This is a genomic window from Klebsiella sp. HMSC09D12 (assembly GCF_001808475.1).
GTDB lineage: Bacteria > Pseudomonadota > Gammaproteobacteria > Enterobacterales > Enterobacteriaceae > Klebsiella > Klebsiella oxytoca.
The window spans coordinates 1-57374 of sequence record NZ_KV793476.1; the positions used below are offsets into that span (position 1 = coordinate 1).

Genomic DNA, 57374 nt, shown 5'->3' on the forward strand with positions numbered 1-57374 from the left:
TCAGCAAAAGTTCGATTTATTCAACAAAGCCCCAACGAACCAACAGCAGATTATTGAGTCAATGGCTGATTCTGGCTACATGGTTCACCGCATGGGCATCGGTGTAATTAGTTTCATTCGTGTGCCAAAGAACGCTAAAGATAATCCTCTTCAGGAAATCACTGATAAGGCTACAGCAGAGGCTGAGTCAACTATTGATAAGATGATTGAACGTCTGAAGGTAAAAGCCTCTGAAGCTGTCCACCAGCGTAATAAGATTGTGATTGAGGCCCGTAAGGCTTTAGATTCTGTAAAAGACTTTACCGATTACCTGAACCTGATTGTAACTGATACTGAAGAGGTAAACGAATAATGAGTGTCCCAATGAAAGGGCTGTCCAAACGTGGCAGCTATAATCATCTGACTGACTCAATGCAATTCAAGTATTTTGACGGGCAAATAGAAATCAGTGAAGCAACTTATAAATCACTCTCTTCAGGCAGTAAGCCTAAACCAACTGTGAAACCATCGAAAGCAATCACCACTTACAAGGTTAAGCCAAAGCCAACAATTGAACAGCAAAGAGATACAGCCCTGAAAGAGGCAATTAGGAAAATGACAGGAGGGCGGTAAATGAATCAACTCTTCAATGCTTATGGTCAGCAAGTACGAGCAAACATAGCTCTGAACCTTCACCCTTTTTATTTGGGGCAACTGGAAAGGCTGGCAAACCGAATCGGTAGCGGGATTAAGTCAGAAGAACAGCGTCTAATACTGGCAATTGGTGAGATGCTACGACAAGTGGAGACTGAACAATGAACCTTTACGCATTCAACCCACTGAAACAAAATGATAAACAAGAGGTGCTTACACCCGTAGCCTTCAATTTGGTCTTATCGCTACCTGAGCAGCTACTGAAAAAGCTGGATAAGGTCGGCTATGAACTGGTTAAGCGTTACGGTATTGCAGGGTGTAGTGATAAGCAGCGGCATCACATCGCTATTGTTCATCTGCTTGAAAAACATACATTGCGATGATGACTTGTACTTCAAAAAATCAGGCACTTTGTACCGTCAGGGTTTAGAAGCAAGACATCACCCCTCACCTCCATAGACGAAATGCATATTTCACTGAAATCAAAATCTCCCAGCTTTCTCAGATGGTTTTGGACTTTAACTCTTGCCCCCTGTGGGGTATCCGCATGAACCAGAAACTTATAGATAACGCTGCTTTTTGACGTCAACTGAACCCGCGAATCATAAGAGGACATAAGTAATCTCCTGAATGCTACTTGCTTTATCACGATTCACTGTACATAAAACCAGCATAGGAATCAATTGGAACTGTCTGGTAAAGCTCTATGCCATATCCTTGAAGTCGCTTAACATCTATACAAATCGAAGTTAGTGATTAGAGAGTTGTAATTAGTACCAGATGCCCGGTTTGCGCTGCTTTTATCGCAATTTCCGCGGTTTCAGCATCGCGTATCTCTCCCACCATAACGATATCGGGATCCTGACGTAGCAGGGCGCGCAGCACGCTGTGAAAGGTGAGCCCCGCGCGTGGGTTAATCTGCGTTTGATTCATTCCCACGATGGGGATCTCCAGCGGATCTTCCACGCTACAGATGTTGACCTCATCACGATTTCGCGCCTGCAGCGCGCTATAAAGAGTGACGGTTTTTCCGCTTCCCGTCGGACCGGTGACCAGTATCAGTCCCTGAGGTTGGTTAAGCGCCGAGCGAAAGGCGGCAAGCTGTTGTGAAGAGAGCCCCAGCGCTTCGAGGTCCAGCGTCTGCTCGACCTGGTGTAACAGGCGCAGAACGATTTTTTCTCCTCCACGGCAGGGAAGCGTAGCGATCCGAAACGAGATCGGACGATCTGAGAGCGTAAGGGTGAACTGGCCGTCCTGCGGCGTTCGATGTTCGGCAATATCCAGATTGCCGAGCACCTTAAGCCGGGCGGTAATAGGTGCGGCAAGTTCCGGGGCCAGCGGCGTCAGAGAATGTAGTACGCCATCTACCCGCAGGCGAATTCTCAGTTGCTGTTCGCCTGGTTCGATATGAATATCCGATGCGCGCTGGCGCAGAGCTTGTTCCAGAAGATTATTGACCTGTTCAACGATGCTGGCTGAAGCTTCGACAGGCGGGGCAAGCGTTGCTATTCCCGGTGCCTGCAGCCGCTTGTCCATCCGATCCTGGCTCCAGCATTCGATATCAATCCTTTTCTGAGTCGCAAAACGTAGCGCCTCCAGCAGCTCCGGGGCAGGGGAATCAACCACGGCGATAGCGATAGTGTGTTCATTGCTATCAAGCAGCAAGGCGTGATAGCGCTGGCAGAGAGGTATTAATTGTTCAGTTTTCATTGCTGCGGCCTCAGTTAAAACGGAACACGTCTTCACAGGCCTGCTTGAGTGCGCTATCACCGGTAATATTGCACACGCGCTGCCAGCCGGTAATGCCGTTAGCGTTATCCCAGTTCGGCGTCATCGTGACGCTTAAGCCATTGAGACTTTCCTGTCCGGTGAGCGTGACAACGCCTGCCGCCACGGTCATGGCCGAGACATAGCGAGTAGTCGCGGGCGAAGGGATACCGTTGCTGCCGCCATCGCAGGTGGTTATGCCGCCGTGCTCAAGCGCGCAAAGCTCAATGGCGGTGCGGAAAGGGACGAAGGTTTGCAGCATATCGGTAAGCGCTGCTTTTCGTAGGTAGTTCTGATAAGCCGGAATGCCGATTGCGCTGAGTATCGCGATGATTCCGATGACCACCATCAGTTCGATTAAAGTAAAACCACGTTGTTTGTCCATAAGTTGCTCCTTGTTATCCTCGGGAGCACTTTGCCGGGGTTTATTCTGCGATACGAGCAGCGGATCGCGCCTAAGGAAGCAGGCTTCCAGGCTTTTTTTGCGGGTTGCAGTGAGAGATTACTGGCGTGCGAGTCGGTTCGCAAAAGTGCGCCCCGGCATGAAGTGCAAACCGGGGCGAGGGAATTAGCGGAAACGCATAGAGAGATCAAGAGCGCGGACGTGCTTGGTCAATGCGCCTACGGAAATGTAATCGACGCCGGTTTCAGCGAATTCACGAATGGTGTCGAATGTGACGTTGCCGGAGACTTCCAGCGCTGCCTGGCCATTGGTGAGTTTGACCGCCTCGCGCATCATATCGGTAGTGAAGTTATCGAGCATAATAATGTCGGCACCGGCTTTCAGCGCTTCATCCAGCTCTTCAAGGTTTTCAACTTCGACTTCTACCGGAACATCCGGGTGCAGCCAGAACGCTTTTTCTACCGCCTGCCGTACCGAGCCGGAAGCGATAATATGGTTCTCTTTAATCAGAAAGGCATCGGAGAGACCCAGACGATGGTTGGCGCCGCCGCCGCAAAGAACGGCATATTTTAGCGCCGTGCGCAGTCCAGGCAGCGTTTTGCGTGTATCGAGCAGCTGAGTTTTAGTGCCGGCCAGTAGGTCGACATAGCGACGAACTTCGCTTGCCACCCCGGAGAGTGTCTGCACGAAATTAAGCGCGGTACGTTCGCCGGTAAGCAAAATACGCGAAGGGCCTTCCAGCTCGAACAGCGGCTGGTTGGCTTTTACCGCATCGCCATCGGCAACATGCCAGGTGAAGTTAACATCATCGCCCGCAAGCTGAATAAAGACCTCTTCCACCCAGCGTTTACCACAAAATACGCCGTCTTCACGGGTGATCACTACCGCGTGCGAGCGTGCGTCCTGCGGCAATAATTGGGCGCTAATGTCATTATTGGCATCCACTTCGCCGCCTAAATCTTCCCGCAGGGATTGGGCCACGGCATCGGTAATATCAAGATTAATACGCTCCAGCAGCGCGTCACGGCGGCGGTCGGGATTGTAGCGACGAGGCGTCATGAGAAAGCTCCAGATAGATAAGATTCAGAAGTGGGAAACATGCTAACCTGAACGACGTTTCCGTACCACATCCGCTTCATTTCGCCGGTGGTTTTCAGCGTTGAGTTTTTGGCGTTAGCCAACTGAAGAAGAGCGCAAATGATGCCGGGGATGCGATGGCCACGGTGCCGCGAATGCATAAGCTAGTAATAAGGAGATCAACATGCAGTTGAACGGGGGATGGCTGGTAGAAGCGCGTCGGGTTCCTTCGCCGCACTACGATAGCCGCCCGGATAATGAAACCCCTTCGTTGCTGGTGGTGCATAATATTAGCCTGCCGCCAGGTGAGTTTGGCGGGCCATGGATTGATGCCCTGTTCAGCGGGACGCTCGATCCGAATGCGCACCCTTTTTTTGCTGAAATAGCTCATCTTCGCGTTTCGGCACACTGTCTGATTCGCCGCGATGGTGAAATCGTGCAGTATGTCCCTTTTGATAAGCGTGCCTGGCACGCGGGCGTTTCCAGCTACCGCGGCCGAGAACGTTGCAACGACTTTTCCATCGGCATTGAGCTGGAAGGGACCGATACGCTGGCCTATACCGACGCGCAGTATCAGCAACTGGTTGCGGTTACCCGTCAGCTTATCTTGCTTTATCCGGCGATAGCTGACCATATCACCGGCCATTGCGATATTGCGCCCGTGCGTAAAACGGATCCCGGTCCGGCCTTTGACTGGGCTAAATTTCGCAGTCTGTTAACCCCGTCGTCAGAATAAGGAGATGCCATGACGTTGTTCACTACGCTGTTAGTACTTATAGCCGAGCGTTTGTTTAAGCTTGGCGAGCACTGGCAGCTCGATCACCGGCTGGAAGTGCTGTTTCGCCGGGTTAAGCATTATTCCCTGCTGACCACCGTACTGATGACGGCAGCGGCGGCGGCGGTCGTGTATGTTATTCAGCGCCTGCTGCAAGGGCAGCTGTTTAACGTTCCTTTGCTGGTGTTCTGGATCCTGCTTGGTTTGCTGTGTATTGGCGCAGGTAAAGTGCGTTTGCACTATCACGCCTATCTGAAAGCCGCGGCGCGCGACGATAGCCGCGCCTGCGATGCGATGGCCAGCGAGCTCACCCTGATCCACGGCGTGCCGCCCGGCTGCGACCAGCGTGAATATCTGAGCGAGCTGCAAAACGCGCTGCTGTGGATTAACTACCGCTACTATCTCGCTCCGCTGTTCTGGTTCGTTGTCGGCGGACCGTGGGGGCCGCTAACTCTGGTGGCCTATTGTACGCTGCGGGCCTGGCAGACCTGGCTGGCGCGTTATCAGACGCCGCGTCATCGCTTACAGTCGGGGATTGACGGCATTTTGCACGTAGTCGACTGGGTTCCGGTACGTCTGGTCGGCGTGGTCTACGCGCTGATTGGACACGGGGAAAAGGCTTTGCCTGCGTGGTTTGCTTCGCTGGGCGACCGCCACTCTTCGCAGTATCAGGTGCTGACGCGCCTGGCGCAGTATTCACTTGCGCGCGAGCCGCATGTGGATAAAGTGGCAACGCCGAAGGCGGCAGTCTCAATGGCGAAAAAAACATCGCTGGTGGTGGTCGTGATTATGGCGCTGCTGACGATTTACGGTACGTTGATTTAAGCACCTGCCCGCTGGCGGGCAGGTTCCGCTTTTAATTCGTCTCTGCTGCCGGGATGCCAAAATCAGGCATCCCGTTTTCTTGCCAGCGAATCAGCTTCAGGCGCGTATGGCGATTCGGATCATACAGCGGGTCGCCTTCGATTTCGGTGTAGTTGCGCGCATGGTACACCAGCACATCTTCTCCCTCCGGCGTTTGCGTAAAGCTATTGTGGCCTGGCCCATACTGACGATTCTCATAGCTGGTACGAAATACCGGCTGCGGCGCTTTATGCCAGTTTTCCGGGCGGAGAGGGTCGGCGCTGACGTCTATCCACAGTAGGCCCATGCAGTAGTTTTCGTCGGTGGCGCTGGCGGAATAGCTGACGAACAGCTTGTCGCCATGGAACAGTACCGCCGGGCCTTCGTTCACCAGAAAACCTCGGCACTCCCAGTCGAACTCGGGTTGACTCAGCATGACCGGCTGACCTTTTAGCGTCCACGGATTTTCCAGTTCAGCCAGATAGAGGTTGGTATTGCCTTTAATTTCAGGATCTTTTTGCGCCCATAGATACCACTGCTTACCCTGATGGCGGAAAGTCGTGGCATCCAGCGCAAAGGTATCAAGCGGCGTTTTAATCTGGCCTTTTTCCTGCCATTTACCGGTTAACGGGTCGCTGTCCGCGCATTCCAGCGCGAACATGCGGTGCTGGAACATACCCAGCGCATCCAGATCGTGCGTGTGGCTGGCGGCAAAGTAGATATACCATTTGCCGTTAATTTTATGCAGCTCCGGGGCCCATATGAGCTGGCTCATTGGGCCGCTGTCCGGCTTACGCCAGACGACCACCGGCTGCGCGTCGCGCAAGCCTTCAAGGGTGGCTGAGCGTCGGATTTCCAGACGGTCATACTCCGGTACCGAGGCGATAAAGTAGTAGCTATCCTGATGGCGCAGAATATAAGGGTCCGCGCGTTGTTCAATAAATGGGTTCGGCCAGTTTTTCATTATGCTTTCCTTACATGTTCGCCGGTTTTCAGTTCCTGATAGTCGTTGAGCTCGCTGTAGTTAATCCGACGTTTTTCGAGGTCGGACTGAATTTGCCGCATAAATTCGCGGTTTACCTTCAGCATACGCACCACGCCGGCGGTAATCAGATAGCCGACGCCGGGGATAACGCTGAACAGCAATACGATACCGTTAATCGCGGAAGCGCTTTGCTGCTTCGCGCCGGCATCGTAACCGTACCAGGAGAGCAGGAAGCCAACCATCGCGCCGGCGATGGCCAGGCCGACTTTCAGGAAGAACAGATTGCCGGAGAAGCTGATGCCGGTGATGCGCTTACCGGTCTTCCATTCGCCGTAGTCATCAACGTCGGCCATCAGCGACCAGTGCAGCGGCGACGGGATCTGGTGCAGAATGTTCAGCAGGAAATAGAGCACCATAATCATCATGGTGGCGTGCGGGTCGAAGAAATAGAACGCGCAGGAGAAAATCGCCAGGACGATATTAGTCCAGAAAAACACCTGCAGTTTGCACCAGCGATCGGTCAGGACTTTAGCCAGCATACTGCCGATCATCATTCCGACAACCCCGAGGCTGATAAACAGCGTGGCGAAGTGGGTGCTTTGCTGCATAACCCAGGTGACGTAGTACATGGTCGCAGCCATACGGATAAAGCCCGGACAGACGTTGCACAGCGTTAACAGCAGGATGCGAACCCACTGGTCGTTTTTCCAGACGTCTTTTAGATCTTTTTTCAGCTCGTCGTTGGTCTGGACTGCGGGTTTTACGCGTTCACGGACGGTGGCGAAGCAGAACAGGAACATGCACATACCGATAATCGCCAGCACGGTCATCGCCATCTGGTAGCCTTTGGCTTTATCCTCGCCGCCGAACCAGTCCGCCATCGGCAGCAGCGTCAGGGAGAGCAACAGGGTAGCGATGCCGACCAATACGAAACGATATGACTGACAGGCCACGCGTTCCTGCGGGTCGTTCGTAATCACGCTACCCAATGAGCAGTAGGGGATGTTGATCGCGGTGTAGGTCAGAGAGAGCAGGAAGTAGGTGACGAAAGCATAGATAACCTTGCTATTGTACGTCCATTCCGGGGTGGTAAACATCAGGACGCTGAACAGCGCGTACGGGAAAGCGATCCACAGGAGCCAAGGGCGAAAACGGCCATATTTGCTGCGGGTACGGTCTGCCATTGCCCCCATAATCGGGTCGGTCACGGCATCAATAACGCGTACGGAAAGCAGAAGCACCCCGACCAGCGCCGGTGCGAGACCAAAAATATCCGTATAAAAATAGTTAACAAACAACATGATGGCGCCGAAGATAATATTACATCCGGCATCGCCCATTCCGTAGCCTATTTTCTCTTTAACTGAAAGCTTATTGCCATTCATAGCGACGATCTCCCCGTTGCGGTATGGAGAGGATTATTAGTCGGGTAAGAGATGATTGCGTTGCAGGATAGGGTCGACGATATGGATAAATGGGTTATGACGAGGAAAGTGTGAAGCAGATAACAATGCGCTGTGCCCGCCAGCGGCGGGCGGGCACAGATTCAGGTGATGTATGATTATGCTTTAACGGCGCTGGCGGTTTTCTGCTTGAACAGATAACCGACGCCGAGAACGGCAATCCACACCGGGATCAGATAGACGGAAATCGCCATGCCCGGAGTCATCAGCATAATAACCAGTACCCCGACCATAAATAGCAGGCAGATCCAGTTGCCTAACGGATAAAACAGCGCCGGGAAGCGGGTGACCACGCCCTGCTGCTGCTTAGCGCGGCGGAATTTAATGTGCGCCAGGCTAATCATCGCCCAGTTGATCACCAGCGCAGAAACCACCAGCGCCATCAGCAGACCAAACGCGGATTCCGGCGCGAAGTAGTTAATCAGTACGCACAGCGCGGTGACCAGCGCGGAAACGAGGATCGTATTAACCGGCACGCCGCGTTTATCGACGCTCATCAGCGCTTTTGGCGCGTTCCCCTGCTGGGCCAGACCGAACAGCATACGGCTGTTGCAGTATACGCAGCTGTTGTAAACGGAAAGCGCTGCGGTTAATACCACAATATTCAGGGCATTAGCGACGAAGGTATCGCCCAGTTCGTGGAAGATAAGGACGAACGGGCTGGTATCGGCGGTCACGCGGCTCCACGGCAGCAGAGAGAGCAGAACGGCCAGCGATCCTACATAGAAAATCAGAATGCGGTAGATAACCTGGTTGGTCGCTTTCGGGATACTTTGCTCCGGGTTATCTGCTTCTGCGGCGGTAATACCCACCAGCTCAAGGCCGCCGAAGGAGAACATAATAATCGCCATCATCATCACCAGCCCGGTGAAGCCGTGCGGCAGGAACCCGCCTTGCTCCCACAGGTTGCGTACGGTAGCCTGCGGACCGCCGTTGCCGCTGAACAACAGCCAGCCGCCGAACAGGATCATCGCCACAACGGCGACAACTTTAATGATCGCGAACCAGAACTCCATTTCGCCAAACACCTTGACGTTAGTCAGGTTGATAGCATTGATGGCGATAAAGAAAATAGCCGCAGAAACCCAGGTGGGAATTTCCGGCCACCAGAACTGAACGTATTTCCCGACCGCGGTCAGCTCGGCCATGGCCACCAGAACGTAGAGAACCCAGTAGTTCCATCCGGAAGCAAAGCCCGCAAAGCCGCCCCAGTATTTATAGGCGAAATGACTAAATGAACCGGCTACCGGCTCTTCTACCACCATCTCGCCCAGCTGACGCATGATCAGGAAGGCAATGAAACCGGCAATTGCGTAGCCCAGAATAATACCGGGACCTGCATTTTGGATGACGGATGCACTACCCAGAAACAAACCGGTACCGATAGCGCCTCCCAGCGCAATAAGCTGAATGTGGCGGTTTTTAAGGCCGCGCTTTAGCCGATCGCCATGCTGTTGACCTTCCATCATGAAACCTCGTGTGTGGTTATGGTTATTATGTTTGTATGCGTCATCCATCAGGTGACTTCTTCGCTGTCCATCCCTGCCTGATAGCATAGTCAGCGAAGTTTCACTGAGCCTGCGCCCCGTTTTGCCCCGAGTGATGTAGCGCACATATTATTGTATGTGTGTAATTATCAAATTCCGTATGTGTACTTATTTGTTTACGCAAGGCAGAGAGGGTAATTCATGAAAAGGCCTTTCGTAACATGGAGAATAGTGATAAGCGCCGCTGAATGCACCTGCTTTATGAAGGGATGATGACGAAGCGAGCAAAAAGAAACCATTTGTAAATTATGCCAGCATACTCCGCATCTACTCCTTTCTTCTCTGTTATTCATGTTAAGTGAATTTATATTCATTAAAAAAGGCGTTGAATCGGTTCAGATAGCGTAATTTTTCGTTTCCATTTAGTTAATGCTACCTCCTTGTGAGTAAACACAACATTTGTGCAAAGTTACATTTATGAAATGTTATTTCTGTAAGGTTGTTAAAACGTGCCGGGTTTAATGATTTCAATCAAAACCTGTATGGACAGAAGGTGAATACTTTGTTACTTTAGCGATACGAACTATGAATTGGTAAGACCAATTGACTCCGGGCTAATGGCAGAGACAGGGAATATGGCCTACAGCAAGATCCGCCAACCAAAACTATCCGATGTGATAGAGCAGCAGCTGGAGTTTTTAATCCTTGAGGGGACGTTGCGCCCCGGTGAAAAGCTCCCGCCTGAACGTGAACTGGCAAAACAGTTTGACGTTTCCCGACCCTCGCTACGTGAGGCTATTCAACGCCTCGAAGCTAAGGGGTTGTTGCTTCGTCGCCAGGGGGGCGGAACGTTTGTACAAAGCCGCCTGTGGCAGAGCTTCAGCGATCCGCTGGTAGAGCTACTGTCCGACCACCCTGAATCCCAATTTGATCTGCTGGAAACCCGTCACGCGCTTGAAGGCATTGCCGCATATTACGCAGCGCTGCGCAGCAATGATGAAGATCGCGAACGCATTCGCGAGCTGCATCAGGCTATCGAGCGGGCTCAGCAGTCGGGCGATCTTGATGCTGAATCCGATGCCGTCGTCCAGTATCAAATAGCCGTCACCGAAGCGGCGCACAATGTTGTGCTGCTCCATCTACTACGCTGTATGGAGCCAATGCTGGCTCAGAACGTTCGCCAGAATTTTGAATTGTTGTACGCCCGCCGGGAAATGCTCCCGCAGGTCAGCAATCATCGCACTCGAATTTTTGAGGCGATAATCGCCGGGGAGCCGGAGCAGGCGCGTGAAGCCTCGCATCGTCACCTGGCGTTCATAGAGGAAATTTTGCTGGATCGTAGCCGTGAGCAGAGCCGTCGTGAACGCTCACTGCGTCGTTTACAGCAACGAAAGGATGAGAACTCCGGTTCTTAAGCGCCATTTTTAGAGCGCGGCAACTAAACGCAGAACCTGTCTTATTGCACTTTTAGTTGTTCAAAATAATTTTGGGTGTATCGCGGCGGCAAGCGCGCGAATCCCCGGGAGCATAGTGAACTATGCGACTGGAGTGAGGTAGCGAAGCCAACAAAGAGACAGCCAGAAGCATGAAGAACAAAGAGCGCAATGGGACAGGTTCCAGATTAATCAACGATTAGATAGATAAGGAATACCCCCCATGTCAGAACGTTTACCAAATGACGTGGATCCGATCGAAACTCGCGACTGGCTACAGGCGATCGAATCGGTCATCCGTGAAGAAGGTGTTGAGCGCGCTCAGTATCTTATTGACCAACTCCTTTCTGAAGCCCGCAAAGGCGGGGTGAAAGTGGCTGCTGGCGCATCGACCGGCGGTTACGTGAACACTATTGCCGTTGAAGATGAGCCGGAATACCCGGGTAATCTGGATCTGGAACGTCGTATCCGTTCTGCGATCCGCTGGAACGCCATCATGACCGTTCTGCGCGCATCGAAAAAAGATCTCGAACTGGGCGGCCACATGGCTTCTTTCCAGTCTTCCGCAACCTTCTACGAAGTGTGCTTTAACCACTTCTTCCGCGCACGCAACGAGCAGGACGGCGGCGACCTGGTTTACTTCCAGGGCCACATCTCTCCGGGCGTCTATGCGCGTGCTTTCCTGGAAGGTCGTCTGACTGAAGAGCAGATGAACAACTTCCGTCAGGAAGTTCACGGTAAAGGTCTGTCCTCTTACCCGCACCCGAAACTGATGCCGGAATTCTGGCAGTTCCCGACCGTCTCTATGGGTCTGGGCCCAATCGGTGCGATTTATCAGGCTAAATTCCTGAAATATCTGGAACACCGCGGCCTGAAAGACACCTCTAAACAGACCGTTTACGCTTTCCTCGGCGACGGTGAGATGGACGAGCCGGAATCTAAAGGCGCGATCACCATCGCAACCCGTGAGAAGCTGGACAACCTGGTCTTCGTAATCAACTGTAACCTGCAGCGCCTTGACGGTCCGGTTACCGGTAATGGCAAGATCATTAACGAACTGGAAGGCATCTTTGGCGGTGCCGGCTGGAACGTTATCAAGGTTATCTGGGGCGGTCGCTGGGATGAGCTGCTGCGTAAAGATACCAGCGGTAAACTGATCCAACTGATGGAAGAAACCGTTGACGGCGATTACCAGACCTTCAAATCCAAAGACGGCGCTTACGTGCGTGAGCACTTCTTCGGTAAATATCCGGAGACCGCAGCGCTGGTTGCCGACTGGACTGACGAGCAGATCTGGGCCCTGAACCGCGGCGGTCACGATCCGAAGAAAGTCTATGCTGCACTGAAAAAAGCGCAGGAAACCAAAGGCAAAGCTACCGTAATCCTTGCCCATACCATCAAAGGTTACGGCATGGGTGACACCGCCGAAGGTAAAAACATCGCTCACCAGGTTAAGAAAATGAACATGGACGGCGTACGCTACGTCCGCGATCGTTTCAATGTGCCGGTTGCCGATGCTGATATCGAAAAACTGCCGTATGTAACCTTCCCGGAAGGTTCCGAAGAGCACACTTATCTGCACGCCCAGCGTCAGAAACTGCACGGCTATCTGCCGAGCCGTCAGACCCACTTCACTGAGAAGCTGGAGCTGCCGACCCTGGAAGATTTCCGTCCGCTGCTGGAAGAGCAGAACAAAGAGATCTCGACCACTATCGCGTTCGTACGTGCCCTGAACGTGATGCTGAAGAACAAATCCATCAAAGACCGCCTCGTGCCGATCATCGCCGATGAAGCGCGTACCTTTGGTATGGAAGGTCTGTTCCGTCAGATTGGTATCTACAGCCCGAACGGCCAGCAGTACACTCCGCAGGACCGTGAGCAGGTTGCTTACTACAAAGAAGACGAAAAAGGCCAGATTCTGCAGGAAGGTATCAACGAACTGGGTGCCGGCGCCTCCTGGCTGGCTGCTGCGACTTCTTACAGCACCAACAACCTGCCGATGATCCCGTTCTACATCTACTACTCCATGTTCGGGTTCCAGCGTATCGGCGATCTGTGCTGGCAGGCTGGCGACCAGCAGGCTCGCGGCTTCCTGATCGGCGGGACTTCCGGTCGTACCACGCTGAACGGCGAAGGTCTGCAGCACGAAGATGGCCACAGCCACATTCAGTCTCTGACTATCCCGAACTGTATCTCTTACGATCCGTCTTACGCGTACGAAGTTGCGGTCATCATGCAGGATGGTCTGGAACGTATGTACGGTGAAGCGCAAGAGAACGTTTACTACTACATCACCACGCTGAACGAAAACTACCATATGCCGGCGATGCCGGAAGGCGCCGAGGAAGGTATCCGTAAAGGTATCTATAAACTCGAAACCGTTGCAGGTAGCAAAGGTAAAGTTCAGCTGCTGGGCTCCGGTTCTATCCTGCGTCACGTGCGTGAAGCAGCGCAGATCCTGGCCAACGACTACGGCGTAGGCTCTGACGTGTACAGCGTTACCTCCTTCACCGAACTGGCGCGCGATGGCCAGGACTGTGAACGCTGGAACATGCTGCACCCGCTGGAAACTCCGCGCGTTCCGTACATTGCTCAGGTGATGAACGACGCTCCGGCAGTTGCGTCTACTGACTATATGAAACTGTTCGCTGAGCAGGTTCGTACTTACGTACCGGCTGATGATTACCGCGTACTGGGTACCGACGGCTTCGGTCGCTCTGACAGCCGTGAAAACCTGCGTCACCACTTCGAAGTTGATGCTTCCTACGTGGTGGTAGCAGCGCTGGGCGAACTGGCTAAACGTGGCGAAATCGATAAGAAAGTGGTTGCGGAAGCCATCACTAAATTCAACATCGATGCAGATAAAGTTAACCCGCGTCTGGCGTAAGAGGTAAAAGAATAATGGCTATCGAAATCAAAGTACCGGACATCGGGGCTGATGAAGTTGAAATCACCGAGATTCTGGTCAAAGTTGGCGACAAAGTTGAAGCTGAACAGTCGCTGATCACCGTAGAAGGCGACAAAGCCTCTATGGAAGTCCCGTCTCCGCAGGCTGGCGTTGTTAAAGAGATTAAAGTCTCCGTCGGCGACAAAACCGAGACCGGTAAACTGATCATGATTTTCGATTCCGCCGATGGTGCAGCAGCCGCTGCACCTGCGCAGGAAGAGAAGAAAGAAGCCGCTCCGGCCGCCGCTGCGCCTGCAGCCGCGAGCGCAAAAGAAGTTCACGTACCGGATATCGGCGGTGATGAAGTTGAAGTCACTGAAATCATGGTTAAAGTGGGCGACACCATCGCCGCTGAACAGTCGCTGATCACCGTAGAAGGCGATAAAGCCTCTATGGAAGTTCCGGCGCCGTTCGCGGGTACCGTGAAAGAGATCAAGATTAACACCGGCGATAAAGTCTCAACCGGCTCCCTGATCATGATCTTCGAAGTAGCGGGCGCAGCGCCTGCCGCAGCTCCGGCAAAAGCGGAAGCCGCTCCGGCTGCTGCTGCACCGGCAGCTTCGGGTTCTAAAGAAGTTCACGTTCCGGATATCGGCGGTGATGAAGTTGAAGTCACTGAAGTGATGGTTAAAGTGGGCGATAAGATTGCCGCTGAACAGTCGCTGATCACCGTAGAAGGCGATAAAGCCTCTATGGAAGTTCCGGCGCCGTTTGCGGGCACCGTGAAAGAGATCAAAATCAGCACCGGCGACAAAGTCTCAACCGGCTCCCTGATTATGGTCTTCGAAGTGGAAGGCGCAGCGCCTGCAGCGGCTCCGGCTAAGCAAGAAGCCGCTGCACCTGCGGCAGCTCCGGCTCAGGCGGCGAAACCTGCTGCAGCTCCTGCTGCTAAAGCGGAAGGCAAATCTGAGTTCGCTGAAAACGACGCGTACGTTCATGCAACGCCGCTGATTCGTCGCCTGGCGCGCGAGTTCGGCGTCAACCTGGCGAAAGTGAAAGGTACGGGTCGCAAAGGCCGTATCCTGCGCGAAGACGTTCAGGCTTACGTGAAAGAAGCGGTTAAACGCGCTGAAGCTGCGCCTGCGGCAACCGGTGGCGGGATCCCGGGCATGCTGCCGTGGCCGAAAGTGGACTTCAGCAAGTTTGGTGAAGTGGAAGAAGTTGAACTGGGCCGCATTCAGAAAATCTCTGGTGCTAACCTGAGCCGTAACTGGGTGATGATCCCGCACGTTACTCACTTCGACAAAACCGATATCACCGATCTGGAAGCGTTCCGTAAACAGCAGAACGCCGAAGCTGAGAAGCGTAAACTGGACGTGAAATTCACTCCGGTTGTCTTCATCATGAAAGCCGTTGCCGCTGCGCTTGAGCAAATGCCGCGCTTCAACAGCTCGCTCTCTGAAGATGGCCAGCGTCTGACGCTGAAGAAATACATCAACATTGGTGTGGCGGTTGATACCCCGAATGGCCTGGTGGTTCCGGTCTTTAAAGATGTGAACAAGAAGAGCGTAACCGAGCTGTCTCGTGAACTGACCGTGATTTCTAAGAAAGCGCGTGATGGTAAGCTGACCGCTGGCGAAATGCAGGGCGGTTGCTTCACTATCTCCAGCATCGGCGGCCTGGGTACCACCCACTTCGCGCCGATCGTTAACGCGCCGGAAGTGGCTATCCTCGGCGTGTCCAAGTCCGCGATGGAGCCGGTGTGGAATGGTAAAGAGTTTGTTCCGCGTCTGATGATGCCGATCTCTCTGTCCTTCGATCACCGCGTGATCGACGGTGCTGATGGTGCGCGCTTTATCACCATCATCAACAATATGCTGAGCGACATTCGCCGCCTGGTGATGTAAGCGAAAAGCCGGCCTGACGGCCGGCTTTTTTCTGGTAATCTCTTCTGCGTTTTGAAGTTACCAGCAATAAAGGACAAAATCGTTTGCCGTTTGTTGTTTCAAAATTGTTAACAATTTTGTAAAATGCTTGCGGATAGAACGTCCCGGTGGACATGGGCGTAAAAACTATAGCGTCAGACCCGCCGGATACAAATTACAGAGGTCATGATGAGTACTGAAATCAAAACTCAGGTCGTGGTACTTGGGGCAGGTCCCGCAGGTTATTCTGCTGCCTTCCGTTGCGCTGATTTAGGTCTGGAAACCGTCATCGTAGAACGTTACAGCACCCTCGGCGGTGTTTGCCTGAACGTCGGCTGTATCCCTTCTAAAGCACTGCTGCACGTTGCAAAAGTTATCGAAGAAGCGAAAGCACTGGCCGAACACGGCATCGTTTTCGGTGAGCCGAAAACCGACATTGACAAGATTCGCACCTGGAAAGAAAAAGTCATCACTCAGCTGACCGGTGGTCTGGCTGGCATGGCCAAAGGTCGTAAAGTGAAGGTGGTTAACGGTCTGGGTAAATTTACCGGCGCTAACACCCTGGAAGTGGAAGGCGAAAACGGCAAAACCGTGATCAACTTCGACAACGCTATCATCGCGGCGGGTTCCCGTCCGATTGAACTGCCGTTCATTCCGCATGAAGATCCGCGCGTATGGGACTCCACCGATGCGCTGGAGCTGAAAACCGTACCAAAACGTCTGCTGGTTATGGGCGGCGGTATCATCGGTCTGGAAATGGGCACCGTATATCACGCGCTGGGTTCAGAGATTGACGTGGTTGAAATGTTCGACCAGGTTATCCCGGCTGCCGATAAAGACGTGGTGAAAGTCTTCACCAAGCGCATCAGCAAGAAATTCAACCTGATGCTGGAAACTAAAGTTACCGCCGTTGAAGCGAAAGAAGACGGTATCTACGTTTCCATGGAAGGCAAAAAAGCCCCGGCGGAAGCGCAGCGTTACGATGCCGTTCTGGTCGCTATCGGCCGCGTGCCGAACGGTAAAAACCTCGATGCCGGTAAAGCAGGCGTTGAAGTTGACGAGCGTGGCTTTATCCGCGTCGACAAACAGCTGCGCACTAACGTGCCGCACATCTTCGCGATCGGCGATATCGTTGGTCAGCCGATGCTGGCGCACAAAGGCGTTCACGAAGGCCACGTTGCCGCAGAAGTTATCGCCGGTATGAAGCACTACTTCGACCCGAAAGTTATCCCGTCTATCGCTTATACCGAACCAGAAGTTGCATGGGTTGGTCTGACAGAGAAAGAAGCGAAAGAGAAAGGCATCAGCTATGAAACCGCCACCTTCCCGTGGGCGGCTTCTGGCCGCGCTATCGCTTCTGACTGCGCTGACGGTATGACCAAACTGATTTTCGACAAAGAATCTCATCGCGTTATCGGCGGGGCGATTGTCGGCACCAACGGCGGCGAGCTGCTGGGTGAAATCGGTCTGGCGATTGAAATGGGCTGTGACGCTGAAGACATCGCGCTGACTATCCATGCTCACCCGACTCTGCACGAGTCCGTTGGCCTGGCTGCGGAAGTCTTTGAAGGTAGCATCACCGACCTGCCGAACGCGAAAGCGAAGAAAAAGTAAGTTTTTCTTTCAGGCAAAATGAAGAAGCGGCTCAGTGAGCCGCTTTTTTTATGCCTGATGTTTAGAACTGTGTCGCTGTTAATAAAATTGCATACCTTATTAATACTTGAAAAATAGTAACTCTGTAAACTTATAGCTAATTAACTATATGTGAGGTGTGTGATGAAAAGATTTTTAACGACGACGCTGTTGGCCGCAACCTTAGTTTCGGGCATGGCCTGCGCAGCTGATGCCGTTATCCCCTGGGCTGATAACAGCGGCGGTACTGAAAGTACGCATATTGCGGCTATGGGCCAGGATTTAAATATGCAGCATCAGCAGATCACGAAGACTCGCGAAGGCGTGTGGGCGGCGAATTCCGGTAGCATAAGCGCTGACGAAGCGGCGCTGAGCAGCACTAAACCGGCTTTTGCGGGCGACCCGTCTCTGATGCCCCATCAGGGCTAACTCATCATGGCGATATGGCCCGGCAGCGTTATCGCGCGCCGGGATTTTTTACTGATCGATGGTCTGCCAGCCATTATCAGGTGAAAACTGAGAAATGGCCTGCGCCTTGTTCGGCGTTTCTTCACCTAAATTAGCCTGATAAACGCGATCATCCTGGTTGACCATAAAGCTCATGATGCCGGTTTTCCCCCATGTCGCGGGCCATGCCAGCAGGGCGACGCCATGATTGCCCCCATCTTTGATAATACGGAAACGATAGCCATGATAGCCCTCACCGGGTTCAACGGGGCTAAAGGCTGGCCCTAACGGGCTGGATGCCTCTCCCGGCGCGACGGGCCAGTAGAGCCCATCTTTCTTGCCGTCGCTGCTGATAATCTTCTGCGCCCAGGCGTGGTTTAATTGATAAAAATCCTGCTGAGCGTCAACGTAAGCGTGCATAGCCTGAATGGCTGACAGTTCATTACGACCAATTGCGCGCGTGAGAATCTCATCTTCAGCCGCGGCCATATCAAAATGCCAGCCATCGTTATCTTTGATGATGGGTATCGGCAGACGCCACTCTGTCCGGCCTACCTCCAGCCAGGCGGTATTTTCCTGCAGAACGATACGGTGGCCAACCTTCCAGTCACGCTGAAAGCGAGCGACGGCGTCAGGGTCGATGCCATCCGGCGGTAAAAATTGCTGCCAGCTATCGCCGAGCAGCTCGTTGAGAGCAGATTCATCATGCCTGCCGATTGCCTCAGCCAGCGCGCTTGCGGCCTCATTAGGGGAGGAAAACTGCTGCTGAGCTAGCGCCATGCCGGGCGCCAGGGCCAGGGCCAGCAGCGTCATTTTTAATAATTTTTTCATTTGCGTATCCTCAGCGATGGCGCAGTTCACGATGCTCGGACAAGTGCTCTCTGACCGCGCTGCGCTGCTCGCTGTTTAAACCTGAGATATGACGGCTCTGCAGGCCGCGTTCCCGCTGCGACTGCCAGTCGGGAGAGCGGATGTCGTTACCGCTGAGGGCATTGACGTGGAGGTCATTTAGCTTCTGCTGGCGTTGTTCGGGCGTTGCGGTCCGCAACTGTTCGCGGCGCTGCTGCTGCCCTGTGGAAGTCTGGATTTGTGTTTTTAGCGCTTCCCGATGTTGCGGTTGTACGGCGCTATGATTAACCGCCTGCGCCTGGTCATAGCCGCGATAGTTATTGCGCTGGGTCAGCAGATGCAGCTGCTGCGATGCGGCCTGACGCTGGGCATCGCGGTAAGGCGCATGTGCGTTCGAGTGACCTGCTGCTGACGCCGGGCCGGTACGCTGCTGCAGCTGAGTCATTGCAGCCTGACGCTGTGCGTTGCGATCGACTGGCTGATGTCGGGTCGCGCTCAGCCCACCGGGAACAGTGGTCTGATGGAATTGCTGCGCAATGTTGTCGTTTGGGTACGGAATATTACCGCGCCAGGTGGGATTATGCTGCCAGCTGGCATGATTCCCCGGCAGGTTTTGCCCGGTGATATGGTTGAAATTATTCACGTTGATATGGATGCTATCGCCGTTGTGCGAGTAGCCGTCGTGATGATCATCATCGTGATGGTGATGATCGTCATCATGATGATGGTCATTGTCATCCCAGTCGATATTGCTGAATAAGGCGTAGGTGGTGGCGACGCCGAGGCTAAAACCAAAACCTTTTACAAAGCTATTGGTGAACTGCTCGCCGGGAGGCGGCGGCAGGTAGACCGGTGGATAGGCCGCGTCAGGCCAGGCGCCATAAACCACCGAGGGATTATAGGCCGGCACATACACGACATTCGGATCGGTGGATTCGATCTTAATAATCACTGGCGCCGGGGCGGAGGAGGTGACGGCACTGCTACTGCGGGAAGCGGTGGTCGTTGACGTTGACGTTGACGTTGCCGGAGCCGCGGAGCTGGTGGCGGTAATGATTTTCTGCTGCGGCGTGGATTTTAACGTTCCGGTTTGCCGGGCAATGGCGCGTAAGCGCTGCACCGAGTCCATTACGTCCTGAGGTTGGGCAAGAAATGCGTTCCCCAGGTTTTCCACCCATGGCGGGTTTTCCCCCATTAACGCCAGCAGAGCGGGGAAGGCGACCAGCGATTTTACGCTGGGATCCCAGGGCTGATTTGCCACCGCCTGTACCGCCGAATCGCCTTTCATCGTCGGATGATCCTGCGACCACTGCACCGCCTGCACGACGTTGCCCGGATAAGTCGAAGCCATTAGCACCTGTGACAGTAGATTGTCGGGATAGAGCGCAATCGGCGCGACCCACTGATCTATCTGCGCGGGAGTTAAGGCGGTAGTCACCGGCTGAGCGGCGGCGGTTGCCTGAGCCGTCTGCGTAACGGCAGGGGGCTCGGCAGCGGTTTGCGGTTCCCGGCTTTTTACATACAGCGTACCCGCGGCGGCGAGTAGCCCGGCGCTGCAAAGCAGGGCGAGCACGTGGGGTTTGAAAGGCAGCGTCATGAGTACTCCCGACACAAAAGTTGGCCCGTTTCGACTGGCTATTGTCGAACGACGGAGAAGTGCCTGAGTATTAAGGAGGGCGCATTTGCGTTTTTGATTTTTGTTGGGATTGTGGTCAGTTATGTGTAACAGAATTAATTTTATCTTCCGCTAAACTGACATAAAACCTGCAATATTCTGCCCTTAACGATTCAGCTAATTTTTAATGTTGCTTTTTTGTAAACAGATTAACACCCCGCCAAAATCCTGCTATGCTGCCGACGCGGTATCGGGCATTTACCCTACAAACTGCTGTCTCACAGGAGCGTGAAGAGAATCGCCTACCGCATTTTACAATGAGAGCGAGGAGAACCGTCGTGCTAGAAGAATACCGTAAGCACGTAGCTGAGCGTGCCGCCGAGGGGATTGTTGCCAAACCCTTAGATGCAACCCAAATGGCCGCGCTGGTAGAACTGCTGAAAAACCCGCCTGCGGGTGAAGAAGAATTCCTGTTAGACCTGTTAATTAACCGCGTACCGCCAGGCGTCGACGAAGCCGCCTATGTTAAAGCCGGATTCCTTGCCGCGATCGCTAAAGGCGAAGCGACCTCCCCACTGGTTACCCCTGAAAAAGCTATCGAACTGCTGGGCACCATGCAGGGCGGTTACAATATTCATCCCCTGATTGACGCGCTCGACGACGCAAAGCTGGCGCCGATTGCCGCCAAAGCGCTGTCCCACACCCTGCTGATGTTTGATAATTTCTACGACGTAGAAGAGAAAGCCAAAGCGGGCAACGCATATGCCAAACAGGTGATGCAATCCTGGGCAGACGCTGAGTGGTTCCTGAGCCGTCCTCAGCTGGCCGATAAAATCACCGTGACCGTTTTTAAAGTGACCGGTGAAACCAATACTGATGACCTGTCTCCGGCTCCTGATGCCTGGTCCCGTCCGGATATCCCGCTGCACGCGCTGGCGATGCTGAAAAACGCCCGTGAAGGTATCGACCCGGATCAGCCTGGCGTCGTTGGCCCGATTAAGCAAATTGAAGCCCTGCAGCAAAAAGGCTTCCCGCTGGCCTACGTTGGTGATGTCGTCGGTACCGGCTCATCGCGTAAATCCGCCACCAACTCGGTGCTGTGGTTTATGGGCGACGATATTCCGAACGTGCCGAACAAACGTGGCGGCGGTCTGGTTCTCGGCGGCAAAATTGCGCCTATCTTCTTCAACACCATGGAAGATGCTGGCGCGCTGCCGATTGAAGTTGACGTAAACCGCCTGAATATGGGCGACGTCATCGACGTTTATCCGTTCAAAGGCGAAGTGCGTAACCACGAAACCGGCGAGCTGCTGGCGAACTTCGAACTGAAAACCGACGTGCTGATCGACGAAGTCCGCGCCGGTGGCCGTATTCCGCTGATTATCGGTCGCGGCCTGACCACCAAAGCGCGTGAAGCGCTGGGTCTGCCGCACAGCGATGTTTTCCGTCAGGCGAAAGATGTAGCGGAAAGCAGCCGCGGATACTCGCTGGCGCAGAAAATGGTTGGCCGCGCCTGCGGCGTTGCCGGCGTCCGTCCGGGCGCTTATTGCGAACCGAAGATGACCTCCGTAGGCTCTCAGGACACCACTGGGCCAATGACCCGTGATGAGCTGAAAGACCTGGCCTGTCTGGGCTTCTCTGCCGACCTGGTGATGCAGTCCTTCTGCCACACCGCTGCGTATCCGAAGCCGGTTGACGTGACAACGCACCATACGCTGCCGGACTTCATTATGAACCGCGGCGGCGTATCGCTGCGTCCGGGCGATGGCGTTATCCACTCCTGGCTGAACCGTATGCTGCTGCCGGATACCGTGGGCACCGGCGGTGACTCGCATACCCGTTTCCCGATTGGTATCTCTTTCCCTGCGGGCTCCGGTCTGGTGGCGTTTGCCGCAGCAACCGGCGTTATGCCGCTGGATATGCCGGAATCAGTACTGGTTCGCTTTAAAGGCAAAATGCAGCCGGGTATCACTCTGCGCGATCTGGTGCATGCGATCCCGCTGTACGCAATCAAACAAGGTCTGCTGACCGTTGAGAAGAAAGGGAAGAAAAACATCTTCTCTGGCCGCATTCTGGAAATTGAAGGTCTGCCGGATCTGAAGGTCGAGCAGGCGTTTGAGCTGACCGATGCCTCCGCCGAGCGTTCTGCTGCCGGCTGTACCATCAAGCTGAACAAAGAGCCGATTGTTGAATATCTGACCTCCAATATCGTCCTGCTGAAGTGGATGATCGCCGAAGGTTACGGCGATCGTCGTACGCTGGAGCGTCGCGTTCAGGGCATGGAAAAATGGCTGGCCGATCCGCAGCTGCTGGAAGGCGATGCGGATGCAGAATATGCGGCGGTGATCGAGATCGATCTGGCCGATATCAAAGAGCCTATCCTCTGCGCGCCGAACGATCCGGACGATGCGCGTCTGCTGTCCGACGTGCAGGGTGAGAAGATCGATGAAGTCTTTATCGGTTCCTGCATGACCAACATTGGCCACTTCCGCGCGGCCGGTAAGCTGCTGGACAGCCACAAAGGCCAACTGCCGACTCGCCTGTGGGTGGCGCCGCCAACCCGTATGGATGCTGCGCAGCTGACTGAAGAAGGCTACTACAGCGTGTTCGGTAAGAGCGGTGCGCGTATTGAAATTCCTGGCTGCTCCCTGTGTATGGGTAACCAGGCGCGCGTTGCCGACGGTGCGACGGTGGTTTCAACCTCAACCCGTAACTTCCCGAACCGTTTAGGTACCGGCGCTAACGTCTTCCTGGCTTCTGCGGAGCTGGCGGCCGTTGCGGCGCTGATTGGTAAGCTACCGACACCGGAAGAGTATCAGACCTACGTTGCTCAGGTGGATAAAACCGCGGCGGATACCTACCGCTACCTGAACTTCGATCAGCTGGGTCAGTATACTGAGAAGGCTGATGGGGTGATTTTCCAGACCGCGGTATAACGCAATAAGTCAGCGTTGTACATAATCCCTTCAATGCCCGGTGAACATTGCATCACCGGGCATTTTTATTTCCAATCCCTCCGTCAGCGACGCTTTTTTTCTCTCTGACTGCTGCGATAATGACGTTATGGGTACAGTGCAGCGGTGACGCACTGCCCTTGCAGAGGAAAAGACTATGGATTACGAATTTCTGCGCGATATTACCGGAGTGGTAAAGGTGCGAATGTCGATGGACCATGAGGCGCTCGGCCACTGGTTCAACGAGGAGGTTAAAGGCAACCTTGCCCTGCTGGATGAAGTAGAGCAGGCTGCGCGTACCATTAAAGGCAGCGAACGTTCCTGGCAACGTGCCGGCCATGAATACACGCTATGGCTGGATGGCGAAGAAGTGATGATCCGCGCTAATCAGCTGGATTTTTCCGGCGATGAGATAGAAGAGGGGATGAGCTACTATGACGAAGAAAGCCTCTCGCTCTGCGGCGTTGAAGATTTTTTGCAGGTCGTTGCTGCCTACCGGGAGTTTATGCAGCAGCGCTAAGTCTGGCGGAGCCTCCGTGCTCCGCCGGGCGTTACACCGCCGGAATATTTCTTGCGTAGTAAATTTCGCGCATCTCTTTCCAGAGCCGATCGGTGATGACCCTGCGCTCTTCTTCCGTTAAATCTTCCGGCCTGGTGTGAAACATGTAGTGCTTAAGGTCGAACTCCTTCAGCAACATCTTGGTATGGAAAATATTTTCCTGATAAACGTTCACGTCCACCATGTCATACAAAGATTTAATATCCTCGGACATGAAGTTTTGAATGGAGTTGATTTCATGATCGATGAAGTGCTTCATACCGTTCACATCACGGGTGAAGCCGCGAACGCGGTAATCGATGGTGACGATATCGGATTCAAGCTGGTGAATCAGATAGTTCAGGGCTTTCAGCGGCGAAATGACTCCGCAGGTTGAGACTTCAATATCGGCGCGGAAGGTGCACAGCCCGCCTTCAGGATGGCTTTCCGGGTAAGTGTGAACGCAAATATGGCTTTTATCGAGATGCGCCACGACGGTTTCCGGTAGCGGGCCCGGGTGTTCCGTCTGATCGATGAGCTGCGGGTCGATCGGCTCTTCGCTGACCAGAATAGTCACGCTGGCGCCCTGAGGTTCATAATCCTGACGGGCAATGTTAAGAATATTGGCGCCGATAATCGAACAGGTCTCCGACAAAATTTCCGTCAGGCGGTTGGCGTTATAGAGTTCATCAATATAGGCGATGTAGCCATCGCGCTCCTCTGCCGTTTTTGCGTAGCAGATATCATAAATGCAAAAACTCAGGCTTTTGGTCAGATTGTTAAAGCCGTGCAGCTTCAATTTTTTCAATTTAGATCACCCCCTTACTTAACGGTGGATAGCGCATCCAGTAAATATTGCGGTAAAGCAAATGCCGCCGCGTGAATTGCCGGGTTGTAATAGCGACACTTCAGGTTTGACTTGTGAAAACGGGCCTGGATGATTTCACTGGAAAGATGGCGCAGGGCTTCATTGTCCGTGGCCCACGCGAAGGTCATGATGCCGCCGTAATAGGTTGGGATCGCCGCCTGATAGAAGCTTACATCACCAAAGTAATGGCTGAGCTTACGATGGCTATCGACGGCTTCATCCTGCTGCAGGAAACTAACGCCGTTCTGAGCAACGAAGATTCCTCCTGGATTGAGGCAGCGTTTGCAGCCTTCGTAAAAGGCGGAAGTGAACAGGCTCTCGCCGGGACCGATAGGATCGGTGCAGTCGGAGATAATGACGTCAAACGTTTGCGCGGTTTGATTAACAAAATTGACGCCATCGTCAATAACCAGCGTAAAGCGCGGGTCATCGTACGCGCCAGCATTATGATTAGGGAGATACTGGCGGCAGAATGAAACTACGCCCGCGTCAATTTCAACCATGGTGATGGTTTCGATGTTGCGATGACGGGAGACTTCGCGCAGCATTGCGCCATCGCCGCCGCCGATGATTAATACATGTTTCGCCTGGCCGTGGGCCATCAAAGGAACATGGGTCATCATTTCATGATAGATAAACTCATCACGTTCGGTGGTTTGTACTACGCCATCCAGCGCCATCACGCGGCCAAAGGCAGCGTTTTCGAATATGATTAAATCCTGATGATCGGTTTTCTCATGATACAGTACGTTATCAACGCTGAAATACTGACCAAAATGGTCGTGCAGCGTTTCATGCCACAGATTGCTATCGGCCACGGGCAGATCCTCCTTTGTTAACACCTGTTACACCCATTAAAAATGAGCGCAACATCATAGCCAACTATAGAAGATGATGCACGGTGGATATTTCAGCAAATGAAGCGTGGGGCATAACCTTTCAAGAAAAGGGAAACACGCCTCCCTGTCAGGAGGCGTGAGGATCAGGGGTTTTTAGCCTGGGGTTGTGCCGCCGTGGCGTCTACGATTCTGACTGAATACACCATGGTCGCTCCGGGCGGGATTTTGGGTGGCCGGCCTTCGCTACCATAGGCGAGTTCAGGAGGGATAACCACCGTAATAGAACCGTGGTTCCCCAGGCGCTTTATTGGCCCGAGGAAGACAGGAGGATAGGATTTTAGGGTCTGAGACCAGACTTTGCCTTCCGCTTCCATGTCGTTAATAACGGTTCCATCGATTAGCGTCTCCTTGATGGTTACGGTGACGGTATCGCTGTCGAGGATCTTACCTTCGCCGGCATAGTCGATACGGCTGTATACCCCATCTTTAAATACCACACCTTTTTGTTTCGCGAATTTTTGTTGGTATTTTTTCCCTTCGTTAACCATCTGCTGTTCTATCTTATGCAGATGCTGAAAGACCTTTTTCGACACATCGAACAGAGCCTTATTGCGCGCTTTCTCGTCGAGGGCGATTTTCCCTGAAAAGGAATCCAGAATGCCCTGCAGAACGGTATCTTTACTGATTTTTATGCCCTGTGAACTGCGGGTGGACAACACTTTTAGCGCCTCCTCGCCCATCGATACGCCGACAGAGTAAGCCTGCTGCTGAGGCTCTCTGGTAAGATCGATAGCCGCCGGGTTTTTACCTGATTTCGTCTCGGCATCAGCAAGCCGGGCCTTTAGCTGGCTTATCTCATCAGCGCTGGCCTGCAGCAGGGCGTTGTTTTCATCTGCCTGCGGGCTGACCGCATTTTCCTGAGGCGCTGACTGCTGCCTGCTGATGGTGAAGGAGTCCAGTTTTGCCGTGAGCGCCCGGTTTTCTACCCCCGTGGCCGCCAGTTTTACCGCCAAATCCTGCTTTTCCGCTACTGCGGCAGCAAGTTTCGCCGCCAGCGCTTGCCGGCCGGTTTCTCCCGCATCCAGTTTTGTTTTGAGTTCCCGCTGTGCGGTTTCTGCGGCGACGAGCTTTGCAGCGAGCGCTTGCTTGTCTGATGCAGCGGCAGCAAGCTTAGAGGCGATATCTTGCTGTTGTTTTTCCTCAGCCGCGAGCTTCTTTAACAGCGTTTGCTTTTCAGCGGCGGCTTCCGTTAGCAGTGATTCAAGCTTTTGTTTCGCTGATTCCGCAGAAGCTAGCTTTTTTTCCTGTAGCAGAATTTTATTTTCCGTGGCATTGAGCTGCCCCAGTTTCTGTTTCATTTCAGCGGCGGCGGAGAGCTCTTTGTCTATTAAGCGTTGTTTTTCTGCTACGGCAACCGTTAATGCTTTCTCAAGCTGGCGAATTTTATCCGTCAGATCTTTTTGATTGTCCTGTACGGCATAAACCGTAGCTGGCTTTGCTGAAAGCTGTTGTCGAAGTTGCCGGATGATTTTATCTTTTTGAGCAATTATTGCAGCCTGGCGTGAAAGTTCAGTGATTTTCTGTTCGTTTTTTTTATTCGTTGTTTGCGTAATAGCGTTTTTTTCTTCAACGGACTTCGCAGGCGCGCGATCTTTCTGAGCCTGCTGCTCTTTAGCGTAATTTAAGAATGCCGGCCCTGACGCGTCACTATTCGAATTTGCCGTAACATGTATCAGCGCCTCTTTTTCCGCGCGAGCGTCGGGTGATGGCGACAGCGCCAGCACAAGCGCTGCTGCCAGCGATATCGAATTGAAGTTAATAGCTATTTTTCCGTTCATGGCTGAACATTTTCACCGCGTTTAACCAGACTATCGATCAGTTCCTTTTCAATATCCGCGCATAGCTTGATTGATTTGAACTGGTACATGGAGTCGATACCCTGTTTAGTTGGCTCTGCAACTTTGCTGCGCACAGAATTATATTGAGATGCGGCGTTGAGCAGGGCGGTGAAATCATTCCCTAATTTAGCTGCCTGCTTTGGATTCACCTCTTTCAGTGACTCCAGCGCTTTACGGCAAGTCTCAATGCGCGCTTGCTCCTCGGCAATTCTCTGCTGTTCAGTTTGCTGTTGATTTAATGTCGCGTCAGGTAAAGGTTTCATTAATCTGGCGGATTGTCGGGATTGTGTTGATTGACAACCTACTAATAAAATGACGGCCAGAGGTGCTATGCGGGTAAATAAGGATATGTTCAAGGTTTCATTCCATTGATAAAAAGGGTCGTTATCGGGCGATAATAATGTGCAAAAAAGGAGATTGCAATAATATGGCTGCTGTTTTTTTTATGGTTTATTAGTATTAATTTTATTAATTAGTTAAACACTTAATGAATTATCGGTGAGGTTTTTGAATTGAGATATGAATTAGTCGTCGCTGTAAAGTGAATTGCTATTACTAATAACGCAATAGCCGTATTTAAACGGCTATTAAACTTGTTAAATCAGAAGCGTGATTATTTCACGTAGGCGAGCAGGCTTAGCGAGTCGCGAGCCAGCGCTTTACATTTTTTGGTGGTAGGAATTTTGATTCCGCTGAGATCCCGATAGCTATCCTCGCCCAGGGCTTTCATATTGAAGCTGTCGTAGTTGCTTAAATCCCACTGGTTCTGCTGAGCAAAGAACACCAGAGCGCGACGAATCTGCGTGTTAGGCAGATTTTGATAACCGCAATCGTTCTTCAGAAAGACGAATACCGCCGTCAAATCAGCCATATCTTCCGCTTCGGACTCGCTTAATGCATAGCTATTGGCGGAGAGAGTAAGCAGGCTGCCAAGCACTATTGTTCTGAAAAGCGTCTTCATTTTTTCTACCATTGAATCACTGACAAACAAAGTTAGCATACTTCTTTACACTACGCTGAGCTTTATTCTTACTCTTCCGCTTGACCTTCCCGTTGGTGGAGGGTTTAAGCTCATTTATTCACCTGCAGAATAAAAGGATGTGAAAAATGCAACGTCGTGAATTTCTTAAATTAACCGCTGCGGTCAGCGTAGCCAGCGCATTGCCGCTCTGGAGCCGCGCGGTTTTGGCTGCCGGTCGTCCCTCTTTGCCCGTGCCGGAACTGCTGATGGCTGACGCGCGCAATCGCATCTCCTTAATCATTCAGGCCGGAAAAACGCAGTTCGGCTCTCACCTGGCGACGACCTGGGGCTACAACGGTAGCCTGCTGGGGCCGGCCCTGCAGCTTAAGCAAGGCGAGGCGGCAACCATCGATATTCATAATCGTCTGGCGGAGGAGACTACCGTGCACTGGCACGGTCTGGAGGTTTCCGGCGTCGTTGACGGTGGCCCTCAGGGGGTGATTCCCGCAGGAGGTTCCCGTACCGTGACGTTTACGCCAACGCAGCGGGCGGCGACCTGTTGGTTCCACCCTCATCAACACGGTAAAACCGGCAGACAGGTGGCGATGGGGCTGGCCGGTCTGGTGCTCATTTCTGATGCAGAAAGTGAAAAGCTGCTCTTGCCAAAGCAGTGGGGAATCGATGATGTGCCGGTGATCGTGCAGGATAAGAAATTCACCCCGGAAGGCCAGATTGACTACCAGCTCGATATCATGAGCGCCGCCGTTGGCTGGTTTGGCGATACGCTGCTGACCAACGGCGCGCTTTATCCGGAGCATGCCGCTCCTCGCGGCTGGCTGCGTTTGCGTCTGCTTAACGGCTGCAACGCGCGTTCTTTAAATTTCTCTACCAGCGATAAGCGGCCCATGTACGTCGTGGCAAGCGATGGCGGTCTGCTTGCTGAGCCGGTAAAAGTTAACGAGCTGCCGGTGCTGATGGGGGAACGGTTTGAAGTGCTGGTGGATACGACGGACGGTAAACCCTTTGATCTGATAACGCTGCCGGTGAGTCAGATGGGTATGGCTATTACGCCATTCGATAAACCGCAGCCAGTATTACGCGTTCAGCCGCTGACGATTCCGGCTTCCGGTAAGCTGCCGGATGTCCTTGCCGCCATGCCAGCGCTACCTTCCTTACAAGGGCTAACCCAGCGTACGCTGCAGCTCTCTATGGATCCGATGCTTGATATGATGGGCATGCAGGCGCTGATGCAAAAATACGGCGATCAGGCGATGTCCGGAATGGACCACGGCGCGATGATGAACCATGGCGAGATGGGGAATATGAACACTATGAACCACGGCGACATGGAACATATGAATCATGGCGGCATGACGCAGATGAAGCACGGTAATAAGGATTTTGATTTCCATAACGCTAACCGCATCAACGGGAAAGCATTTGATATGAATGTCCCCATATTTGCGGCGGCGAAAGGGCAGTATGAGCGGTGGGTGATTTCCGGTAAGGGCGACATGATGCTGCATCCGTTTCATATCCACGGTACCCAGTTCCGTATTTTATCTGAAAACGGCAAGGCGCCTGCAGCGCATCGCAGCGGCTGGAAAGACACCGTTCGGGTGGAAGGCGCAGTGAGTGAAGTACTGGTGAAATTTGACCATGATGCCCCGAAGGAGTTTGCCTATATGGCGCACTGCCATCTGCTGGAACATGAAGATACGGGAATGATGTTGGCCTTTACGACTGCCTGAGGACGTTTCCTGCTCGTTCGCCCTGCGCGGCGGGCGGGCACTTTTCTTAAAGTCCTTACCGAGGGTGTTGATTTATAAAATCACGCATATACTGTCGCGATTGCTTAATAATCAACGAGGTTGAAATGGATATTTACCGCAAAGTGATTGCCGCATCGCTGGCGCTATTTGTTACGCTTTCCGCACATGCCGGGATGACGATGGAACGTAAGGACATACCCGATTTAAAGCTTAGTGTTGAAATCCCCGAGGGGCTGACGCCAATGTCTGAAGAGATGGCAAAGCTCAAATACCCTTCCGAAAACCGTCCACAGGTCATTTATGGCGATGAGAAAGGCAAAGCATCGCTGGGGGTTACCGCAGGGCGCAATCCGTTACCAGCGGAGAAGCTCGATGCATTTAAAGAGATGATGCTTAAGATGCTGGAGAGTTTAAAACCGCAGGCCGAGGCCGTTACCGTTGATGGTCATAAGGGGTGGTTACTCACCTTCTATTCGCAGGCTGCGGATATTGAAATTCTCAATATGATGTTAATCACATCGCAGGATAATAAGGCGGTGCAGATGACGTTTAATATGACCAAAGATTTAGTTGAACAGTATCAGGAAGCGGCAAAAGCCTCTTTGCTTTCCCTGCAGTTCGCGAAGTAACTCTGGTCTCGACTGAAAAAAACGCCCGTAAAGGGCGTTTTTTTATTTCCTGTCTCTAAGACAAGGGAAGGGCCTCAGAAGGCAAAGCGGAATTACTTCGCGTCGTCCGGCAGAGCGTAAGCGACGATATAGTCGCCCATCTTCGTGCCAAACGAACCGTGACCGCCCGCAGAGATGACAACGTACTGCTTGCCATTCACTTCATAGGTCATCGGCGTCGCCTGGCCGCCCGCCGGCAGACGGGCCTGCCATAATTTTTCACCGTTGCTCATATTGTACGCGCGCAGGTAGTTATCTGCGGTCGCGCCGATAAACAGCACATTGCCTGCCGTAGAAATAGGGCCGCCCAGCATCGGCATACCCATGGTGAACGGAAGTTTAATCGGCATCGGGAACGGCAGGCTATCCTGCGGGGTACCGATACGTTTTTTCCACACCACTTCGTTGGTTTTTAAATCCAGCGCGGAGATATAGCCCCAGGCCGGCTGTTTGCAAGGCAGACCAAACGGTGACAGGAACGGGTTTAGCGTAACGCCGTAGGGAACGCCGTACTGTGGCTGAATACCTGCTTCAGTACCGGAACCTTTGGCGTCTTTCGGCTGCTCCATCGGGTTGCCGGGGCCGCGCGGGATCAGTTTTGACACAAACGGCAGCGCCATTGGGTTAGCAATCGCCACCTGGCGGTTCGGATCGACGGAGATACCGCCCCATTCGAACATCCCCAGATTACCCGGGAACACCAGAGTTCCTTGTTCTGACGGCGGGGTGAAGATGCCTTCATAGCGCAGCTGATGGAAGATAACCCGGCACACCAGCTGGTCAAACATGGTGGCGCCCCACATATCCGCGCCGCTCAGGTCTTTTTTCGGGCGGAAGCTCAGATCGGAGAACGGCTGAGTTTTTGAGACGTAGTCACCTTTCGCCGCCCCTTGCGGAACCGGTTTTTCCGGTGCCGGGACAACCAGCTCACCGTTACGGCGATCGAGGACAAAAATATTACCGGTTTTTGCCGGAGCGTAAATTACCGGTACGGTTTTACCGTTGACGTCGATGTCCGCCAGCGTCGGCTGCGACGGCATATCCATATCCCACAGATCGTGGTGCACGGTCTGGTAGCTCCACGCCAGTTTACCGGTGGTGGCGTTTAGCGCCACGATGGAGCTGGCATAGCGTTCCTGTTCTGGCGTACGGTTGCCGCCCCAGATATCCGGGGTGGTCACGCCCATAGGCAGGTAGACCAAATCCAGCTTCGCATCATAGGCGGCTGGCGCCCAGGAGTTAGGTGAATTCAGTGTGAAATGATGTTCATCACTCGGAATCGCGTTGGGATCTTTCGCACCCGGATCAAAGGCCCACAGCAGCTTACCGGTATTCACATCAAAGCCGCGGATAACGCCAGAAGGCTCGCGGGTCGAGAAGTTATCGGTCACGGCGCCGGCGATAACGATCGTTTTATCAGTAATAATCGGCGGTGAAGTCGGTTCATACATACCCGGCGTAGTGACAGGCATGTTGGTTTGCAGATTGAGAATGCCTTTATTAGCAAAGGATTCACACAGCTTACCGGTTTCGGCATTGATGGCGAACAGGCGGCCATCGTTGACCGGTAGAATAATACGGCGCGGGCAGTCGGCAACCACATCTGCCGGCGCATTGTCCGCTCTGGCTTCATGATATGAAACGCCGCGGCAGGTCACGTGCTGGAAAGAGGGATCGGCGTTGAGCTGCGGATCGAAATGCCATTTTTCTTTACCGGTGGCCGCATTAAGCGCGAACAGGCGCTGGTGGGCAGTACACAGATAGAGCGTGTCGCCCACTTTAATCGGCGTAACTTCGTTGGTAATTTCGCCCGGATCGTTAGGCTGCTTGAGATCGCCCGTACGGAAGACCCAGGCTTCTTTCAGATTCTTCACGTTATCGGCGTTGATCTGCTTCAGCGGCGAGTAACGCTGTCCTTCCTGATTACGGCCATACGCTGACCAGTCGCCATCGGCAACGTCGGAAATAGGCGCTGCTGGCGTTGCATCCGCTCTCAGCGTACCGTTGACTTCCTGCGGGTCGTTGAAGCCGGCCCAGGTGAGAATGCCGCCGCTAATCAGCAGGGCGACGACCAGCCCGGCAACGGCGCCAGCGGAAGGAGTCGGCAGGCGACGCCAGACAAAAGGAAGAATCAGCCAGATGCCGAAGAAGACCAGAATGTCGCTGCGTGGGGTCAGCGCCCAGAAGTCAAAGCCAACCTCCCAGACGCCCCAAATCATCGTGGCAAGCAGCAGCGCGGCGTAGAGCCAAAGCGCAGAGCGCTTACCGCGGAACAGGAGGACGGTGACGCCCAGCATCACCAGACCTGCGATAGGGTAGTACCAGGAGCCGCCGAGGGCGACCAGCCAGGCTCCGCCCGCTAAAAGATAGAGGCCACAGAACGCTGCAAAAAGAGCCGTCAGCGTCACGAGTAGCCGTGATTGTTGAGATTTTGTTTCTGCCATAGAAAGACACTCGTTTGATTGTTAATTTTTTACCTGCAATTAATTATAGGATTTAACAAGTGTGATCGGAATCACAAAATGGGCTTTATTAATCACTGCATCGCATATTTCTTTTTGCTGGTATACTGCGTGGCTTGCCGGTCAACGTCGGTGCAATCGCAGCGGCATTGATGATTTACATTAAGAATCAAATGGTTAGTTTTATGAAACATACTGTAGAAGTGATGATCCCGGAAACTGAGATCAAAGCCCGTATTGCTGAGCTCGGTCGTCAAATTAATGAACATTACCAGGATAGCGGCAGCGAAATGGTGCTGGTGGGGCTATTACGCGGTTCATTTATGTTTATGGCCGACCTGTGCCGTGAAGTTCAGGTACCCCATGAAGTCGATTTTATGACCGCATCCAGCTACGGCAGCGGCATGTCCACCACCCGCGACGTCAAAATCCTCAAAGATCTGGATGAAGACATCCGCGGTAAAGATGTGCTGATCGTGGAAGACATCATTGACTCCGGCAACACGCTGTCAAAAGTGCGTGAAATTCTTAGCCTGCGTGAACCTAAATCCCTGGCGATTTGTACCCTGCTCGATAAGCCAAGCCGCCGTGAAGTTAACGTGCCGGTAGAGTTCGTCGGTTTTGCGATCCCGGATGAATTCGTCGTGGGCTACGGCATTGACTATGCTCAGCGCTACCGTCACCTGCCCTATATCGGCAAAGTGACCCTGCTCGACGAATAAAGCGGATTATCTATCCCGGCGGCCCGGGATAATAATTAAGAGGAGCGCGTGAATTACTTGTGATTGACGTGCTTGCTTTTAAGGTTGGAAATACCCTGACGATAGCGCTGTTCCAGCGTTTCGCGGCTGACGGCGGTCACGTCAAGATCGCGTAACATGCCGTCGTGAATGCCGTAGGCCCAGCCGTGGATGGTCACTTTCTGTCCGCGCTTCCACGCCGACTGCATAATCGTTGAGTGACCCAGGTTGTAAACCTGCTCCATCACATTCAATTCACACAGCGTATCAAGGCGACGCTCTTCGGGCATCTCACCCAGTAATGAGCTGTGCTTAAACCAGATATCGCGGATATGCAGCAGCCAGTTGTCGATCAGGCCAAGCTCGGTATTTTCAATTGCCGCCTGCACGCCGCCGCAGCCGTAGTGGCCGCAGATGATGATGTGCTCGACTTCCAGTACATCAACCGCGTACTGCACCACGGAAAGACAGTTCAGGTCGGTATGAATCACCAGGTTTGCAACGTTACGGTGTACAAACAGCTCGCCGGGTTCCAGGCCGGTCAAACGTTCGGCGGGGACGCGGCTATCGGAACATCCAATCCACAGAAAGCGCGGTTTCTGCGCCTGTGCCAGCTTCTCAAAGAAACCGGGGTCTTCCTCCACCAGCATTTTTGACCATAGTGCATTGTTGCTGATGAGTGTATCTATATCGTTCATGGATGTTTACGGGCCTGTAACCAAGTAAGTGCGTTGCGCTAATATAGGGTAACCTCACATTTTTTAAAACAACCCATCGCGTGTCGCGACACGAGAAGAGACCTTTAATGACCATTGCTCTGGAACTAAAACAGCTCAAGAAAACCTACCCCGGTGGAGTTCAGGCGCTGCGCGGAATCGATCTGCAGGTCGAAGCGGGCGATTTTTACGCGCTCCTGGGGCCTAACGGCGCGGGGAAATCGACCACTATCGGCATCATCAGTTCGCTGGTAAATAAAACCTCCGGCGAGGTGAATGTTTTTGGCTACGATCTGCAAAAGGATGTGGTGAACGCCAAACGCCAGCTCGGTCTGGTGCCGCAGGAGTTCAACTTCAACCCGTTTGAAACCGTGCAGCAGATTGTGGTCAACCAGGCGGGCTACTATGGCGTTGAGCGCAAAGAAGCGATTGTCCGCAGTGAAAAGTACCTCAAACAGCTCGACCTATGGGAAAAGCGCAACGAGCGCGCGCGGATGCTCTCCGGCGGCATGAAGCGCCGCCTGATGATCGCCCGCGCGTTGATGCATGAACCGAAGCTGCTGATCCTCGATGAGCCCACGGCGGGAGTGGATATTGAGCTTCGTCGCTCGATGTGGGGATTTTTGAAAGATCTCAACGATAAAGGCACGACGATTATCCTGACCACCCACTATCTGGAAGAGGCCGAAATGCTGTGCCGCAATATCGGCATTATTCAGCGCGGCGAGCTGGTGGAAAACACATCGATGAAAGCGCTGCTGGCCAAGCTGAAATCAGAAACTTTTATTCTCGACCTGGCTCCCAAAAGCCCGCTGCCGGTGCTGGAAGGCTATCAGTATCGTCTGGTCGATACGTCGACTCTGGAGGTAGAAGTGCTGCGCGAGCAGGGGATTAACAGCGTGTTCACTCAGCTGAGCGCGCAGGGAATACAGGTATTAAGTATGCGTAACAAAGCAAACCGGCTTGAAGAGCTGTTTGTCACGCTGGTGCATGACCGGAAAGGAGAATCAGCATGATGCAGCTTTATTGGGTCGCGCTGAAAAGCATCTGGACCAAAGAGATCCATCGGTTTATGCGTATCTGGGTCCAGACGCTGGTGCCGCCGGTGATAACCATGACCCTCTACTTTGTCATTTTTGGCAATCTGATCGGTTCGCGCATCGGTGAGATGCACGGTTTTACCTATATGCAGTTTATCGTGCCGGGTCTGATCATGATGGCGGTGATCACCAACGCCTATGCCAACGTGGCGTCCTCTTTCTTCAGCGCCAAATTCCAGCGCAATATTGAAGAACTGCTGGTCGCGCCGGTCCCCACGCACGTGGTGATCGCCGGCTATGTGGGCGGCGGAGTTGCCCGCGGTCTGTGCGTCGGGATTCTGGTGACGGCGATTTCGCTATTTTTCGTTCCGTTCCAGGTCCACTCGTGGGTATTTGTCGCTCTGACCCTGATACTGACCGCCGTGCTATTCTCGCTGGCCGGCCTGCTGAACGCGGTGTTTGCTAAAACCTTTGACGATATCAGCCTTATTCCGACCTTCGTGCTGACGCCGTTGACCTACCTTGGCGGGGTTTTTTATTCCCTGACCCTGCTGCCGCCCTTCTGGCAAGGGCTGTCGCATCTCAATCCGATCGTCTATATGATCAGCGGCTTCCGCTACGGCTTCCTCGGAATTAACGATGTTCCGCTGGCGACGACCTTCGGCGTGCTGGTCGTGTTTATCGTCGCGTTTTATCTCCTGTGCTGGTATCTGATCCAGCGCGGACGCGGGCTGCGCAGCTAATTTAACCACCGATGGCGCTTTGCTGCTCACTGAGGCAAAGCGCCAGCCAACAATTTGATTGCCATCACCGATATTCATCACTTGCCTTGCTAAATTGTTTGCCTGCTAAGGAGGTAGGCGATGTTAGGTTGGGTGATTACCTGCCATGATGAACTGGCGCAGGAGATGCTGGATCGTCTGGAGAAAAAGTTTGGGCCGTTGACGCAGTGCCGGGCGGTCAACTACTGGCGCAATCTCAGCAGCAACATGCTGAGCCGTATGATGTGCGATGCGCTACATGAGACGGACAGCGGCGAAGGCGTTATTTTCCTGACCGATAAATCCGGCGCGGCGCCTTATCGCGTGGCGGCGCTGATGAGCCATAAGCACACCCACTGTGAAGTGATTTCCGGGATCGACTATTCATTACTGGAAAGTATGTATTTGCTGCGCCAGAGCCTGAGCAGCGAAGCCTTCCGACACGCCATTGTCAGCGCCGGAGGCCCGGCGGTGAGCAGTCTCTGGCATCAGCAGCAAAAGAATCCACCCTTCCGGCTGCTGCATGAGCCGTACGGGAATTAAGCATTGGTATTGATCGCGCTTTTGTTACAATGACGGCAGTTTTTATCTACCGGTTCGATGCGCATGCTTGCCCGAATGTTTGTTTTACTCCTTCTGCTTACGGCGTGCAGCGCTTCCGCCAGCCTGTTAAGCCAGCAGGGCACCCCCGCGCGCTATATGCAAACGACCGAAGATGCGGATATCTGGGCGCAGGTTGGCAGCCAGGTAGTGAGCGTCGGCAACGTACGGGCAGGGCAAATACTGGCGGTAGTGCCGACCGCAGCCGATTACTACGAGTTTAATTTTGGCTTTGCGACCGGCTTTATCGATAAAGGCCACCTTGGGCCGGTGCAGGGCAAGCAGCGGGTTGAGGATAGCCTCGGCGACCTGCATAAGCCTCTGAGCAACCAGAATCTCATTACCTGGAAAGATACGCCCGTCTATGATGGCCCCTCTGCTGGCAGCGCGCCGTTCGGCACCTTGGCGAATAATTTGCGCTATCCGATTATCAGCAAGCTCCGGGATCGGTTGAATCAAACCTGGTTTCAGATACGCATCGGTAACCGCCTGGCGTGGGTGAGCAGTCTGGATGCGCAGGAAGATAACGGCATCCCCATACTCACTTATCACCATATTCTGCGTGACGAAGAAAACACCCGGTTTCGTCATACCTCGACCACGACTTCCGTTCGCGCCTTCAGCAACCAGATGACCTGGCTACGCGACCAGGGCTATGCCACGCTGAGCATGTATCAACTGGAAGGTTATCTGCGTAATAAAGTGAATCTTCCGGCGCGTTCGGTGGTGATCACTTTTGACGATGGTCTGAAATCGGTCAACCGCTATGCGTACCCGATTCTTAAGCAATATGGCTTTCACGCTACGGCTTTTATTATTTCATCGCGCATCAAGCGCCATCCGCAGAAATGGGCGCCGAACTCGCTGCAGTTTATGAGCATTTCCGAGTTAAAACAGATTCAGGATGTCTTCGACGTGCAGTCGCATACCCATTTCCTGCATCGGGTTGATGCCCGGCGTCATCCGATTCTGCTCAGCCGCAGCTATCACAATATTCTGTTTGATTTTGAACACTCGCGGCGGGCGCTGGCGCAGTTTAATCCCCACGTGCTGTATCTTTCTTATCCGTTTGGCGGCTATAACGCTAAGGCGGTTCAGGCGGCGAACGACGCCGGTTTTCATCTGGCGGTGACTACCGTGAGAGGTAAGGTAAAGCCGGGCGACAATCCGTTCTTATTGAAAAGGCTATATATTCTCAGAACGGATTCGCTGGAGACGATGTCGCGGCTGATTAGCAATCAGCCGCAGGGGTAATCTCAGTCATAGGTCATGTTAAAAACGGCAGTTGCTTTAAATTGACCAACAACAAGCGGGTTACCATCTCTTTCCATACGGGCGATAAAGTTGAAAGTTTTGCTGCCTGGAATGGTGTTGTCGCTTACCACGTAATTAGAATTGGCGTTGTTGGGAATAAGTTGAGTCGTTTTATTGTAAAGAATTTTTATGCCAATACCGGTAGCCGCGTTTGTATTCAGGGTATTACCCAGCAGATCCGCTCCACTTCCCGTTGTCTTGAGGGTGGTCATTTTTGTCGTGAATTTTGCCACGCTGGTACAGTCGCTGACATCAATGTTAAAAGGCACATCTTTAGTGGTATTGCCATTTTTTAAGTCTGATATGAAATAATCCCCCATGGCAACATTAGTACCTCCGTCGCCAAGCGCCATCACACTGCAGGTTGGTAAAACCAGAGGAATGGAGAAGGTATCTTCCGTGACATAAAAGGCATAAGGCTGATTGTTGCTATCCGAGGGAACGCCGAGACTCGCCCAGCCTAGTAAGCCCGCCTGGGGTTTTAAATAGGTTAATTTTTGCGGATTGCCATTAAATGACTCTTTTAGGTAGACGTAAATTGTAGCTTTAAATGTTTTTTCATCCCAGTTATCTTCATACCCATCGTTATAAGAAATTATTTGAAAGTCTTGTGTGTTTTGCGCAAACATGTTTCCGGAGCCGGTAGTTGTATTTATTCGCACCTGGTACTCAATGCCTGGAATATTAGTGAGAAAAGAGGCAAAATTATACAGTCCCTGTCCTGTTATATTTGGCGAGGTTTTAGCCCACAAGTCTTCGCCATCATTACCTGCGCTACAATCTCCTGTAATTGTCGGGGTTAGCTTTGTGTCAAATTGGGCGATCATATGAGATTGGCCACTGGTTGGCGTGGGTAGCCTGATTTCTTTATAACTTCCGTTAACCAGCGTTGTGCTACCACCTTTGCCGCTGTTAAAACGGCACTCTATAGCCGCCTGGGCGGGCTGGCTACAGAATAAGATGCATAAAGCTATTACTGTAGTGAGGGTGGATATACATAGGGTTCCTGGCTTTGTTTTTTTCAGCATTTTGTCTACATCCTGTAGCATATTAATTGTATATCGCATCCACTAAAACGTGGCTGGTCACTTTTCCAGCGCTTACCGTACCGGTGCTCTGATAGCGGGCATAAAAATCGTAGCTGGTTAAATAGCTTTCCGCTTTTGAGACATCGAAAGCGACAGCGGAGCTGCCGTCGCTATTCACAACGTTACGGTTATCGCGGGAAGAAAAAATAACAATTCCCACGTTTTCCGCTCCGCCTGCCGTCGCCGGTGTTTCATTAATAAATACCTGCTGGCTTTCCGCAGGCCAGATCCCGTTTTGCGGTTGGAAACTAAAGGTCATGGTATTGACCGTCGCGCCATCGCCTGAGCAGCTTTCAACATTTACGCTAAATAGCGTACCGCTGGCGGCGTCGTCAGGCTGCAAACGAGGGGTGCCGTCGTTGTTATAAAACCAACTGCGGGAAACAATGGGTAAATGCACTGTCCCATTATCGGAAAGTGAAATCTGGCAGGTATTCTCCACAATATTGGCCTGCAGAGTGACGTCCAGTCCTTCGTTATTTCCATCAGCAAAACAAGAAGCTATGCACAGACCGCCAGTCATTCCCATAGCCAACAATGCCTTCCCTATTGGGGCAATAATACGGATACAGAATGACATAGCGGTTCTGTTCCTCTTACTTACTGATAGGTGATAACAAACGTCACAGGCGAGCTGACGCTACCCGCTGTCACGTTGGCGATTTTTCTGTCTTTTGCGATAACGATGCGTGAAGAAAAATCGACGTTGAGCGAACTGCCGCTGATGGCGAGCGTTTGCGAAGGTTTGGTATTGCAGCTCAGTAACGTTCCGGTTCCTGATTCTCCTTGCCACACTTCAAAACCCGTAGAGTTGCCTCCGGCAAACGAGTCGCCGTTAGAACTGGGGCCCGAGCAGCCGCCGCCGCTTCCGGGAATAACCTGATATTTAGCAGACTTTACGCCTGCACAATCGGTGAAGGCCACTTTGAACGGTTCGCTGCGACTTTGTTTGACCAGGTCAGATTTAAAGACATCGCCGAAATCGAGCGTACTTACGGGCTGACCGCTGGCGTTCTGGATCTGCGCCGTACAGGTACCGGCTTCAATAGTGGATGTAAAAGTAGCCGAAACGCTACTGGTTCCGGTTATCGCGGCGAAAGAGGGCGCAGAAAAGAGTAATGTGACGATAGCACCGCCCAGAAAAGAGATTTTTTTCATCAAGAGGTTCCTTTTCTGATGATTATTCATAGGTGAAATTGAAAGTAGCCAGCGCGCTAAAAGTCCCCGTAGCGCCCTGGCCTGCTTGCGTTTCAACCAGCGTCGCGACTAGCGGCACTTCTTTATTTTTTATCTCCTGGCTGGTCCATATCAGACGCCCATCGTCCGCACCGGCATTAATAATGAAAGGCGCATCGGTTGCTGACGCTCTGGCGATGGCGATCCCAAGAGAGTCAGCGGCATCCGCCGTTGTCGCGCCATTTATTATCACGGTATCTTTGTACCCTGATTTCGTCCCGCTGATGGTGGTTTTTAGCGATTGCAGGCTTTCGGGGCATTCGGTGATTTTCAACTTAAAGGTTGCCTGCGCTGCGCTGTCGCCGCTGATGATTTTATCCAGGCTCACAACGCCATTCGTACCGATAGGGATGGTGTTATTTTTGCCATCACCGCTGCCGCCCTCAATGGCCATATCGCAGGTAGTTTCGCGCAGGTTGGCGGTAAAGGTGACATCCAGCGAGGCTGCCTGCCCCGGTATCGCAGTGGCGAACAAAATGCCGCTACAGCCCACCAGATAAAGTTGTTTCAGACTCATTATCTTCATTCTATTCCCTGTAAAAATAATGCCATTACATCTGGCAACGTTGGTTATTTAGCAGACGGGTAAGGCCTATTTTCTTATCCTCCCCACCGTCAGAGAGCCGGTAGTTCACGGTGCAACGGTTCCCGCTTCCGCTTCCCCAGATAACCCGCAGCTTTCCGCTCTCGGTGACGCCGCGGATATAGGCCATTCCCGCCTGTCCGACGGTACCGATAGATTTGCCCCGTTCATTTTGCACATCCGCGCCGAGCGGGATAAATCCGTTGTCGGAACGCTGTAGTTCAAGTAACAGCGAGCGCCCTTCATCGGTCTCAAAATCGACCCGAACAACGGCACCGCTGCGGGGAACAACGACCGTGCTGGTGTTTTTTACCTCCACATCCTCTTCCATGGTGTCGATATTGAGGCCGACGTTGTTCTCACGGTAAGCCGATAAATAGGGCTGGATGGCGTATCCCGAACCGTTGATTTGCCCGTCTCCATTGGTTAAACGAGCGCCTTTGGCTCCCGCAGCGTGCACCAGCGCCAGGGTATCGGTATCGCCGATGCTGTTGGGGGCCAGAGTCAGGCCGCCGGAATGCAGCAGCATGCCGCCGCTGTAGCTCATGGAGTACTGGCGGCTGGCATCATCGGAAGCTGAAGCCGACAGGCTTAAGGGCCCCCACGGGCTGCTGTAGCTGCCGTAACCGCCAACCTGGTTGATTGACGAGCCATCTGACCGGCTGGCGCTGGTGTTAAGGCTGTAGCTGAAGCGATAGTCGTCGGTATTGCCGTTGGCGCTGGTAGAGAAATTATTGTTCGACTTCAGATCGCTGTTGACGCTCATATTGACGGTAGAAAAACCGAGCGGCCGCTTATTGCGCCCCAGCAGGTTTTCCAGCGGAATGCTCAGGTTGAGATAGACGCTGTCGTCCTTATCGCCATATTCGTTATAGGAACGCTGGACTGAAATGCTATAGCTGGCCCATGAAAATGAGTCGTTATAGCCAACCGAGTACTGAGAGGTCGAGGAGGATTTATTCCAGTAATCTTCCCAGCTGCCGCTGACATACAGGTTGCCGTTACTGTTGCTCCAGAGAGAGACCGGCTGACTAATGTTGACCTGGAACTGGTTTTTCATCCGTTGAAAACGGGAAAATTCTTGCGGCGTATCGTCGTTGTTGTGCCTGAGGTTGTCATTTAACGTGGCCGCATCCCGTAACGACATATAGTTTTCAGTGGAAAACCGGTAGGCAGCAATATTGAATGAGGTGCGGGATTCTTCAATCAGTTTGCTCCAGGTCACGCGATAGCTTTGGCCCGTCAGAGTATCCAGGTCATCAATAGCGGTTGTGGAGTGTGTAATGTCAAATGCGAATGCGCCGATCGGCGTATTGGTGGCGATACCCACTAACCCGGCGTAATAGCCGACATCCATATACTGCACGCCGACATAGCCAGTGAAGGTGTTGTTCAGACCGTAATAACCGGTGGCGTAACCCAGCCCTGGTTTCTCTTTTAAACTCTTGTCGCGCAGTTCGCCGGCGCCGATGTCCCAGCGACCATAGCCCGGGCGCAGCATTTGCGTAACCGAAGAGTAGGGCACCGAGAAGACGCGCACGCTACCATCGGCCTCTTCAATCGATACGTTCAGGTCGCTACCATAGCCGGTGGTGCTAAGATCGGTAATGGCAAATGGACCTGGCGGCACGGTAGTTTCATAGATTTTATTGCCGCTTTGCTTAATCACAACCTTCGCATTGCTCTTTGCCACGCCGCGAATCTCAGGCGCGTAAGTGGAAGCGCCGCCGGGCAGCATGCGATCGTCGTTGTAAAAGCGCACGCCCCGCAGGCTAAATGAATCGAAGCCATCGCCGCGGGTATAGGAATCTCCCACCAGAAACTGTGAGCGCAATGAGGTGATATCACGCTGCAGATAGATATCCTGGCTTGCGTAATCGCTGCCGCTGTCCTGATCCCAGTTGGCGTTTCCCCTGGCGCGCAGGTGCCAGGCACCGATGTTGACCCCGTACTTCAGTCCGGCATAAACCGAATCCGAACCGCTGCCATCGCTTTCAGAGTGCCAGGCGTTAAGATCGTAAGAGACCATTGCAGCGGTAATTCCGTCCTGCCAGAGCGAGGGATCGACGTAGCCATCAGGGCGTTTAAGGACATAGATTTGCGGCATGGAGATCGCCAGCTCCTGGGTGCCAATATCATAATTCCATGAGGATTGCGGATACTGTTGTGCAATATCGATGCAGGCGGCGGATTCGAGATCCAGTCCTTCTGTGTTAACGCCTGTTTGCGCCAGCAGCTTACTGGTAAAACAGGGCGTAGCCCGGGGTGTACCATTATCGTTAAAGGTAAAATCCACCAGCATCTTTGGCTTGCTGTTTAGCAAGATTTGCGTTTTATAGGTGCCCGGCGGTACCGGGTTACCTTTAGAAAAGCGGCTGACGTCAATATTGTCGCCGGTACTAAATAAAAACTGATCGTTAAATTCAATGTCATCTGCTGGAACTGAAGGAGCTTCTTCCGCCATTACTGAGGACTGGAGTGCAATATAGATAGTGGTACACAATAATGATCGACGAAAAAACATGCGTTCCCTATTTCTTTGTAAAGGCTGAGATCCTTCAGCGGTGACAATTAATTGATGGCGGCCTGATGTTTTTCGGTACCGCCAAAATCATTGATCGCGGTGTATTCAATTTTTCCGCCTCGCAGCGCTGGCGCATTTTTTATCGGAATGGTTTCATTCGAGAGCGGTGGAATAGTGTGGGAATCGACCTCTATTTTTTTACCGTTGACGGTAATGGTCGCCTTAGCCATTGATACATAATAAGGGCTGCTATTATTGGCAATGAGCGCGGTGCCTTGCTGAGACCATTTAAGATTACCGGCGGCAATAGCCGGATCTCCCGGCAAACCATTCGGGCGAAAAAACATCTTAATGCGGGTACGAAACGCCAGCTGCAATACGTTTTGGCTGTCTCCGTCTTTCGCTTTTGGCGGGACTTCAAGGACGTTAAACCAGAACAGCGATTCCCGATCCTGCGCCAGAGGCTGCTGAGTCCAGGTAATACGCACGGTTTGCCCCTTCGACGGGTCGATACGTGATACCGGCGGCGTGACGATAAACGGCAGCTTTAGTTCCTGCGGATTAACGGTATCGCGACCGTCATCAAGCCACGACTGAACCAGCAGCGGTTTAGTGCCGCGGTTTTCCATTTTAACGGTCACGTCTTTGGATGATTGCGGGTAGATCACACGGGTGCCGGAAATTACAATATCCGCGCAGGCATTAAATGTACTGAACGCCGCGCTGGCGCACACCAGCGATGTCAGCGTAAGTTGGGTAAAACGATGCATAACAATCTGCTCCCTGCAATGCGCCTGCTTTACGCCGCAGACGCATAATCCATTACGTTACGATTACTCGTAAGACATAGTAAAAGTCGCGTTGCTGGTCACTTTACCTGCGGTGATCTCGTTGGTGCCTTTAACCCAATCGGCGCTTGGAACGTAAGCCACGCGGTAAGCCAGTACGCCTTCGCCGCTGGTCAGGGTAGCGACCTGGGTGTTGTTATTCGGCAGGCCAACCTGAATACGATCGGTATCGGTGGTGCTGTTGTTAAACAGCGCCAGGCTAACGTTATCAGCATGACCGGTAACGCTCGGGTCAGTTTTCAGCGTGCCGTTAGAGAGTTCGGCAAACTGCTGGGAAGTAAAGGTCGCGGATGCTTTGGTCAGCGTGTCCGGGCAGTTGCTCAGGTGCAGTTCAAACTCTTTCGAGCCAACGCCTGCGTCGACGGTGGTGCCTTCGACATCGGCTTTTTTCACCACCGGCATGCTGATGGTGACGTTTCTGGCGTCAACGCCGTTGTTGGTGGTGATGGTGCAAGTGGTGTCGGAAACGGCGCCATCAAACGTAATGAGGCCAACATCGGTGCCCGGCGTGGTTACCGTATCATCAGCAAATGCGGAGGCTGAGCCTAAAGCCAGAATAATTGATGCAGCCGCAATGGTTAACTTATTCATATATATACATCCATATAAAATTAAACTATCCCATAAATTATGGGAGTGGCCTGAATAATTTCAGGGTATAGGGATTCTAATCTTTTAGATGAGGCGTAATACTGAGTCTTTTTACAAAATAATGTAAGAAAACGTCGATTGCTAATTCATGGCGGAATATGGTAAATAAAGACTTTCTTTGCCTGAAATAATATATTTCAGATTGGCTATTTGTATTTTGGGTGGTGAATGATATTGCCTGGGTTAATAATATTGATTTATTTAATGCTATGCATTTGCAAAATAATAGCTCCGGATTACCGGAGCTATAGAAAATATCAGGCAACCTGTACCGGAATGGCTTTTGCCTGGCGCTTCATTTCGTTTTCGCCCTCGAAATAGGCGACTTTCGGCTGCCAGGTGCGGGCTTCTTCGTCAGGCATGGTGACGAAACTGGCGATAATCAAAATATCGCCGACGTTGGCGCAGTGTGCCGCCGCGCCGTTAACGGAGATAATTCGCGACCCGCGCTCTGCGGCGATGGCGTAGGTGGTGAAACGATTACCGTTGGTCACGTTCCAGATATGAATAGCCTCGTTTTCAAGGATGCCGGACGCATCGAGGAAATCCTGATCAATAGCGCAGGAGCCTTCATAGTGCAGGTCGGCCTGCGTGACTTTAACGCGGTGGAGTTTGCCCTGCAGCATATTACGAATCATAACGTCTACCTTTAAAGCTTAACGATAACAAAGCGGACATGACGTCCGCCTTGAGGAAATTCCTGGCAGTATTGCCTGATTTTTAACCCGTGTCTAGCCAGCGAGTGCGACGATCTGATTGTCGATCAAACGCGCTTCGCCGAGCCAGGCCGCCATCAGGATCACCGCTCGCTTACTGGTTTCCGTCAGGTCGAGCAGCGTATCGGCATCGCGGATCTGAATATCATCGGCGCGGAAGCCTTTTTCGTTCAGCTCCTGAGCGGCAATCGCGATAACCTCGTCAAGATTACGTTCGCCGGCCGCCAGTTTCTCCGCCACGCTATTCATCACCTTATGCAGTCCCGGCGCAATTTTGCGCTGCTCAGCGCTGAGATAACCGTTGCGCGAGCTCAGCGCCAGCCCATCTTTAGCGCGCATAATCGGCACGCCGATAATCTCGATGTCATAGCCCATATCGGCCACCATCTTGCGGATGAGCGCCAGCTGCTGGAAATCTTTTTCGCCGAAGCAGGCGACATCCGGCTGTACCAGGTTAAACAGCTTGCTGACGATGGTCGAAACGCCGCGGAAGTGACCAGGACGGCTGGCGCCTTCGAGCATCGTCGACAATCCTGGAACATCGACGTAAGTCTGATTTTCGATGCCGTGCGGATAAATTTCCGCCGCCGCAGGGGCAAAAACTAAATCGACTTTGCGTTTGTTCAGCTTCTCGCAATCGTCCTGCAGGGTTCGCGGATAGCGCGCCAGATCGTCCGGGCGGTCAAACTGCATCGGATTGACGAAAATACTGGCTACCACCACATCCGCACTGGCTTTTGCCGCATCGACCAGCTTCATATGTCCATCGTGCAGGTTGCCCATGGTGGGAACCAGCGCAATGCGCTTGCCTTCCTGACGTAAACGGCGAATATGCTGGCGCAGCAGCGGCAGGGTTTCAATAATCAGCACAACAATACTCCTTAATGGAAACTGTGTTCTTCGCCCGGATATTCACCGGACTCCACTTCGGCAACATATTGCCGTACCGCGGCGCGCATGTCGCCCGCTGTGCTCAGGAAATTTTTGGCAAATTTGGGAATGTGACCACCGGTGATACCAAAGGCGTCATGCATCACGAGGATCTGTCCATCGGTGACGTTGCCCGCGCCGATGCCGATTACCGGGATGGTGAGCGCCTCGGTGACGCGTTTCGCCAGCTCGACCGGCACGCACTCCAGGACCAGCAGCTGTGCGCCCGCCGCTTCTAACGCCAGCGCATCATCCAGCAGAACTTGCCCGGCATCGCCGCGCCCCTGAATTTTATAACCGCCGAAGACGTTCACCGACTGGGGAGTCAGCCCGAGGTGTCCGCATACGGGTACCGCGCGCTCGGCGAGCATTTTCACCGTATCCGCCAGCCATGCGCCGCCCTCGATTTTGACCATATTGGCCCCCGCGCGCATCACGATGGCGGCGTTCTCGAAGGTTTGTTCCGGCGTGGCGTAAGCCATAAACGGCAGATCGGCGAGCAGCAGGCAGTTTGGCGCGCCCCGGCGCACCGCGCGGGTATGGTAGGCGATATCTTCTACGGTCACCGGCAGGGTGGAGTCGTGGCCCTGTACCGTCATGCCCAGCGAATCGCCGACCAGCATCACGTTGATACCCTCATCGGCAAACAGCTTTGCAAAGCTGTAGTCATAGGCGGTGATAGTGGCGAAGCGTTTCTTCTCCTGTTTGCATTTCTGCAGCAGGGCGATAGTGGTCGGTTTCATAACGTTTCCTGATGATGAAAGTCATTTTAACCGGCATTCTAGCAGCCGCATTCAGGGGGGCAATGGTTTTAGGCAACCGATTACCACGATCGCCGTAATTGCTAAAAAATGAAGGGGTATTACCAGCTAGCGGGTTTTTCTGCGCCGAGAGTGGCCAGAACATCGCGCAATGCCAAACCGTCGGGGAAACGTAGCTCAGGCGCAATTTCAAACAGCGGCCACAGCATAAAGCCGCGGTTTTTCATATCGTAGTGCGGCACGGTCAGGCGCGGAGTATTCAACACTTCCTCGCCGAACAGCATGATATCGAGATCCAGCGTGCGGGGGCCCCAGCGTTCAGCTTTACGGGTACGGCCCTGCTGCAGCTCGATGCGCTGAGTGTGGTCGAGCAGCGCCTCTGGGGCGAGAGAGGTTTCCAGCGCCACGGCGGCGTTGAGGTAGTCAGGCTGATCCTGCGGCCCCAGCGGCGGTGTACGGTAGAAAGAGGAAACGCTTATCACCCGGCTGTCAGGAATCTCCGCCAGCGCGTTGACGGCAGCGTTAACCTGCTCCAGCGGAGAGGCCAGATTGCTGCCGATAGCGATATAAGCAAGCGTCATGCGCTACCTTCGCGACGCGGCGCGCGTTTACGCGGACGGCGGTTGCGACGACGTGGAGCCGGATCGTCACCTAAATCATCCAGCATATTTTTCTGAGCCGGCGGCGCGGCGACCTGGAACTCGCCCCACCATTTGGTCAGGCGCTGCAGTTCGCCATTGTTCTCGGCGCCGGCGCGCAGCTCCAGCAGATCGTATGCGGCGCGGAATTTTGGATGCTCCATCAGCTTCCACGCGCGTTTGCCCTGACGGCGGGACATCCGCAGCTGAAGCTGCCAGATATCGCGCACCAGAGTGGTGATGCGTTTCGGGATCGCCAGCGTACGGCAGGCTTCGTCCAGCACGTCGTTCATCGCCAGCGCGAAGGCATCGTAGTAGGCCAGCCCGCTCTCCTGAGCGATTTTCTGCGCGGTTTCCAGCAGCGGGTACCAGAACATCACCGCGAACAGGAACGCCGGATTAACGCGCATGTCGTTGCGAATACGGTTATCGGTATTCTTCAGCACCTGGCTGATGATACGCTCCATCGGACTATCGCCGCGCTCGGTGAAGTAGCGGGTAATGGTCGGGAACAGCGGCTGGAACAGATTATATTCGCGCAGCAGGATATAGGTTTGATATCCGTCGCCGGCCTGCAGCAGCTTCAGGACTTCTTCAAACAGACGCGCCGGCGGCACATCGTGCAGCAGCGTCGCCAGGCGTGGGATCGGTTCGGCGGTCTCTTCGCTGATGCTCATGCCGAGCTTCGCCGCAAAACGCACCGCGCGCAGCATCCGCACCGGATCTTCACGATAGCGGGTCTCCGGATCGCCGATCAGGCGGATAACGCCATCCTGCAGATCTTTCATGCCGCCGACGTAGTCGCGGACGGTAAAATCCGCCACGCTGTAATAGAGGCTGTTGATGGTAAAGTCGCGACGCTGGGCGTCTTCTTCAATCGAACCGAAAATGTTGTCGCGCAGCAGCATGCCGTTCTGGCCGCGCTGGGAGGTGACGCGATCGGTGGTGTGGCCTTCATGATGGCCGCGGAAGGTCGCGACTTCGATAATTTCCGGCCCGAACATCACGTGCGCCAGGCGGAAGCGACGGCCGACCAGACGGCAGTTGCGGAACAGCTTACGCACCTGTTCCGGGGTCGCGTTGGTGGTGACGTCAAAATCTTTGGGTTTTTTGCCCAGCAGCAGGTCGCGTACGCCGCCGCCGACCAGCCACGATTCGTAGCCCGCCTTGTTGAGTCTGTACATGACCTTGAGGGCATTTTCACTGATATCTTTGCGGGAAATTGCATGCTGCTCACGCGGGATAACCGTCATATGTAGTTGTTCGACGGCGGCTTCTGCCTCGCGCTCTTCACGGCTTAGCACCTTACGGCAAAAATTAGCGACTCGGGTAAAAATGGTACACCTCGTAGTGTCAGACGGACTTCAGGACAAAAAAATAGCGGCTAATCATAGCTCAGCGGAACGCATTTGAGAATGCTGGATTTGCTCCGGCCGCCAGTTCGCTATCGCGTACTTGAGTAAATCCTCAATGCTCAGCGTCTGCCATTCCTGAATGACATCCTGATTAAGAAACGTTAGCGCCCGCACAATTTCTGGCCGCGGGTCGCCCTCAGACAGTGCCGGAGCGTGGTTTTGCTTCGACAGTTTATTGCCCTGCGCGTTGAGGGCCAGCGGTAAATGGATATAATCCGGCGCCTGCCAGCCAAAATGCTGATAGAGAGAAATCTGCCGTACCGTTGGTTCGATAAGATCGGCGCCGCGGACGATTTCGCTGACGCCCTGAAAATGATCGTCCACCACCACCGCCAGATTATAGGCGAACAGCCCATCGCGGCGATGGATAATAAAATCTTCGCGCGCCAGCGGCTCGTCGGCAACGATGGTGCCGCGCAGCTGGTCATAAAATTCAAGGACTGGACGAGTTTGCCGCAGACGCAGAGCGGCGTTTTCCGCGCCGAGGCGTAAATCCCGGCAGTGACTGTCGTAGATGCCGCCCATACCGTGGATACGCGCGCGGGTGCAGGTGCAGTAGTAGCAGAGGCCCTGCTCGCGCAGCCAGGCCAGGCGCTCGCGATAGGCTTCGTGACGTTTTGACTGCCAGAGTACCTCTCCGTCCCAGTGCAGGCCGTAGTGGTCTAATTGACGAAGGATAGTTTCAGCGGCGCCGGGGACTTCACGCGGCGGATCGATATCTTCAATGCGCACGCGCCAGATACCGTTCTGCGCCCGAGCCTGCAGATAGCTGCCAAGCGCGGCAATTAATGAGCCGAAGTGGAGTTCACCGGAGGGTGAGGGGGCAAAGCGCCCGATATAGTGTGAATCTTTCATGATATGACTAAAGCATCAGGGCGGGAGAAAGCTCCCGCCAGAGATGCATCAGCGAAGTGATTAGCCTGCCATCTGTTTTTCGCGAATTTCCGCCAGCGTTTTGCAATCAATGCACAGGTCGGCGGTCGGGCGCGCTTCCAGACGACGGATACCAATCTCGACGCCACAAGATTCACAGAAGCCGAAATCTTCGTCTTCGACTTTTTTCAGCGTTTTCTCGATCTTTTTGATCAGTTTACGTTCGCGGTCGCGGTTACGCAGCTCCAGGCTGAACTCTTCTTCCTGAGCGGCACGGTCTACCGGGTCCGGGAAGTTAGCAGCTTCATCCTGCATATGCGTTACGGTGCGATCCACTTCATCCCTAAGTTGATTACGCCACGCTTCAAGAATGCGCTTGAAGTGCGCCAGCTGGGCTTCGTTCATATACTCTTCGCCCGGCTTCACTTGGTACGGCTCCACCCCAGCGATGGAGAGAATACTCAGGGACGATGTTTTACGGTTTTGCCCTTCTTGCATGTTGCTTCTCCTTAACACGCACTATCGATCCCCGTGTTGGGGGAAAAATCAGGCCGCTATAAATAGCAGATGCTTTTCCGGATAGCAATTATCTAAACGTTACACTTGACAACCCTGTGAGGAAAAGCGTATTTGCGCTCGCGACCCGAATACTATTTAGCCGTTTATTTACCGGGGGTTAACACCACGGTAATTGGCTTATTCAGAGTCATCATCTCGGTAGAAAGTTCCGCCTTGTACGCGAGAATTTCCACCCCCTTGTTTTGCGCCTCAATCAATAGCTGTGCGTATCTGGCATCAATATGATGCGCGGGAGAGAAACGGTCGATCGCGGAATGAAGCACCGCGAACAGTATCACCGCCCGATCGCCCGCCGCCGCCACGCTCATCAGCTCCCGCAGGTGCTTCTGGCCGCGCTCGGTGACCGCATCGGGGAAATAACCGTATTCCTTTTCCGCCAACGTAACCGATTTCACTTCAATATAGCAGTTTTGTCGGCCATCTGCTTGTAACAGAATATCAATACGGCTGCTTTCATCACCATACTTCACTTCGCTTTTCAGCGTGTTGTAGCCTACAAGCTCGGGAATTTTACCTGCCAGAATCGCCTCTTTCGCCAACGTATTAGCACGTAGAGTATTAACACAAATTGTCGCGCCTTCGACGGTTTCAGTTAATTCCCATGTGTGAGCATATTTGCGTTTAGGATTATCTGAGGTGGAATACCAGACGGTGTCGCCCGGCGCGGCGCAGCCGGTCATGGCGCCGGTATTGGGGCAGTGCAGGGTCAGCTCGCGTCCATCCGGGGTCATGACGTCGGCGAGAAACCGTTTGTAACGTTTAATCAGGATGGCGGACTGCAGGGGAGGAGTGAACAGCATCAGCTTTCCTTGTCGAAAGGGTAACGTTCCAGCGCCTGATAGCGGGTGCGTCCGCGGCTAAAGCTGGATTGGTAGAGAACAAATTCGTTGACCGCAAACGCCCAGCTAAATCCGGGCGGCGGAATAGGCACCGCGTGGCGCGCGTCGCGCAGCAGGGTGATGTGCGGATGAAACGGCTGCGGGCTTTGATAGCAGCCGCTGCGGGCGGCCTGGGCGCGCAGCATATTCGCTAATTGCAAAACCCCGCGCGGCGGCTGACGAGTACCCAGCCACACCACCCGCGAACGTAGCCACTGCCCGGCATCGTCAAGCGTCAGGGTAAAGCCCGGCTGGCGGATCCGTCCGGCCATTGCAGACAGCGCCCGCTGCTTGTCCGCGCTCACTTCGCCAAGAAAGGCCAGCGTCAGATGGAGGTTAGCCGCCGCCACCGGTCGACCCGCATCCTCGGGAAAGCTGGCGGCGCGCCAGTGAACGATCTGCTGCTGAACTTCTCCAGGAAGTTCAATGGCGAAAAACAGCCTTTTCGGCTCGGACATGATAGAGACTCGGTAATGAATTATCGGGATGCTACAATGCTTGCCCTCACATGTTAACCCCCGGAGCGCTTCGTGTCCTCATTGCCGGTTGCCGCCGTCCTCCCTGAACTTCTCTCTGCCCTGCAGCATGCGCCGCAGGTTTTGCTTAACGCGCCAACCGGCGCCGGGAAATCCACCTGGCTGCCGCTGCAAATTCTCGCCGAAGGTAAAATCAACGGACGCATAATCCTGCTGGAGCCGCGGCGGCTGGCCGCGCGTAACGTGGCGCAGCGGCTGGCGGAACTGCTGGGAGAAAAGCCCGGCGAGACGGTGGGCTATCGCATGCGCGCGGAGAGCTGCGTCGGGCCGAACACGCGTCTCGAAGTGGTGACCGAAGGTATTTTAACGCGGATGATCCAGCGCGATCCTGAGCTGAGCGGCGTGGGGCTGGCGATCCTTGATGAATTCCACGAACGCAGCCTGCAGGCGGATCTGGCGCTGGCGCTGCTGCTCGACGTCCAGCAGGGACTGCGCGACGATCTTAAGCTGCTGATTATGTCGGCGACGCTGGACAATGAACGCCTGCAGAAGCTGCTGCCGGAGGCGCCGGTTATCGTTTCCGAAGGGCGCGCGTTTCCGGTTGAACGGCGTTTTTTGCCGTTGCCGACTCATCAGCGTTTTGACGAGGCGGTGGCGATAGCCGCCGCAGAGCTGCTGCGTAGCGAGAACGGCTCAATGCTGCTGTTTCTGCCCGGGGTAGGAGAAATTCAGCGCGTGCAGGAGCGGCTGGCGGAGCGGGTGGCGAGCGATGTTGTGCTGTGCCCGCTGTACGGCGCGTTGCCCCTGAGCGAGCAGCGTAAGGCGATACTGCCTGCGCCAGCCGGGATGCGCAAAGTGGTGCTGGCAACCAACATCGCCGAAACCAGTCTGACCATCGAGGGGATTCGGCTGGTGGTGGATAGCGCTCAGGAGCGAGTCGCGCGCTTTGACGCCCGGACCGGGCTCACTCGCCTGGTGACGCAGCGCATCAGCCAGGCCTCAATGACCCAGCGCGCCGGTCGAGCCGGGCGTCTGGAGCCGGGTATCTGCCTGCATCTGCTGGCAAAGGAGCAGGCCGAGCGCGCGGCGGCGCAGGGCGACCCGGAAATCCTGCAAAGCGATTTGTCGTCGCTGCTGCTGGAGCTATTGCAGTGGGGATGTCAGGACCCGGCCCAGCTCAGCTGGCTGGATCTGCCGCCTGCGACCAACCTGGCGGCGGCCCGGCGTCTGCTCACTGACCTTTCTGCGCTGGAAGGTGACCGGCTGTCGGCGCACGGGCGCAAAATGGCGGCGTTAGGTAACGATCCGCGTCTGGCGGCAATGCTGACGGCCGCGGAGGATGCCGATGGCGCCGCCACGGCGGCTAAGCTGGCGGCGATCCTTGAAGAGCCGCCGCGCGGCGGCAATAGCGATCTCAGCGCGGCGTTTGCCCGTCAGCAGGGCAACTGGCAGCAGCGGGCGCAGCAGCTGATGAAAAGGCTGGCGGTTCGCGGCGGTCAGCCCGACGCCGACAGCATCGCGGCGCTGCTGGCCTCCGCTTTTGCCGACCGTATCGCCCATCGTCGCGGTCAGGAGGGGCGCTACCAGCTGGCTAACGGGATGGGGGCGATGCTTGACGCCGATGATGCCCTGAGCCGCCACGAATGGCTGATTGCGCCGCTGCTGCTGCAGGGGAGCGCATCGCCAGATGCGCGGATCCTGCTGGCGCTGCCAGTCGATATTCACGCGCTGATTGAGCAGTGTCCGGCGCTGGTCCGGCGTTCCGATATCGTCGAGTGGGATGAGGCGCCAGGCACGCTGAAGGCCTGGCGGCGCACCTGTATCGGACGCCTGGTCATCAAGACCCAGCCGCTGGCGAAGCCAGCGGAAGAGGAGCTGCATCAGGCGATGCTTAATGGGATCCGCGAGAAGGGACTGAACGTGCTCAACTGGACGCCGGAGGCGGAGCAGCTGCGTCTGCGGCTGCACTGCGCGGCGCAGTGGCTGCCGGAGGAGGCGTGGCCGGCCGTTGATGAGGCGTCGCTGCTGGCCTCGCTTGAACAGTGGCTGCTGCCGCAGATGGCGGGCGTCCATTCGCTGCGGGCTCTGAAGGCGCTGGACGTGCGTCAGGCGCTGCAAAACTGGCTGCCGTGGCCGCTGCGCCAGAAGCTGGACAGCGAGCTGCCCACGCATTATACGGTGCCGACCGGTAGCCGCATTGCGATTCGCTATCACGATGAAAACCCGCCGGCGCTGGCGGTGCGAATGCAGGAGATGTTTGGCGAGGCGACCACTCCGACTATCGCCCAGGGGCGGGTGCCGCTGGTGCTGGAGCTGCTTTCGCCGGCGCAGCGCCCGCTGCAGATCACCCGTGATTTAGGCGCATTCTGGCAGGGGAGCTACCGCGAGGTACAAAAAGAGATGAAAGGGCGCTATCCGAAGCACGTCTGGCCCGACGATCCGGCCAATACCGCCCCGACCCGCCGCACCAAAAAGTATTCGTAGCCGGAGAGTTCCCGGGTTGCGGCGTAAACGCCTTACCCGGCTACCCGACCAGCACCGCCCGTAGCCCTGCTAAGCGCAGCGCGAGCAGGGGATATTTTATACCTGGCCCCACAAAAAGATGCCGCCGCCCGCCAGCGCCAGCCAGGGGCCGAAGGCCAGAGGCTGTTCGAGCGAGCGACGGGTTACCAGGCGCTGCAGTAGCGTCCAGATCAGGCCGCTGGCGGAAGCCAGCAGCAGCGTATGCGGCAGCGCCTGCCAGCCGAGCCACGCGCCGAGCGCCGCCAGCAGCTTGAAATCACCGTAGCCCAGCGCCTCTTTACCGGTCAGCAGACGGAACACCCAGTACACTGACCACAGCGATAGATACCCGGCCATCGCGCCAACGACCGCCTCCGCCAGCGGCGCGAAGAGATCGGTAAGATTGAACAGCAGCCCGGCCCACAGCAGCGGCAGAGTCAGCCTGTCAGGCAGCAGCTGCGTTTGCGCGTCGATGGCGGCGAGGATCAGCAGCAGCGACAATAAAATTAACCCCCCTAGCAGCGGCATGCCCGCAGGGATCAGGTACCCGACCAGCATAAACAGCGCGCCGGTCGCCAGCTCCATCAGCGGATAGCGACGTGAAATCGGTCGCCCGCAGCAGCGCGAACGCCCCTTGAGCCATAAAAAGCTCAGCAGCGGGATATTGTCCCGCCAGGCGATGGGCTGACGGCACCGCGGACAGAATGATGCGGGGAAGCAGAGATTCACTCCCTCTGTGTACTCCATCATCAGCGGTAAACGATGGATAACGACGTTAAAAAAGCTGCCGAACGCCAGTCCGGACAAGAATAAAAAACCGCCCCAGATTAACGGGAATTGCGCGGCGAACTCGGGTAACAATGCGATGTTTTCCACGGCTATTTTTTCTCCTCGGATAGCCACTGTCCCTGCCACTGCCACGGCGTGCGCCCCTGCTTATCTTTACGGCCGGTTTGCGCAACCAGCAGCGTCAGCAGCGCCGGAGCCGCCTGACGGGTTTGCAGCATGCCGTTAAACGTATAGCGCCCGTCGGGCGTCAGAACGCCCTGTCCGGTGAGGCTAAGCTGATGGGAATCCTGGGTCAGGGCGATAGCCAGCGCGCCCGCCGGGGTGCAGCTTAGTTTGCCGCTAACCTGGGCCAGTTCGAGCGAACCGGCGGGGGAGGTGAGCGCCGCATCCTGCCACTGCACGGCGCCCGCGCTTATCTGTCGGCAGCCGCCAGCGTTAAAACGGGCTTCCGGTAGCGTCAGCATCACCTGGCCACGAGCTTCCAGCGGTATCCCGAGCGCCAGCCGCTGGCCGATCGTCCGGGCCGGAATCACGAGTCGGCCTTCGCGCACCACAAACTCGTTCAGGCCGTGCAGCCAGGCCTGGCCGCGCAGGCCGTAGGGGGCGCTAAACGCGATATGCCAGCCGGGAAGCCACGACGAAAAGCCAAACTCCCAGCGTAAATGGGCGATGTCAAAACCGCGCCAGCTGGCCTGACGGGCTTCTCCTTGCCACAGGGTGCCCGTGGTTTCGCCGAGCCGCGCGCCTTCCGGCAGCGCCAGGGCCAGCAGTCTCGCCGGCGCGCTAAGCAGCAGCCAGAAGAGATAGACCGCCGCCAGCAGCAGGCCGATAGTGAGTCTATTTTTCATCGCTGCGCTCCAGCACCAGCGTAGTGACGGTGACCCGGCCGGGCTGCTGCGCCACGGCGGCCACCGTCAGCGTAACGGTGGTCATCCCCGCCTGCCCCAGCGCGTCGAGCCATGCCATCAGCGCCTGAAAATCGGCGGGCTGCACGCTAAGGCCCAGGCGAGCTCCCTGCGGCTGCAGGCGAACGATGGCGATCCCGTGGCGGGCGGCTTCGCGCATAATCACCGTTGATGGCTCTTGCGGCGCGGCAGGCGATTTCTGCTGGCGAAGCTGCTGCAGAAGGGGAGTCTGCTGGCGCATCCACTGCAGACTGGCCTGCTCCCGGGTCAGCGTTTGCCGCCACTGCGTCTCGCGACTTTGCCAGGGCTGCCATAAAGCGTAATAGACCAGGCCGATAATCAGCATCACGCCCATGCCCAGCAGCAGATGCCGTTCGCGGCGCGTACGCTGTTGCCATAAGGTCATCAGGTTATGCATCGTTATCCTCCAGCGTCAGACGCCCTTCAATACCGTCGGCGTGCGGTTTCATTTCCCCGCTCTGCACGCGGAAGCCGGCCCGCGCCCGCTGGCTGAACTGCTCCAGAGCCTGCGATGAGACGGCGGATATCTCCAGCTGCAGCGCGTTGCGCCCGGCATCATAGCTCAGGGTGCGCAGGCGAATGCCCGGCGTTTCAGCAATGATTTGCTGC

At 54.3% G+C, this 57374-nt stretch carries 55 protein-coding genes and 1 pseudogene (1 of these 56 running past the window's edge); 21 read left to right on the plus strand and 35 right to left on the minus strand.

Features of this window, described 5'->3' with window-relative positions:
- The 4 genes from HMPREF3178_RS13605 to HMPREF3178_RS13620 all read left to right on the plus strand — a co-directional run.
- On the plus strand, positions 1–352 hold a 352-nt coding region (locus HMPREF3178_RS13605; protein ID WP_139146030.1), incomplete at its 5' end, for a hypothetical protein.
- An 11-nt stretch (positions 353–363) separates the two neighbouring features.
- Positions 364–612 carry a hypothetical protein gene (locus tag HMPREF3178_RS13610; RefSeq protein ID WP_017144984.1) on the plus strand — a complete coding sequence of 83 codons (249 nt, stop codon included), beginning with the start codon at positions 364–366 and terminating at the stop codon, positions 610–612.
- Entirely contained in the window at positions 613–798 is a 186-nt protein-coding gene (locus HMPREF3178_RS13615) for a hypothetical protein (protein ID WP_017144983.1), read from the plus strand.
- The gene (locus HMPREF3178_RS13620) at positions 795–1016 is read left to right on the plus strand and encodes a hypothetical protein (protein ID WP_017144982.1); all 222 of its coding nucleotides are present in this window, start codon (positions 795–797) and stop codon (positions 1014–1016) included. Before HMPREF3178_RS13615 ends, HMPREF3178_RS13620 begins: the two co-directional genes overlap by 4 nt.
- 382 nt (positions 1017–1398) lie before the next feature.
- Here HMPREF3178_RS13620 and HMPREF3178_RS13630 read toward each other — a convergent pair.
- From HMPREF3178_RS13630 to nadC, 3 genes and pseudogenes are all read right to left on the minus strand, one after another.
- Positions 1399–2343 (minus strand): annotated as a pseudogene (locus HMPREF3178_RS13630) (ATPase, T2SS/T4P/T4SS family); the annotation flags it as partial.
- Between the two features lie 10 nt (positions 2344–2353).
- Positions 2354–2785 carry a prepilin peptidase-dependent pilin gene (gene ppdD, locus HMPREF3178_RS13635; RefSeq protein WP_004108095.1) on the minus strand — a complete coding sequence of 144 codons (432 nt, stop codon included), beginning with the start codon at positions 2783–2785 and terminating at the stop codon, positions 2354–2356.
- A gap of 183 nt (positions 2786–2968) precedes the next feature.
- Complete coding sequence (gene nadC / locus HMPREF3178_RS13640) at positions 2969–3862, minus strand: carboxylating nicotinate-nucleotide diphosphorylase (RefSeq protein WP_004108093.1); 894 nt, start codon at positions 3860–3862, stop codon at positions 2969–2971.
- Between the two features lie 202 nt (positions 3863–4064).
- Here nadC and ampD point away from each other — a divergent pair, with 202 nt between their 5' ends.
- Positions 4065–4616, plus strand: coding sequence for a 1,6-anhydro-N-acetylmuramyl-L-alanine amidase AmpD (gene ampD / locus HMPREF3178_RS13645; protein WP_004108091.1), 552 nt, complete (start codon positions 4065–4067; stop codon positions 4614–4616).
- 9 nt (positions 4617–4625) lie between these two features.
- Positions 4626–5480 (plus strand): beta-lactamase regulator AmpE, encoded by an 855-nt coding sequence (gene ampE / locus HMPREF3178_RS13650; RefSeq protein ID WP_004108089.1) that lies wholly within the window; start codon positions 4626–4628, stop codon positions 5478–5480.
- Positions 5481–5511: 31 nt separating this feature from the next.
- On the opposite strand, the gene HMPREF3178_RS13655 is transcribed toward ampE, so the two are convergent.
- The 3 genes from HMPREF3178_RS13655 to aroP form a co-directional block, all read right to left on the minus strand.
- Positions 5512–6462, minus strand: a complete 951-nt coding sequence (locus tag HMPREF3178_RS13655) for a glycoside hydrolase family 43 protein (protein WP_016807529.1) — start codon at positions 6460–6462, stop codon at positions 5512–5514.
- A complete protein-coding gene (locus HMPREF3178_RS13660; protein ID WP_004108084.1) occupies positions 6462–7868 on the minus strand; it encodes a glycoside-pentoside-hexuronide (GPH):cation symporter in 1407 nt (468 codons plus the stop codon). The genes HMPREF3178_RS13655 and HMPREF3178_RS13660 overlap by 1 nt, the downstream gene beginning before the upstream one ends.
- A 176-nt stretch (positions 7869–8044) precedes the next feature.
- The gene (gene aroP, locus HMPREF3178_RS13665) at positions 8045–9415 is read right to left on the minus strand and encodes an aromatic amino acid transporter AroP (RefSeq protein ID WP_160886621.1); all 1371 of its coding nucleotides are present in this window, start codon (positions 9413–9415) and stop codon (positions 8045–8047) included.
- Between the two features lie 653 nt (positions 9416–10068).
- Here aroP and pdhR point away from each other — a divergent pair.
- From pdhR to HMPREF3178_RS13690, 5 genes are all read left to right on the plus strand, one after another.
- Positions 10069–10848, plus strand: coding sequence for a pyruvate dehydrogenase complex transcriptional repressor PdhR (pdhR, locus tag HMPREF3178_RS13670; RefSeq protein ID WP_004098632.1), 780 nt, complete (start codon positions 10069–10071; stop codon positions 10846–10848).
- A 241-nt stretch (positions 10849–11089) separates the two neighbouring features.
- On the plus strand, positions 11090–13753 hold the full coding sequence (gene aceE, locus HMPREF3178_RS13675; RefSeq protein WP_004108078.1) for a pyruvate dehydrogenase (acetyl-transferring), homodimeric type: 2664 nt from the start codon (positions 11090–11092) through the stop codon (positions 13751–13753).
- A 14-nt stretch (positions 13754–13767) separates the two neighbouring features.
- Positions 13768–15660 carry a pyruvate dehydrogenase complex dihydrolipoyllysine-residue acetyltransferase gene (aceF, locus tag HMPREF3178_RS13680; RefSeq protein WP_004108076.1) on the plus strand — a complete coding sequence of 631 codons (1893 nt, stop codon included), beginning with the start codon at positions 13768–13770 and terminating at the stop codon, positions 15658–15660.
- Between the two features lie 207 nt (positions 15661–15867).
- Positions 15868–17292 carry a dihydrolipoyl dehydrogenase gene (gene lpdA / locus HMPREF3178_RS13685; protein ID WP_004098637.1) on the plus strand — a complete coding sequence of 475 codons (1425 nt, stop codon included), beginning with the start codon at positions 15868–15870 and terminating at the stop codon, positions 17290–17292.
- 162 nt (positions 17293–17454) lie between these two features.
- Positions 17455–17739: a hypothetical protein gene (locus HMPREF3178_RS13690; RefSeq protein WP_004108075.1), complete on the plus strand. Its 285-nt coding sequence runs from the start codon at positions 17455–17457 to the stop codon at positions 17737–17739.
- Between the two features lie 48 nt (positions 17740–17787).
- Here the strand turns inward: HMPREF3178_RS13690 and HMPREF3178_RS13695 are convergent, their stop codons facing one another.
- Together HMPREF3178_RS13695 and HMPREF3178_RS13700 are read right to left on the minus strand one after the other, a co-directional pair.
- Positions 17788–18588 (minus strand): DUF2950 family protein, encoded by an 801-nt coding sequence (locus tag HMPREF3178_RS13695; protein ID WP_016807530.1) that lies wholly within the window; start codon positions 18586–18588, stop codon positions 17788–17790.
- Between the two features lie 10 nt (positions 18589–18598).
- A complete protein-coding gene (locus HMPREF3178_RS13700) occupies positions 18599–20203 on the minus strand; it encodes a DUF3300 domain-containing protein (protein ID WP_017144977.1) in 1605 nt (534 codons plus the stop codon).
- 356 nt (positions 20204–20559) lie between these two features.
- On the opposite strand from HMPREF3178_RS13700, the gene acnB reads away from it, so the two are divergent.
- Complete coding sequence (gene acnB, locus HMPREF3178_RS13705) at positions 20560–23157, plus strand: bifunctional aconitate hydratase 2/2-methylisocitrate dehydratase (protein WP_004108065.1); 2598 nt, start codon at positions 20560–20562, stop codon at positions 23155–23157.
- Between the two features lie 175 nt (positions 23158–23332).
- The gene (gene yacL, locus HMPREF3178_RS13710) at positions 23333–23695 is read left to right on the plus strand and encodes a protein YacL (protein WP_004108063.1); all 363 of its coding nucleotides are present in this window, start codon (positions 23333–23335) and stop codon (positions 23693–23695) included.
- Positions 23696–23726: 31 nt separating this feature from the next.
- Here the strand turns inward: yacL and speD are convergent, their stop codons facing one another.
- From speD to HMPREF3178_RS13735, 5 genes are all read right to left on the minus strand, one after another.
- Positions 23727–24521 carry an adenosylmethionine decarboxylase gene (speD, locus tag HMPREF3178_RS13715; protein WP_004108061.1) on the minus strand — a complete coding sequence of 265 codons (795 nt, stop codon included), beginning with the start codon at positions 24519–24521 and terminating at the stop codon, positions 23727–23729.
- 14 nt (positions 24522–24535) lie between these two features.
- Complete coding sequence (gene speE, locus HMPREF3178_RS13720; RefSeq protein ID WP_004108060.1) at positions 24536–25399, minus strand: polyamine aminopropyltransferase; 864 nt, start codon at positions 25397–25399, stop codon at positions 24536–24538.
- Between the two features lie 164 nt (positions 25400–25563).
- The gene (locus HMPREF3178_RS13725; protein WP_017144976.1) at positions 25564–27258 is read right to left on the minus strand and encodes an FKBP-type peptidyl-prolyl cis-trans isomerase N-terminal domain-containing protein; all 1695 of its coding nucleotides are present in this window, start codon (positions 27256–27258) and stop codon (positions 25564–25566) included.
- Positions 27255–27674 (minus strand): hypothetical protein, encoded by a 420-nt coding sequence (locus tag HMPREF3178_RS13730; protein WP_024273732.1) that lies wholly within the window; start codon positions 27672–27674, stop codon positions 27255–27257. The genes HMPREF3178_RS13725 and HMPREF3178_RS13730 overlap by 4 nt, the downstream gene beginning before the upstream one ends.
- A 257-nt stretch (positions 27675–27931) precedes the next feature.
- Entirely contained in the window at positions 27932–28279 is a 348-nt protein-coding gene (locus HMPREF3178_RS13735; RefSeq protein WP_004872121.1) for a YacC family pilotin-like protein, read from the minus strand.
- Positions 28280–28425: 146 nt separating this feature from the next.
- Here HMPREF3178_RS13735 and cueO point away from each other — a divergent pair, with 146 nt between their 5' ends.
- On the plus strand, positions 28426–30030 hold the full coding sequence (cueO, locus tag HMPREF3178_RS13740; RefSeq protein ID WP_017144975.1) for a multicopper oxidase CueO: 1605 nt from the start codon (positions 28426–28428) through the stop codon (positions 30028–30030).
- Between the two features lie 125 nt (positions 30031–30155).
- Positions 30156–30680 (plus strand): DcrB/PsbP domain-containing protein, encoded by a 525-nt coding sequence (locus HMPREF3178_RS13745; RefSeq protein ID WP_017144974.1) that lies wholly within the window; start codon positions 30156–30158, stop codon positions 30678–30680.
- A gap of 92 nt (positions 30681–30772) precedes the next feature.
- Here HMPREF3178_RS13745 and HMPREF3178_RS13750 read toward each other — a convergent pair whose 3' ends face one another.
- Positions 30773–33163: a glucose/quinate/shikimate family membrane-bound PQQ-dependent dehydrogenase gene (locus tag HMPREF3178_RS13750; protein ID WP_017144973.1), complete on the minus strand. Its 2391-nt coding sequence runs from the start codon at positions 33161–33163 to the stop codon at positions 30773–30775.
- Between the two features lie 203 nt (positions 33164–33366).
- Between HMPREF3178_RS13750 and hpt the strand changes: the two genes are divergently transcribed.
- Complete coding sequence (hpt, locus tag HMPREF3178_RS13755) at positions 33367–33903, plus strand: hypoxanthine phosphoribosyltransferase (RefSeq protein ID WP_023322073.1); 537 nt, start codon at positions 33367–33369, stop codon at positions 33901–33903.
- A 53-nt stretch (positions 33904–33956) separates the two neighbouring features.
- Here the strand turns inward: hpt and can are convergent, their stop codons facing one another.
- Positions 33957–34619 carry a carbonate dehydratase gene (gene can, locus HMPREF3178_RS13760; protein WP_004108036.1) on the minus strand — a complete coding sequence of 221 codons (663 nt, stop codon included), beginning with the start codon at positions 34617–34619 and terminating at the stop codon, positions 33957–33959.
- 107 nt (positions 34620–34726) lie between these two features.
- On the opposite strand from can, the gene HMPREF3178_RS13765 reads away from it, so the two are divergent.
- From HMPREF3178_RS13765 to HMPREF3178_RS13780, 4 genes are all read left to right on the plus strand, one after another.
- A complete protein-coding gene (locus tag HMPREF3178_RS13765; RefSeq protein WP_004108035.1) occupies positions 34727–35653 on the plus strand; it encodes an ABC transporter ATP-binding protein in 927 nt (308 codons plus the stop codon).
- Positions 35650–36420: an ABC transporter permease gene (locus tag HMPREF3178_RS13770; protein WP_004108033.1), complete on the plus strand. Its 771-nt coding sequence runs from the start codon at positions 35650–35652 to the stop codon at positions 36418–36420. Before HMPREF3178_RS13765 ends, HMPREF3178_RS13770 begins: the two co-directional genes overlap by 4 nt.
- 120 nt (positions 36421–36540) lie before the next feature.
- Entirely contained in the window at positions 36541–36981 is a 441-nt protein-coding gene (locus tag HMPREF3178_RS13775; RefSeq protein ID WP_016809928.1) for a PTS sugar transporter subunit IIA, read from the plus strand.
- A 57-nt stretch (positions 36982–37038) separates the two neighbouring features.
- Positions 37039–38292: a polysaccharide deacetylase family protein gene (locus tag HMPREF3178_RS13780; RefSeq protein WP_017144972.1), complete on the plus strand. Its 1254-nt coding sequence runs from the start codon at positions 37039–37041 to the stop codon at positions 38290–38292.
- A 2-nt stretch (positions 38293–38294) separates the two neighbouring features.
- Here HMPREF3178_RS13780 and HMPREF3178_RS31715 read toward each other — a convergent pair whose 3' ends face one another.
- The 16 genes from HMPREF3178_RS31715 to thpR all read right to left on the minus strand — a co-directional run bounded on the left by HMPREF3178_RS31715 (position 38295) and on the right by thpR (position 52530).
- The gene (locus tag HMPREF3178_RS31715) at positions 38295–39380 is read right to left on the minus strand and encodes a fimbrial protein (protein ID WP_227499088.1); all 1086 of its coding nucleotides are present in this window, start codon (positions 39378–39380) and stop codon (positions 38295–38297) included.
- Between the two features lie 22 nt (positions 39381–39402).
- A complete protein-coding gene (locus HMPREF3178_RS13790; RefSeq protein ID WP_004108023.1) occupies positions 39403–40020 on the minus strand; it encodes a fimbrial-like protein in 618 nt (205 codons plus the stop codon).
- Positions 40021–40040: 20 nt separating this feature from the next.
- The gene (locus tag HMPREF3178_RS13795) at positions 40041–40598 is read right to left on the minus strand and encodes a fimbrial protein (protein WP_004108021.1); all 558 of its coding nucleotides are present in this window, start codon (positions 40596–40598) and stop codon (positions 40041–40043) included.
- A 22-nt stretch (positions 40599–40620) separates the two neighbouring features.
- Positions 40621–41202, minus strand: coding sequence for a fimbrial protein (locus HMPREF3178_RS13800; protein WP_004110627.1), 582 nt, complete (start codon positions 41200–41202; stop codon positions 40621–40623).
- Between the two features lie 25 nt (positions 41203–41227).
- Positions 41228–43783, minus strand: a complete 2556-nt coding sequence (locus tag HMPREF3178_RS13805) for an outer membrane usher protein (protein ID WP_017144969.1) — start codon at positions 43781–43783, stop codon at positions 41228–41230.
- Between the two features lie 47 nt (positions 43784–43830).
- Positions 43831–44553, minus strand: a complete 723-nt coding sequence (locus HMPREF3178_RS13810; protein WP_017144968.1) for a fimbrial chaperone — start codon at positions 44551–44553, stop codon at positions 43831–43833.
- Between the two features lie 63 nt (positions 44554–44616).
- Complete coding sequence (locus HMPREF3178_RS13815; protein ID WP_017144967.1) at positions 44617–45222, minus strand: fimbrial protein; 606 nt, start codon at positions 45220–45222, stop codon at positions 44617–44619.
- Positions 45223–45539: 317 nt separating this feature from the next.
- A complete protein-coding gene (panD, locus tag HMPREF3178_RS13820; protein ID WP_004108014.1) occupies positions 45540–45920 on the minus strand; it encodes an aspartate 1-decarboxylase in 381 nt (126 codons plus the stop codon).
- A 93-nt stretch (positions 45921–46013) separates the two neighbouring features.
- Entirely contained in the window at positions 46014–46868 is an 855-nt protein-coding gene (panC, locus tag HMPREF3178_RS13825) for a pantoate--beta-alanine ligase (protein ID WP_016809933.1), read from the minus strand.
- An 11-nt stretch (positions 46869–46879) separates the two neighbouring features.
- Positions 46880–47671 carry a 3-methyl-2-oxobutanoate hydroxymethyltransferase gene (gene panB, locus HMPREF3178_RS13830; RefSeq protein ID WP_004108012.1) on the minus strand — a complete coding sequence of 264 codons (792 nt, stop codon included), beginning with the start codon at positions 47669–47671 and terminating at the stop codon, positions 46880–46882.
- A 119-nt stretch (positions 47672–47790) separates the two neighbouring features.
- Positions 47791–48270 carry a 2-amino-4-hydroxy-6-hydroxymethyldihydropteridine diphosphokinase gene (gene folK, locus HMPREF3178_RS13835; RefSeq protein WP_004108010.1) on the minus strand — a complete coding sequence of 160 codons (480 nt, stop codon included), beginning with the start codon at positions 48268–48270 and terminating at the stop codon, positions 47791–47793.
- Positions 48267–49664 carry a polynucleotide adenylyltransferase PcnB gene (gene pcnB / locus HMPREF3178_RS13840; protein ID WP_071530249.1) on the minus strand — a complete coding sequence of 466 codons (1398 nt, stop codon included), beginning with the start codon at positions 49662–49664 and terminating at the stop codon, positions 48267–48269. Before pcnB ends, folK begins: the two co-directional genes overlap by 4 nt.
- A 51-nt stretch (positions 49665–49715) precedes the next feature.
- Positions 49716–50597, minus strand: coding sequence for a tRNA glutamyl-Q(34) synthetase GluQRS (gluQRS, locus tag HMPREF3178_RS13845; RefSeq protein ID WP_017144965.1), 882 nt, complete (start codon positions 50595–50597; stop codon positions 49716–49718).
- 60 nt (positions 50598–50657) lie between these two features.
- Positions 50658–51113, minus strand: a complete 456-nt coding sequence (gene dksA / locus HMPREF3178_RS13850; RefSeq protein WP_004098689.1) for an RNA polymerase-binding protein DksA — start codon at positions 51111–51113, stop codon at positions 50658–50660.
- 164 nt (positions 51114–51277) lie between these two features.
- The gene (gene sfsA, locus HMPREF3178_RS13855) at positions 51278–51994 is read right to left on the minus strand and encodes a DNA/RNA nuclease SfsA (RefSeq protein WP_004110646.1); all 717 of its coding nucleotides are present in this window, start codon (positions 51992–51994) and stop codon (positions 51278–51280) included.
- Complete coding sequence (thpR, locus tag HMPREF3178_RS13860; protein WP_004108002.1) at positions 51994–52530, minus strand: RNA 2',3'-cyclic phosphodiesterase; 537 nt, start codon at positions 52528–52530, stop codon at positions 51994–51996. Before thpR ends, sfsA begins: the two co-directional genes overlap by 1 nt.
- A 72-nt stretch (positions 52531–52602) precedes the next feature.
- On the opposite strand from thpR, the gene hrpB reads away from it, so the two are divergent.
- Positions 52603–55032, plus strand: coding sequence for an ATP-dependent helicase HrpB (hrpB, locus tag HMPREF3178_RS13865; RefSeq protein ID WP_017144964.1), 2430 nt, complete (start codon positions 52603–52605; stop codon positions 55030–55032).
- 96 nt (positions 55033–55128) lie between these two features.
- Here hrpB and HMPREF3178_RS13870 read toward each other — a convergent pair whose 3' ends face one another.
- The 4 genes in view from HMPREF3178_RS13870 to gspL are tightly spaced (at most 2 nt apart) and all read right to left on the minus strand, a layout consistent with a single transcriptional unit that may run on beyond the window.
- Positions 55129–55926 (minus strand): prepilin peptidase, encoded by a 798-nt coding sequence (locus tag HMPREF3178_RS13870; RefSeq protein ID WP_017144963.1) that lies wholly within the window; start codon positions 55924–55926, stop codon positions 55129–55131.
- Between the two features lie 2 nt (positions 55927–55928).
- Positions 55929–56687 carry a type II secretion system protein N gene (locus HMPREF3178_RS13875; protein WP_017144962.1) on the minus strand — a complete coding sequence of 253 codons (759 nt, stop codon included), beginning with the start codon at positions 56685–56687 and terminating at the stop codon, positions 55929–55931.
- Positions 56677–57162, minus strand: a complete 486-nt coding sequence (gene gspM / locus HMPREF3178_RS13880; RefSeq protein ID WP_016808874.1) for a type II secretion system protein GspM — start codon at positions 57160–57162, stop codon at positions 56677–56679. Before gspM ends, HMPREF3178_RS13875 begins: the two co-directional genes overlap by 11 nt.
- Positions 57155–57374: the 3' end of a type II secretion system protein GspL gene (gspL, locus tag HMPREF3178_RS13885; protein WP_017144961.1), read on the minus strand. 977 nt of this gene lie beyond the right edge of the window; 220 of the gene's 1197 nt are visible here — the last part of the coding sequence; its start codon lies beyond the right edge, outside the window; the stop codon is at positions 57155–57157. Before gspL ends, gspM begins: the two co-directional genes overlap by 8 nt.

Coding starts and splice junctions, on each gene's coding strand:
- HMPREF3178_RS13610 (WP_017144984.1), top strand. CDS start 364: ATGAAAGGGCTGTCCAAACGTGGCAGCTATAATCATCTGACTGACTCA.
- HMPREF3178_RS13615 (WP_017144983.1), top strand. CDS start 613: ATGAATCAACTCTTCAATGCTTATGGTCAGCAAGTACGAGCAAACATA.
- HMPREF3178_RS13620 (WP_017144982.1), top strand. CDS start 795: ATGAACCTTTACGCATTCAACCCACTGAAACAAAATGATAAACAAGAG.
- ppdD (WP_004108095.1), bottom strand. CDS start 2,785: ATGGACAAACAACGTGGTTTTACTTTAATCGAACTGATGGTGGTCATC.
- nadC (WP_004108093.1), bottom strand. CDS start 3,862: ATGACGCCTCGTCGCTACAATCCCGACCGCCGCCGTGACGCGCTGCTG.
- ampD (WP_004108091.1), top strand. CDS start 4,065: ATGCAGTTGAACGGGGGATGGCTGGTAGAAGCGCGTCGGGTTCCTTCG.
- ampE (WP_004108089.1), top strand. CDS start 4,626: ATGACGTTGTTCACTACGCTGTTAGTACTTATAGCCGAGCGTTTGTTT.
- HMPREF3178_RS13655 (WP_016807529.1), bottom strand. CDS start 6,462: ATGAAAAACTGGCCGAACCCATTTATTGAACAACGCGCGGACCCTTAT.
- HMPREF3178_RS13660 (WP_004108084.1), bottom strand. CDS start 7,868: ATGAATGGCAATAAGCTTTCAGTTAAAGAGAAAATAGGCTACGGAATG.
- aroP (WP_160886621.1), bottom strand. CDS start 9,415: ATGATGGAAGGTCAACAGCATGGCGATCGGCTAAAGCGCGGCCTTAAA.
- pdhR (WP_004098632.1), top strand. CDS start 10,069: ATGGCCTACAGCAAGATCCGCCAACCAAAACTATCCGATGTGATAGAG.
- aceE (WP_004108078.1), top strand. CDS start 11,090: ATGTCAGAACGTTTACCAAATGACGTGGATCCGATCGAAACTCGCGAC.
- aceF (WP_004108076.1), top strand. CDS start 13,768: ATGGCTATCGAAATCAAAGTACCGGACATCGGGGCTGATGAAGTTGAA.
- lpdA (WP_004098637.1), top strand. CDS start 15,868: ATGAGTACTGAAATCAAAACTCAGGTCGTGGTACTTGGGGCAGGTCCC.
- HMPREF3178_RS13690 (WP_004108075.1), top strand. CDS start 17,455: ATGAAAAGATTTTTAACGACGACGCTGTTGGCCGCAACCTTAGTTTCG.
- HMPREF3178_RS13695 (WP_016807530.1), bottom strand. CDS start 18,588: ATGAAAAAATTATTAAAAATGACGCTGCTGGCCCTGGCCCTGGCGCCC.
- HMPREF3178_RS13700 (WP_017144977.1), bottom strand. CDS start 20,203: ATGACGCTGCCTTTCAAACCCCACGTGCTCGCCCTGCTTTGCAGCGCC.
- yacL (WP_004108063.1), top strand. CDS start 23,333: ATGGATTACGAATTTCTGCGCGATATTACCGGAGTGGTAAAGGTGCGA.
- HMPREF3178_RS13725 (WP_017144976.1), bottom strand. CDS start 27,258: ATGAACGGAAAAATAGCTATTAACTTCAATTCGATATCGCTGGCAGCA.
- HMPREF3178_RS13735 (WP_004872121.1), bottom strand. CDS start 28,279: ATGAAGACGCTTTTCAGAACAATAGTGCTTGGCAGCCTGCTTACTCTC.
- cueO (WP_017144975.1), top strand. CDS start 28,426: ATGCAACGTCGTGAATTTCTTAAATTAACCGCTGCGGTCAGCGTAGCC.
- HMPREF3178_RS13745 (WP_017144974.1), top strand. CDS start 30,156: ATGGATATTTACCGCAAAGTGATTGCCGCATCGCTGGCGCTATTTGTT.
- HMPREF3178_RS13750 (WP_017144973.1), bottom strand. CDS start 33,163: ATGGCAGAAACAAAATCTCAACAATCACGGCTACTCGTGACGCTGACG.
- hpt (WP_023322073.1), top strand. CDS start 33,367: ATGAAACATACTGTAGAAGTGATGATCCCGGAAACTGAGATCAAAGCC.
- can (WP_004108036.1), bottom strand. CDS start 34,619: ATGAACGATATAGATACACTCATCAGCAACAATGCACTATGGTCAAAA.
- HMPREF3178_RS13765 (WP_004108035.1), top strand. CDS start 34,727: ATGACCATTGCTCTGGAACTAAAACAGCTCAAGAAAACCTACCCCGGT.
- HMPREF3178_RS13770 (WP_004108033.1), top strand. CDS start 35,650: ATGATGCAGCTTTATTGGGTCGCGCTGAAAAGCATCTGGACCAAAGAG.
- HMPREF3178_RS13775 (WP_016809928.1), top strand. CDS start 36,541: ATGTTAGGTTGGGTGATTACCTGCCATGATGAACTGGCGCAGGAGATG.
- HMPREF3178_RS13780 (WP_017144972.1), top strand. CDS start 37,039: ATGCGCATGCTTGCCCGAATGTTTGTTTTACTCCTTCTGCTTACGGCG.
- HMPREF3178_RS31715 (WP_227499088.1), bottom strand. CDS start 39,380: ATGCTGAAAAAAACAAAGCCAGGAACCCTATGTATATCCACCCTCACT.
- HMPREF3178_RS13790 (WP_004108023.1), bottom strand. CDS start 40,020: ATGTCATTCTGTATCCGTATTATTGCCCCAATAGGGAAGGCATTGTTG.
- HMPREF3178_RS13795 (WP_004108021.1), bottom strand. CDS start 40,598: ATGAAAAAAATCTCTTTTCTGGGCGGTGCTATCGTCACATTACTCTTT.
- HMPREF3178_RS13800 (WP_004110627.1), bottom strand. CDS start 41,202: ATGAAGATAATGAGTCTGAAACAACTTTATCTGGTGGGCTGTAGCGGC.
- HMPREF3178_RS13805 (WP_017144969.1), bottom strand. CDS start 43,783: ATGTTTTTTCGTCGATCATTATTGTGTACCACTATCTATATTGCACTC.
- HMPREF3178_RS13810 (WP_017144968.1), bottom strand. CDS start 44,553: ATGCATCGTTTTACCCAACTTACGCTGACATCGCTGGTGTGCGCCAGC.
- HMPREF3178_RS13815 (WP_017144967.1), bottom strand. CDS start 45,222: ATGAATAAGTTAACCATTGCGGCTGCATCAATTATTCTGGCTTTAGGC.
- panD (WP_004108014.1), bottom strand. CDS start 45,920: ATGATTCGTAATATGCTGCAGGGCAAACTCCACCGCGTTAAAGTCACG.
- panB (WP_004108012.1), bottom strand. CDS start 47,671: ATGAAACCGACCACTATCGCCCTGCTGCAGAAATGCAAACAGGAGAAG.
- folK (WP_004108010.1), bottom strand. CDS start 48,270: ATGACGCTTGCTTATATCGCTATCGGCAGCAATCTGGCCTCTCCGCTG.
- gluQRS (WP_017144965.1), bottom strand. CDS start 50,597: ATGAAAGATTCACACTATATCGGGCGCTTTGCCCCCTCACCCTCCGGT.
- dksA (WP_004098689.1), bottom strand. CDS start 51,113: ATGCAAGAAGGGCAAAACCGTAAAACATCGTCCCTGAGTATTCTCTCC.
- sfsA (WP_004110646.1), bottom strand. CDS start 51,994: ATGCTGTTCACTCCTCCCCTGCAGTCCGCCATCCTGATTAAACGTTAC.
- thpR (WP_004108002.1), bottom strand. CDS start 52,530: ATGTCCGAGCCGAAAAGGCTGTTTTTCGCCATTGAACTTCCTGGAGAA.
- HMPREF3178_RS13875 (WP_017144962.1), bottom strand. CDS start 56,687: ATGAAAAATAGACTCACTATCGGCCTGCTGCTGGCGGCGGTCTATCTC.
- gspM (WP_016808874.1), bottom strand. CDS start 57,162: ATGCATAACCTGATGACCTTATGGCAACAGCGTACGCGCCGCGAACGG.